The following is a 55,951-nucleotide window of genomic DNA, read 5'->3' on the forward strand; positions in this document are numbered from 1 at the left end:
GCATGCGGACCGGGTGGTGATCGACGTGCATCAGGTGATGTGAGGCGACGTAGGGTCCGAGCCCGCGCCCAGCGCTCAGCTGTCGTCCCTGCGAACGCAGGGACCCATACCGCTCGATTTATCGATTGCGACCGGCAGGAATACCGAACAACGGGTCTTCGCCAAACAATTTCCTGGGGTTATGGGTCCCTGCGTTCGCAGGGACGACACAGAGTTTGAGGCACGGTCTCGGCCATATGATTGGCTCCGGCATATTGACTCCCCCAGAATTCGTTATACAACATAACTATTCTGACAAGGACGCAAATGACACAGGGAAACGCCGAGACCGCTGCCGCGGGCGCCTCCGGGCTGCTGAAGATCGAGCGGGCCGACCGGGTTCTGACCGTGGGTCTGAACCGGCCGGCCAAGCGCAATGCGCTCAACGACGGCATCATCCTGGAAATCGGCGAGTGTTTCGCGTCGCTGCCCGAGGATATCGGCGCGGTCGTCATCCACGGCATCGGCGATCATTTCTCCAGTGGCCTGGATCTCTCCGAGCTGACCGAGCATGACGCGACCGGCGGACTGCTCCATTCCCAGATGTGGCACCGGGTGTTCGACCGCATCCAGTACAGCCGCGTGCCCGTGATCGCGGCCCTCAGGGGTGCGGTGATCGGCGGCGGGCTGGAGCTTGCCTGCTCGGCGCATATCCGCGTCGCCGAGCCCTCGACCTATTTCGCGCTGCCGGAGGGGCAACGCGGCATCTTCGTCGGCGGCGGCGGCTCGGTGCGGCTGCCCCGGCTGATCGGCGTCGCCAGGATGATGGACATGATGCTGACAGGGCGCGTCTATAGCGCCACCGAAGGCGCCTCCTACGGCTTCGCGCAATATGTGACGGAAGCCGGCAACGCCCTCGGCAAGGCGCTGGAGCTCGCGACCAAGGTCGCCTCCAACGCGCCGCTGACGAATTTCGCCGTGCTCCAGGCGCTGCCGATGATCGCGGAGGCCAATCCGCAGACCGGCCTCTTGATGGAATCGCTGATGGCGACCGTGGCGCAGAGCGACAAAGAGGCGAAACGCAGGATCCGCGAATTCCTCGAGCACAAGACCGCAAAGGTGAAGCCAAAATCATGAGCGCGCAGCCGTCCTCTTCCAGCACGGAGCGCGGCGCGAGCACTTTCCCGCTGCGGCCCATCTCGTTCGGCGATCCCGTCGTCAACATCGAGCGCCGCGACGACGGCACGATCTACCTGCGGCCCAAACAGCCGCTCGGCGACTATCCCGTCCGCATCACCGACCGCCTGCATCATTGGGCCAAGACCACGCCGGACCGCGTCTTCATGGCCGAGCGCGAGGGCGGCCGCGGCTGGCGCAAGATCACTTACGCCGAGCTGCTCACCGCGAGCCGGCACATCGCTTCGAGCCTGATTGCGCGCGGCCTGTCGGCGGAGCGGCCGGTGGTGATCCTCTCCGGCAACTCGATCGACCATGCGTTGCTTGCGTTCGGCGCGTTCTATGCCGGCATCCCGTTCTGCCCGGTGTCGCCGGCTTATTCGCTGGTGTCGAAGGATTACGGCAAGCTGTCTTACCTGATGAAGCTGCTGACGCCCGGCCTCGTTTTTGCCGAGGATGCCGACAGATTCGCCGATGCGCTCACCGCCAATGTCTCGCTCGGCACCGAGATCGCGGCGTCCTATGGCCACGTGCCGGGCCGCGACGTCACCCTGCTCGCCGACCTCATGGCGACGCCGATCCGCAGCGATCTCGACGACGTCCATGGCAGGATAGGCCCTGACACGATCGCGAAATTCCTGCTGACCTCGGGTTCGACCGGCAACCCCAAGGCCGTCATCAACACCCAGCGCATGATCTGCGCCAACCAGGTGATGCTGCGCGAGACGCTTGCCTTCCTGAAGGACGAGCCGCCCGTCATCATCGACTGGCTGCCCTGGAATCACACCTTCGGCGGCAACCACAATATCGGCCTAACGCTCTACAATGGCGGTTCGATGTATCTGGACGCCGGCAAGCCGATGCCCGGGGGCATCGAGGAGACCGTGCGCAATCTCCAGGAGATCTCGCCGACGGTCTATTTCAACGTGCCCAAGGGTTATGAATCGCTACTGCCCTATTTGCGCGACGACCAGGGCCTGCGGGCAAAGTTCTTCGACCGGCTGCATGCGATGTTCTTCTCGGGCGCCGCGCTGTCACCGTTCATCTGGGACAGCCTCGACGAGCTCGCTGTGAAGGAAAAGGGCTACCGCGTGCCGATGCTGACCGGCTTGGGGGCAACCGAAACTGCGCCGTTCTTCATGTCAGTCAATCCACGCACCAGCCGCTCCGGCCATGTCGGCCTGCCTGTTTCGGGCAACGACGCCAAGCTCGTGCCGAACAACGGCAAGCTGGAAGTGCGCGCCAAGGGGCCGAACGTCATGCCCGGTTACTGGCGCCAGCCCGACATCAGCGCGAAATCCTTCGACGAAGAAGGATTCTACAAGATGGGGGATGCGCTCAAGCCCGCCGATCCCGACGATCTCAACGCCGGGTTCGATTTCGACGGCCGTGTCGGTGAAGACTTCAAGCTCGCCAGCGGTACCTGGGTCAGCGTCGGCCCCTTACGCGCGCGCCTCACCGCGGCCTGTGCGCCGCTGGTGCGCGACGTCGTCATCGCCGGCATCAACCGCGACGAGGTCTCCGCGCTGGTCGTGCTCGACCTCGACGGTTGCCGGCTGATCAACCCGACGCTGCCGACCGACGACCTCGTCGTCGCGACGCGCGACCGGCTGGTGCGCGACGCCTTTCGCGAGCGCCTGACGCGCTTCCTCAGCCAGGCCACGGGATCCTCGACGCGGATCACGCGCGCGATCCTGATGGACGCGCCGCTCTCCATCGACAAGGGCGAGGTCACCGACAAGGGCTCGATCAACCAGCGCGCGGTGCTCGAGCATCGCGCCGCGCTGATCGAGGAGCTCTACGCTGCCAATCCGTCGGACCGTGTGATATCGGTCGGGTAAGAAACCAACGCCACAGGAGAACGCCATGTTGTTGAAGGATCAGGCAGCCATCGTCACCGGCGGTGCATCGGGGCTCGGCGCTGCCACTGCGCGAAAGCTGGCGGCGCAGGGCGCCAAGGTCGCGGTGTGCGATCTCAATGCCAAGCTTGCCGAGACGGTTGCCGCCGAGATCAAGGGCGTGGCCGTGACTTGCGATGTCTCCGATGCCGCCTCTGCCGAGGCCGCGGTCGCGCAGGCTGCGAAAGCCCATGGCCCGGCCCGTGTGCTGGTCAATTGCGCCGGCATCGGCGTCGCCAAGCGCGTGGTCGGCCGCGACGGCCCGATGGCGCTCGCGGATTTCGACAAGGTGATCAAGGTCAATCTGATCGGCACCTTCAACATGTTGCGCCTGGCCGCGACCGAGATGTCAAAGCTGGAGCCGCAGGCAACCGGCGAGCGCGGCGTCATCATCAACACCGCTTCCGTTGCCGCCTATGACGGCCAGATCGGCCAATCCGCCTATTCGGCTTCGAAGGGCGGCATCGTCGGCATGACGCTGCCGATCGCGCGCGAGCTCGCGCAGTTCGGCGTCCGCGTGCTGACCATCGCGCCCGGCCTATTCCTGACGCCGCTGCTCGCGAACCTGCCGCAGGAAGCCCAGGACTCGCTCGCCGCCGCGATCCCGTTCCCGCGCCGGCTCGGCCAGGCCGACGAGTTCGCCGCGCTTGCGCTGCACATGGTCGAGAATGCGTACCTGAACGGCGAAGTGGTGCGCCTCGACGGCTCGCTGCGCATGGCGCCGAAATAAGGCACCGCGCATGTTCGTGAACCGGCGCGACGTCCAGATCCAGTGGGGTGATTGCGACCCCGCCAACATCGTTTACTACCCGCGCTATTTCGCGATGTTCGACGATTCGACCTCGACCCTGTTCGAGGTCGCCGGCTTCTCCAAGCAGGACCTGGTCCGCAAATACGGCCTGGTGGGGATTCCCATGGTCGACACGCGGGCCAAGTTCTACATCCCGTCGACCTATGGCGACTGGATCACCATCGAAACCAAGATCGAGAGCATCAAGCGCTCGAGCTTCGAGGTGAAGCACAATGTCTACAAGGACGATGCGCTGGCGATCGAGGGTTTCGAAACCCGCGTTCTGGTCGGCCGCGATCCCGTTAACTCCGACAAGCTGAAATCGGCACCATTCCCGGCGGAAATGGTAGCCAAGTTCACGGGAAGCTAAATCGCCGCATCACCAAAAGAGGGGGCTGAATTACCCCCCGATTTCTGCTTTCAAGGAAACACGTAAAGGGAGGAATAGATGAAACGCTTTTACCTGACTGCCGCCATCACCGCGGCGACACTGGCCCTGCCGGCCCTGCCCGCGCTGGCTCAGACCAGCGAAGTCACCATCGGCATCACCACCACCACGACCGGCCCCGGCGCAGCGCTGGGCATTCCCGAGCGCAACGCGCTGGAGTTCGTGCCGAAAGAGATCGGCGGCGTACCGCTCAAGGTGATCGTGCTCGACGACGGCGGCGATCCCACCACCGCGACGACCAACGCCCGCCGCTTCGTGACCGAATCCAAAGCCGACATCATCATGGGCTCGGCGCTGACGCCGCCGACGATCGCGGTCTCCAACGTCGCCAACGAAGCCGGCATCCCGCATTTCGGCCTCGCGCCCTTCCCGATCACCCCCGAGCGCATGAAGTGGTCGGTGGCGATGCCGCAGCCGATCCCGATCGTGGGCAAGGTGCTGTACGAACACATGAAGTCCAAGGGCGTGAAGACGCTCGGCTATATCGGCTATTCCGACTCCTACGGCGACCTCTGGTTCAACGACCTCAAGGCCCAGGCCGTGCCGATGGGCATGACCATCGTCGACGAGGAGCGCTTCGCCCGTCCCGACACCTCGGTGACCGGACAGGTGCTCAAGCTCGTTGCCGCCAATCCCGACGCGATCCTGGTCGGCGCCTCCGGCACCGCGGCCGCCCTGCCGCAGACCGAGCTGCGTGAGCGTGGCTATCAGGGCCTGATCTACCAGACCCACGGCGCGGCCAGCATGGACTTCATCCGCATCGCCGGCAAAGCGGCCGAGGGCGTGCTGATGGCCTCCGGCCCCGTCATGGATCCCGAGGACCAGCCGGACACCGCGCTCACCAAGAAGCCGGGCCTCGCCCTCAACTCGGCCTATGAAGCCAAGTACGGTCCGAACAGCCGCAGCCAGTTCGCCGGCCATTCCTACGATGCGTTCGAGATCCTCAAGCGCATCATTCCGGCGGCATTGAAGACGGCCAAGCCGGGCACGCCGGAATTCCGCGAAGCGATCCGCCAGGCACTGCTGACGGAGAAGGAGCTGGCGGCGAGCCAGGGCGTCTACAATTTCACCGAAAAGGACCGCTATGGCCTCGACGAGCGTTCGCGCATCCTGCTGACGGTGAAGAACGGCAAGTACACGCTGGTGAAGTAACAGCAAGCGAGACTTCTGTGACGACGAGAGCCGGCCCGAGGGCCGGCTCTTTTGTTTTGTGCTTTACGCTGAGCTGCCGGCGTCGTTAACAGGCTTCCGTCCTACGAGCGTCAAGCCGCCTGCCGCAGCGGGGTCCAGGCGAACTCAGGATAGTAATCGTCCATCATGCGGTCGACGTAAGCCGTGAGGTTCGGAAAGCCTTCGGCGCGCTCGCGCAGAATCGATTCGAAGAAGGGCGAGAGGATACCGGCCAGCATGCCGAAGGCCGTGGCATCGACGCCGCAGGGCCTGTTGCCCATCAGGTACGCCTTGTCGCCGAGTTGCACCGACAATGCGAACAGCGAACGCACCGCGAGGTCGACGTCGTCATCGGGCGCGTGGCGGCCAAGGCCCGAGAGCAGATAGTTCTCGGCGACGCGGAATTGCGCATCCTCTCGCAGCTTCTCGCGGTTGTGCTCCGGTGCGCCGTCGAAGAAGTGGGCAGGCCCCTTGGCGAAATTGACCGGGTCGACCCAGCGCGCCCCGACCAATCCCCAATAGACGTGGTGCTCGATCATCCGTTCGAACGCCCAGGCCTGGGCGCGCTCGGCCAGCGACAGGCCGGCGTCGAAATCGAAGCCGTAGCGCCGCTCGATATGGGCGCGGATGAAGGTGGAATCGGCCACCGCCTCACCGCCGTCGTCGATGAACGGCAGTTGCCCCTTGGGCGAGGCCGGCGGCATCGCCCGCTCCTTCCGGTAGGGCAATCCCGCCATCTTGAGCTGCACCTCGGTCTTGGTGACGAAGGGGCTGATTTCCGGCAGGCCAAAGCCGGCGCCAAAGCCGTAAAGCGTGATCATGCGTGCTCTCCTGAACCTCTCGAAGACGGAACCTAGCGACCGGCTGCTGCCACCATGGTGGCAGCAGCCGTGATATCTTCTGCGAAGCGGGCGCCTCGCCAGGCGCGGCCCATCACATGCCGCACCAGCGCGTCGGCGGCCTGGACCAGCGAACGTGTCACCACGCTCGCGAGCGCCAATCGGAGGTCGACGGCCATGAGATCGAGCGAAGCGAGGCGGCTGAGCGCCAATGCTTGCCAATTCCGGGCCTGCCACATCTGGGCGCGCCACAACGGAACGGCCGGGCCGAAATGGGTTGGAATGATCATGGACAAATCCTCTTCAGTCGATGTGTTGTCCCGGTATAGAACCCCCCTGCTGCCAACATCCTGTCAGCAGCCGCGCGCCGCCTTCTGAAAAGATCACCGACAAGGGACCACTCATGAGACGCGCCGACCGGCTGTTTCAAATCATCCAGGTGCTGAGGCGCACGCGTAAGCCGCTGACGGCGGATGCCATCGCGGCCGAGCTCGAGACCTCGAAGCGCACGATCTATCGCGATATCGCCACGCTGATCGGTCAGCGCGTGCCGATCCGCGGCGAAGCCGGCATGGGCTACATCCTGGAAAAGGGTTTTGACCTGCCGCCCTTGATGCTGACACCCGACGAGATCGAGGCGGCTGTGCTGGGCGCGCAATGGGTGGCGGGCCACGCCGACTCCGCGCTGGCACGCGCCGCCGAAGACCTGATGGCCAAGATCGCCGATACCGTCCCCGAGCGCCTGCGGCCCTTCGTGCTGGAGCCGGCGAGCCGCGCGCGGCCAAGCTGGAACAGGGAGCCGGACCGGCTGGACATGGCGCGCACGCGCACTCAGATCCACGAAGGCAAGAAGATCATGCTTCGCTATCGCGACGAGCAGGGCCGCGCCAGCGAGCGCATGATCTGGCCGATCTCGGTCGGCTATCTCGAAGCCGTGAGGCTGCTCGCAGCCTGGTGCGAGCTGCGCGGCGACTTCCGCAGCTTCCGCACCGACCGCGTCGTGGAGGCGAACTATCTCGACGAGAAATATCCGGAACGACGCGACGTGCTGCGCGCAAGATGGCGGCAGAGCCTGGTCTGGGGCCCTCCCAAAGATACTTGAAGAATACGTGACGATGATGGAAGAGCACTCCCCCACCGATCCGTCGAGCTGTTGCCAGAATTGCGGCGCGTGCTGCGGCTATTCGGCCAACTGGCCGCGCTTCTCGATCGAGAGCGACGAGGAGCTTGCAGCGATTCCGGAGACGCTGGTCAACGAACGCCAATCCGGCATGCGTTGCGAGGGCGATCGCTGCTCGGCCCTGCAGGGGGAAATTGGGAAAGCGACCGCCTGCGGCATCTATGCGCTGCGGCCGGAGGTGTGCCGCACCTGCATGCCGGGCGACGCCGAATGCGCGATGGCGCGGCGGAAGTTCGGGTTGCCGGCGATAGAGGCCGCTTAGGCCGGAACGGCTTCGCTGATCTCGTCGTCGAATTCGTCCTCGAGCGGTGCGAGCACCGAGAGCGGCTTGGTCGACAGCGTGATCGGCTTGCGGCCGCCCGACAGCGACGGCGAGGATTTCGCCGTGCCTTCGCGCGCCAGCGCGTACAGCGTCGAGCCGACGCGGCCACCATTCTCGATCAGGTCGCGCTCGCTGCAGCTTCCGGCGATCGCGACCGCCAGCGAATGCAGATGGCTGCGGCGATAGCAGAACAGCGCCAGCCTGGCGCGCGCGTCAGGGGAAACACTCTCGACCAACCTCGGCAGGCCACTCTCGCTGGCGCGATACATCTCGCCAAGGAGCTCGTCGCGGACCGGGCAGAAATCGCTTTCAATGGAATCGCGGCTTGAAAACATTGCAGTTCTCCCTCGTACGGCGAAGATGCAGCGCAATTCTCTAATGAAAGGTTAACCACGCTGCCCGGTAGTCACCCGGGGTGGTTGCGCCCTGGCCGCGAATCAGGCGGCGGCTTTGCCGACTGCCATCATTCCGGGCTCGCGAAGCGAGAACACGGAAATGACGGGTGCGGGCCAGCCTCAGTTCGCCGCCATATAGATGGAGAGGCCGAAGCCGGAGAGGTGATGCAGGGCCTGGTCGACGCCGATCAAGGTCCAGAACCAGGGATGCGCAAGGTCGACCCCGAAATTGGCCGAGACGAACCCTTTGGCGCGGTCGATCGTGATGTGGATCACGAAATCGATCAGCGCCACAAACCAGAATTTCGGCGCCACGATCAGGATCAGCGGCAACGCAACCGCAAGATGAACGAGGCAGTGCACCAGAAGTGGCAGGGCCCAGCCATGCTTCTGGTCCTTGCCGTGCGCCATCCAGGCGGTCTGGAGGACGAAATCGGCGATGATGTGCTTGAAGGTGAGCAGCAACATCCAGCCAATGAGCGCTTCGACCGGAACCGCCGATGACATGGGTGGAAACGACAAGCTGACGCCCTCATTGACGTGACAAGAAAAATTGGAGCGTTCAGCGCAACTTCTTCTTGGACCGGTCAAATCGCCGGGACGCGCGATTTATGACATCTCCCGCGGCGGAATGCAGCCGGGGGGAACCGGAAAATCGCCAAGTGTGGCTAACTTGTGATAGGATGACTAATCGCCGCGGCGGCCTGGAGTAAGGTTACCTCCGGCTCGAAATTTGCTTTCCGCTGCCTTCGCGCTATCATTGACGGCAGCGAATATCGTTCTTTTTTCAGATGTTTATGAATTGCAGAGGCGCCCGCCGCGACCACGTCCGCGAGCCGCCGGCCACCTAAAGAATAAGGCCCGAGTGCTGCCATGAGTACTGAAGGCCCCATTTCATCACCGACCGAGCCGCCGCCCCGGCGTCCCAAGGTCATCAAGACCAATCAGCAGCAGGTCTTTCTCTACGTCGTGCTGACCCTGTTGTTGTCGCTCGCCACTGTCTGGGGCGGCCGCGCCATGCTGCACAATTCGGAAACGCTGACTTTTGCCGTCAGCGCTCCCAACAGCGACGAGGCGCTGTTCGCGGCCAAGTTCGCCACCGTGCTGAAGACCAACGCCTCGCGCTTCCGGATCAAGATCGTCAACAACGCGGACAATGCCAAGGCGCTCGCACAGTTCGACCGCAAGGAGGCCGACCTTGCCGTCCTGCGCACCGACGCCAAGGTGCCGCTGCGGGCGCGCACGCTCGCGATCCTCGAACACGATCTCGTGCTTCTGCTCGGTCCCGGCAGCAAGAAGATCAAGTCGATCGCCGAGTTGAGGAAGAAAAAGGTCGCGGTCGTCGCCGAGAACGAGTCGTCCCTCGCTTTCGTCCGCAGCATCCTCGACATCCCCGACGGTCCGGACGCCGCAAAAATCCAGATGGCGCCGCAGGGCTCGACGCTCGACAAGCTGTTTGCAGCGCCAAACGGCTTCGGCGCGGTGATCGCCATCGTCCATGCCTCCAGGGCAGTGCGGGACAAGACCTATGAGCTGGCCGCCAAGCGCGGCGGCTTCACGCTCAACGCGATCGACGAGGCCAAGGTGCTGGCGCGGAGATTGCCGGGCATTTCCAGCGAGACGCTGGCGGCGGGCACGCTGTCGGCCTCGCCGCAAATTCCCGAAGACGATCTCGACACGATCGGGCTCGAATGGCTGCTGGTCGCGCAATCCAGAATGTCGCCGAGCACGGCAGGCGAGCTCGCACGCATCATCTATGAAAACAAATCAGCGCTCGGGCTCGACAATGGCTTTGCCACCAGAATAGAGCCGGCTTCGGTCGAGAAGGACGCCTTCGTGATCGCGCATCAGGGCGCGGCCGACTACATCAACGACGACACCAAGTCGTTCATGGATAAGTACAGCGACCTGATGTATCTGGGCGCCGTCGCGCTCAGCGTCATCGGCTCGATCTTCGCCGCGATCTACGCCAAGATCACCCGCATCGCGCCCGAGAAGGCCAGCGAGCTCTCCACAGCCATCCTCGACATCGGCGAGCGGATCGAGCACGCCCACTCTCTGGATCAGCTCGAATGTCTCCAGGACGAATTGGAGGGGATCTTGCGCCGCGCCGTCATCGGCTTGCGCGACGGCACGATCAGTACTGACGGGCTCGACACCTTCAAGCTCGGCTACGAATTCGTCCGCGACGAAATCGGCATGCGTCGCGGCTATCTGAAACGTCATGCCGCCGAGGCCGAAAAGGCGCCCCGCGAGGCGGGTCCTGCCCAGCACGATGAGAGCAATGTCGTGGTGGTGAAGACCGCCCAGAGCGCCTGAAGGAGCCGATGCAGCTCGCCCGGAGCCCTGCCGGGTTCCCCGTCTAGCACGGGGCGAAATTCGGGAACCGCCGCGATCTGCAACCGTTGGTTTCCGGTTACAACCGGAGACCGCAGCATGCGTGCACTCCTCGTCGTCCTCCTCCTGGGAATGCTGGCGGCGGCCGGCTACTTCGCTTACTCCGCAATGGCGGTCGAAGGTGAGCCGATCCCGACGGAAGGCTATGTGGCGCTGGCACTGGGCGCGGGATTTTCCATCATTATCGGCATCGGACTGATGGTGCTGCTGTTTTTCAGCAGCCGCCGCGGTTACGACGAGCCGCCGCATTTCAGGTAGCGGCCCCAGCCGGCCTTTCTCATCGGCCCTCGGCCTGTTTTTCGACGACGCCTGGGCCCGGGCCCGTCGTTGACGGCCTCGACCCGGGCGGGCACTTTGGCGCCGACGTCCCAGCCGGGACCGTAAGAGCCGGAACCGAGCCGCCTTCCCGCATGTCCAAGCCGATGATCTCCGCTCTGGCCCAGTTCGCGGCCGCCACGGCCGGCCGCAACATGACCAAAGCGGCCCATGCGCGGCACGCGGATCTCGCGGAGACCATCGACGCCGAGGCGAAACGGCGCGCGCTCGAAAACAGCTAAATGGAGACAAGAATGTCGGACATCACCGACGCAGCCACCGGCCCCCTGCTCGAACGCCGCGGCGCACGCGCCACCATCCGCCTCAACCGGCCCAAGCATCTCAACCGGCTCCAGGCGGAGGACCTCGACGAGCTCGTCAGACTGTTCGACCAGATCGAGACAGATCCAGCCATCCGCGTGCTGGTGCTGACCGGCACCGGCCGCGTCTTCTCCGCCGGTTACGACCTCAATTCGGTCGCCGAGCGCGCCGTCAGCGCAAACGAGCAGCAGAGTGCGGGCTCCGCCTTCGAGGTGGTCGTCAACCGGCTGGAGGATTTGGGCATGCCGACGATCTGCCGGCTCAATGGCGGCGTCTACGGGGGCTCGACCGACCTCGCGCTCGCCTGCGATTTCCGCGTCGGGGTCGACACCGCCGAGATGTTCATGCCGGCGGCGCGGCTCGGGCTGCATTATTACCGGAGCGGCATCAAACGCTACGTCACGCGGCTCGGCGTCGACAATGCGAAAAAACTGTTCCTGACCGCGCAGAAGATCAGTGCACCGGAGATGCTGCGCATCGGCTATCTCACCGACATGGTGCCGGTGGAATTCCTGGACGAGGAGGTCGACAAGCTCGCTGGCGTCCTCGCCGGCAACGCGCCGCAGGCGATGCGTGGCATGAAGCGGGCGATCAACGAGTTCGCCCGCGGCGAGCTCGATGATCGCGCCGCCGACCAGCGCCACCGCGACAGCATGCGCGGTGACGAGATCAAGGAAGGTATCAAGGCGTTCGCGGAGAAGCGAGCGCCGAAGTTTTAGCTCCGAATCTTCGCAAGACACCACCCTGTGGTTATGGGTCCCGGGTCTGCGCCTACGCTTGCCCGGGAATGTGAGGCGCGCGCCCTCAGCCTCCGACCGCCTTGGCATGCTCCGCAGCCATCTCGTCGTCCGCCGCATTGATTCGCTGGAACGCCGGCCGTGCGGTCATACGTTCGGCATAGCGGACGAAGACGTCCTTCTTCGGCACGATGCCGAACATCATGGTCCAGCTGAACGCGACGCCCCACAGCACATCGGCAGCCGTCATACGCTCGCCGAGCAGATACGGCCCCTTCGACAGCTGCGCTTCGAGCGCGCCGAGCATGGTGTCGTAGTCGGCATAGGGCGACTGCGTGATGGGCGCCGGCTCGCGCTGCATGAACTTATCGATCAGCGCCGGCTCGAAGGATGAGCCGTAATAGGCGATCCAGCGCAGATAAGGACCGCGCAACGAATCGTTCAGCGCCGGGGTCAGCCCCGCCTGCGGAAACAGATCGGCGAGATGGATGGTGATCGCGACCTGCTCGGTTACCAGGGCGTCGCCGTGGCGAATCGCCGGCACCTTGCCGAGCGGATTGATGGCGAGATAGGCGGGTTGACGCTGCTCGCCGGCCTTCATGTTGAGGACATGGAGATCGTAGGGCGCCCCCAGCTCCTCCAGCAGCACCCGCGTGCCGGTGGCGCGGCTTTGCGGCGAGTAGTACAGCGTGATGCGGCTCGGATCGGTCATGGCAGGTCCGGTCATAACAGGTCTCCTGGGGTGTCGTCTGACGACGCGTCTTGTAGAGACCCATACCTGACATCCTGTGTCAGGTATGGTTAAAGCAATCATGCGCGCGAGCCGGATGCTGTCGATCCTCACCACCCTCCAGGCCAGGGGGCAGGTTACCGCGCCCGAGCTCGCGGAGGCCTGCGAGGTCTCCGTGCGCACGATCTATCGCGACATCGACGCGCTGGCGGCGTCCGGCGTTCCCGTTTACGCCGATCGCGGCGCGGAGGGCGGCTATCGCCTGCTCGACGGCTATCGCGTGCGGCTGAACGGCCTGTCGCAGAGCGAGGCGGGCGCACTGTTCCTGGCGGGATTGCCGGGGCCGGCCGCGGCGCTCGGGCTCGATGCTGCGATGATCGCCGCGCAGAACAAGCTGATGGCCGCGCTGCCGGCTAATCTGCGCGAGGACGCCGGACGGATGCAGGAGCGTTTTCACCTAGACGCGCCGGGCTGGTTTGGCGAGACCGAAGACCCAAAGCACCTGCGCACGATCGCCGGGGCGGCCTTGCGCGGGTCGCTAATCAAGATTCGCTACCAGAGCTGGCGCTCAGAGAAGCAGCGCCGCGTTGCGCCGCTCGGCCTCGTGCTGAAGGGCGGCAGCTGGTATCTCGCAGGGCAGGTCGACGGCAACGTCCGCACCTATCGCGTCGCGCGCGTGCTCGACTGCACGGCGCTCGACGATCGCTTCGAGCGCCCCGCCGATTTCGATCTCGCCGCATATTGGCAGGCTTCGACGCTTCGTCTCGAGGCCGAGATGCATCCCAATGTCGCTGTCGTGCGGCTGTCGCCGTTCGGCGTCAAGCTGCTCGATGCCTTGAGCCAGCCCTATGTCAAGGCGCGCACGCAGCTCGAAGAGAGCGCTGATGCCGACGGCTGGCGCATTGCGCGCGTGCCCGTCGGCAAGACATCCTGGCACGCCGCAGCCGAATTGTTGCGGCTGGGTCCCGAGGCGGAGGTGCTGGAGCCCGCCGATCTCCGCGACAAGATGACGGAGCTGACGCAGGCCATGGCCGCGCGCTACCGCGCGGCGCATAAAACCTGACCGCGGCGTGCATCGCCGCAGCCGACGAAACAATCCTGAAACACGATTCTCGGCCAACGGCGTGAACGCATTCGCGTCTCGGCCCGACCGAGATGCAGGGACACAGCAATGGCCCTAGCGCCAAATGGAGAATGAAGATGTTTCGTAAGCTTGCACTTGGTCTGATCGCCGCCGGCTCGCTCGCTGTCGCCGCTCTCGCCCCCACCGCCGCTTCGGCCGGCGGCTTCCATCATCACCACGGTCATCACCACTGGGGTCCCGGCTGGGGCTTTGGCGGTATCTACCTCAACACCGGCGTCAGCAACTGCTACCAGGAACGCCTCGTCCGCACCCGTCACGGCATGCGCGTCCGCGTCGTGAATGTCTGCGCCTACGGGATCTACTGATATCGCCTTCACGACAAAGCTCCGGTCGCACTGCGACCGGGGCTTTGCATTTGACTAGCCGCCCTGCCGCTGCCGGCGAAACCAGGCCCACGTCTCGCGCGTCGTTCTGATGTAGCCGCGGCCGCGATGCACGATCTCGCCGTCGACGATCTCGTTCAGCCTGGGCAGCGCATGGAAGGGGATCGAGGGATAAGCATGGTGCTCGACGTGGTAGGGCATGTTCCACGCGAACCATTTGACGACCGCGCCGGTGTAGGTGGTGCGGGTGTTCTGGAAGGCGCTGCGGGTGCGGTCGCAGCCAGTATGCTCGGCATAGAGATAGGGCCGCAGGAAGAACTGCCCGATGACGAGCGGCACGATCCAGACCCAAAGCAGCAACGCTGACGAGAACCACAGCGAGAGCGCGAGCATCAGGACATAGAGCGCGACATAGGCGCGCGCCTCGATGACGATGGTGGCGCGCTTGCCCTCGGGAATCCAGGGGACAGTGACCTTGCCCGTGACGGCATGGCCGAGCATCAGCCGCAGACGGCCGGCGACCTGGAGCAGGCCGCTATAGGCAATCGCGAGCTGCGTGTCGGATTTGGGCTTCACGCCGACGACCAACTCGGGGTCCTTGTCCGGATCCTGGGTGTAACGGTGATGATCCCAGTGGAACAGGCAGTAATATTCGTAGGGCAATCCGACGATGAAGCCTGAGAGATAGCCGACCGCGAGGTTGAGACCGCGGCTTTTGAACGCGGTCTTATGCGCCGTCTCGTGCACCGCCATGAACAGGAAGGCGACGAAATAGCCCTGCACCGCCATCAACGGCAGCGCCCAGAGGACGCCGTATGTCGCACTGACCTTCCATATCAGCGTGCCGACCAGCGCGATCACGCCATAATGGCAGAGGCTACGCGCCGCGCCCTGGACATTGGAGCGCATCGACAATTCGCGCAGCATCGCCGGCGTCAGCGGCTTCAGGCGGTGGCCGGACTCTGAAACGGTCGCGTCAGTCATGGTCGGATGCCTCTGTCACTTGCCGAGAAGGGCTGCGATCTCGGCCTTGATGAAGGCCTGGTCGCGCAGATTGCCAACGGGGTTGCCGGCGCGATGGCCGTGCAGGGACGGGATCGGATGCAGCACGGCCGATCTCGCGTTGGTCAGCCGGCCGAGTTCGTCCTCGTTGTCGCGGACGTCGAAATAACGATCGGTCGCGCCCGGCATCAGCAGCATGTGCGCCCTGATCGCCGCCAGCGCCCGATCGAGGTTGCCGCCGAATGCTCCACAGCGACTGATGTCGCCACGCTGCCAGATGCCGATCTGCGCCAGGAGATCATTGGCGTCGCGGCGGGCAAAGGCCGCATCCCAGGTGCGAACGAGGTAGTCCTCCAGCGAGGCGAAGCCGGCCTCGCGCCAGAGCTCGTCGCGATAGAACCCGTGTGACATCGCCCAGCCGGCATAGACGCGCCCCATGGCGCGATAGCCGGCGACGGGCTTCCCGGCGAAACGGCCGTCGCGGAAGGCGGGATCGGCGGTGAGCGCCGCCTTCACGCTTTCCAGGAAGACGTAATTATAGGGCGCACAACGCGCACTGCCGCAGACCACGGCCGCGCGCGCGACCATATCGGGATGCAGCGCCGCCCAGTGATAGGCCTGCATGCCGCCCATCGACCAGCCGTAGACGAGGGCGAGCCTTGCGATGCCGAAGCGCTCGGTGAGCAGCCGGTGCTGGACCGCGACCGCATCGTGATAAGTCACCTCGGGGAACGGCGCCGCGGTATTCGACGGCGAGGACGACAGGCCGTTGCCGAACAAGTTCGGGACAATGATGAAATAGCGCGTGGGATCGAGCACGCCGTCCGGGCCGATCAGCCACTCGGTGTCGAAATGCTGCGCGCTGAACGAGGTCGGATAGAGGATGACGTTGTCCTTTGCCGGGCTCAACGTGCCGTAGGTCTTGTAGGCGAGCTTCAGCGCGGAGAAGACGGCCCCGGACTGGAGGGTGACGTCGCCGGCTTCGAAGATGTCGTAATGTGCCGTCAAGAACCGAACTCCCGCTCGCCACCCGGAATGCGCCGCTTGAGGCGGGATGCATCGATCATGCCGAACCGGCAGACGCGCCGTTGCGTCACGCCACATAACTGTACTTATAGTACAGTTATTTTGGACGGGCAAGATACATCCAGCGAACCGACCGCTCAGGCGATGGCGGCGATATAGCGCTCGACCGATGCCGCGAAAGCCGCCTTGGCCCCAGTGGCAATATTGCGTCCCCACCAAGCGCCGTAGATCCGATCGAAGGCGAGCGGCTCGACGGCGGTCGCGATCCGCCGCACCGCGGCGGCATTGAGCGGCATGTAATTGGGGTAGGAATACATGAAGCTGACGAAGCGGCGGTCCATCGTCACCTGGGCGATATCGCCGGTGAGCAGCGCGCCCCTGCCGTCCGCGCAGCGCGCAGCGTGCAGCATGGTGGCGCCGGCAAAATGACCGCCGGTGCGCAGCAGCAGCACATCGTCGGAGATGCGGTGGCTTTCGCCGGTCCAGTGCACGATCGAGGGATGCGGCCGTGTGACGAAAGCGCGATCGTCGGCATGCAGGTAGACCGGCACCCCGCCAAATGTGTCGCTCCAGTCGGCGACCGCGCCGTAGTAGTGCGGATGCGAGATCGCGATGGCCTTCAGTCCGCCGAGTGCGGCAACGTATTGGATGGCTTCATCGGTTGCGAGCGGAATGCAATCCCACATCACGCAGCCGTCGCCTTGAGGCACCAGCAGCGCGCGCTGCCCGATGGCGAAGCTCGGCTCCAGGCCGATGCCGGTGAGGCCGAGATCGTCGCGTCCCACCAGTCGGTATCCCCGCATGAGCTCCTCGCGCGTGAGGAAGCTCTGCCCTTCCCAGTTCACGAACTGCCGCTCGTCCTCGCAAATCGGGCAGGAGACGGGCGGATTTCCACCGCTCGGGAATTGAGCGCCGCAGGTTTCGCAGGACCAGAGAGGCATGACGCGAGCTCCATGGGGAATGATCGCAGGATGACATTGCGAGCGAGCGTTCAGCAAGGTCGATGAGCAGCAAGGGAGTGACTGGAACCAACGCGGCCAGCGCCCGTTACGCTTCAGATCAACGCCAGAGCGATCGGCAAGAGGATCACGACACACGAAGAGCATGTTCGAGTTTCGATGACATCGAGATCCCCTTCTCCGTCCCGCCTCTGGCCCCTGTTCGCGCTCAATTTCTTCATGGCCGACATGCAGTCGGGCATCGGGCCGTTCGTCGGCGTATTCCTCCAGGAGCGCGGCTGGACGACCGGACTGATCGGCACTGCGCTGACGATCGGCAATGTCGCGGGCATGCTGATCACGACGCCGATCGGCGGCTTCATCGATGCCAGCCGCAACAAGCGGATGTGGGTCGTGATTCCCGGCATCTGCGTGGTCTCGGCATCCGCAATCATTCTGATCTCGCAAAACTTCTGGGCGGTGACGTTCTCGCAAGTCGCGCAATCGCTGGCGAGCGCCGCGATCGTACCGGCGGTGACAGGCATCACGCTGGGCATCGCCAAGCAGAAGGGCTTCAATGCGCTCAACGGCCGCAACCAGGCGTACAACCACGCGGGCAACATGGTCGGCGCCGCCCTGTCGGGCTATCTCGGCTACAAATACGGCTATGTCGCCGTGTTCATGCTGGCGGCCTTGTTCGGTGCCATCGCGATCGCCTGCGTGCTGATGATTCCGGCCAAGGCAATCGATGACCGGGCCGCGCGCGGCAGCAAGGAGGATGACTCCAAGGCTCCGCCGGATGCGATGGCGATGCTGCTCAAGCACAAGGCACTGCTCGTGCTGGCACTCGCGCTCGCACTATTCCACCTCGGCAATGCCGCGATCGTTCCACTCTACGGGCTCGCGGCGGTCGCCGAGGGACAGGCCAACGGCCCGAGCTTCGTCGCGACCACCGTCGTCATTGCACAAGGCGTGATGGTCGTGACGTCGCTGATCGCGATGAAGGCCGCGAGCAAGCGCAATTACTGGCCGGTGATCCTGGTGTCCTTCATGTTCCTGCCCATCCGCGGCGTGCTCGCCTTCTTCGTGACGGGATGGTGGGGCGTCGTGCCGATGCAGGTGCTCGACGGCATCGGCACGGGTCTGCAGACCGTTGCCGTCCCCGGCATGGTCGCGCGCGCGCTCAACGGCACCGGCCGTATCAATCTCGGCCAGGGCGCCGTGATCACGGTGCAGGGTGTCGGCGCCAGCCTCAGCCCCGCGCTCGGCGGCTGGATCGCGCAATGGACCGGCTACGGTCCGGCCTTCCTGCTGCTCGGCGCGTTCGGGCTCGCATCAATGGCGCTGTGGTTCGCGTTCGGAGCGGCGGTGAAGAAGTATTGAGCTTCGCCCCCGCGCGAACACCATAGCGGGAATTGCCTGTGTGATCCCGGCGTACCGAACTGCGGCACCTGGTCGCGGTCCCCGCACGTCATCGCGAGTGGCTTATCACGCAATCCCGCGCTTTTGCCGTTGCGGCGCATCAGCCTGACGGTACAACCTGCCGGCAGATCGCCGACAAACCTGCGCCTTCCGATCGATGACACAGCCACAACTCTCGTTCAACGGCGATCCGACGGGGCCGGCCTATGAGGGGTGGCGCGAGCAGTTCTGCCGGCGGGTGATGGGGACCGACTTCGTTCCGATCGGAGACGGCCCGGTGCACCGAATGATCACGCCGGCCATCCTTCCGCGCCTGCGGCTGTCCGCCTCCTACGGTACGCCGATGAGCTTCGTGTCCATGGGCACCAACGACGAATTGGTTGTCGCCATGTCACCAAATTCGGCTCTGAACGGAACCATGGGCAGGCGCGCACTGAACATTGCGGCCGGCGATCTCACGATCGGCGATCCCTCGATCAAGGGTGCCCAAATCACCCAGACAGGGTACGGCAACTTCCAGACCGCACTGTTGCCCCGCAAGGCGTTACTGCGGGCGTGCCCGAATGCCGAGGACCTGATTGCCCAGTCGATTCCCGGCGCCAATCCGATCACGTCGATGTTCCTGCGGTATTACGATCTCGCGCATGCTTATGCCGACAAGCTCGCGCCTGCGGAGCTCGATGCGGTCTCGCAGCACTTGTTCGACCTTTCGGTGCTGATGATCGGCGCCCGCGGCGATGTCGCCGAGGAAGCTCGGACGCGCGGCCTTGCCGCAGCACGTCTCGAGACTCTCAAATCCGACATCCTGGCACAGTTGGACAGCCCCGCGCTGTCACTCACCGTCCTGTCGGCCATGCACCGGGTCAGCCCACGCACGATCCAGCTTCTGTTCGAGCAGGCCGGCATCACTTATAGCGGGTTCGTGCTGGAGCAGCGCTTGCTGCGCGCCGAACGGCTGCTTCGAAACCCTGCCATGCGCACCCGCAAGATCATCGAGATCGCGCATCTCGCGGGTTTCCACGACGTATCCTACTTCCATCGCGCGTTTCGCCGCCGCTTCGGACAGACGCCCGACGACGTCAGGAAGCTGGCCGGCAACGTCGGCTAGCGAAGCTCGACCGCGACGCTGCCCAACGCCGCCCGGTTCTATGCCCCAAAATTCTTCTGGATCGCCTTGTTCAGCGTCTCGCCGCCGACGAAGCGCTGGCGCAGCTCGCGCTTGAGCAGCTTGCCGCTCGGATTCTTCGGCAAGGCATCGACGAAAATGACGCGCTTGGGCACCTTGAAATGCGCCATCTGGGCAGCGCAGTGCTTGATGACGGCGTCCTCGTCCAGCTTTTCACCGCTCTTGACCACGACGATGGCGGTGACCGCCTCGATCCACCGCGGATCAGGCAAGCCGACGACGGCGACCTCCGAGACCGCGGGGATGCGGTAGACCATCTCTTCGACCTCGCGGCTGGCGACGTTCTCGCCGCCGGTCTTGATCATGTCCTTAACCCGATCGACCACGGTGATGTGGCCTTCCTCGTCGACCGTGGCGAGGTCTCCCGAGTGAAACCAGCCGCCCGAAAATGCTGCCGCAGTCTTCACCGGATCGTTGTAATAGCCGGACAGCAAATGCGGCGAGCGGTGCACGATCTCGCCGACTTCACCGACCTTGACGTCCTCCATCGCGGTGTTGACCACCCGAGTCTCGACATTGAGCACAGGCTTGCCAGCCGAGCCGGCTTTGCGCAGTTGGTCCTCCGGCCGCAGCACGGTCGCGAGCGGCGCGATCTCGGTTTGGCCGTAGAAGTTCCAGAACTTGACGTTGGGCAGGCGGCGCTGAAGCTCGAGCAACACCTCCACAGGCATGATCGAGGCGCCGTAATAGCCCTTCTGCAGGGTCGACAGATCGGTCTTGTCGAAGTTCGGCGAGCGCAGCATCGAAATCCAGATCGTCGGCGGCGCGAAGAACGACGTGATCCTGTGCGCCTGGATCAGCGCCAGGATGTTGTCGGCGGTCGGCTTGCCGGTGATCACGCCGGAGGCGCCGAGATAGATCTGCGGTCCCAGGAACACGTCGAGCTGGGCGCAGTGATAGAGCGGCAGCGCGTGCAGGAACTTGTCCTCCACGCTCATGCCGCCATCGATGATGCAGCTGACATACTGCCACATCACGGCTTCATGGGTCAGCATCGCGCCCTTTGGCAGCGATTCCGTGCCGCTGGTATAGACGATCTGAGCCAGATCGCGGCTGTCGACCGACGCTTCCAGGAACGAGCGGTCGGCATGAAGCAGATCGTCGAAGGTGGTGAGGCCCGCAGGCGCGGACGCAGGGTCTTCACCCGGCAGCCAGATCATCTTCTCGACCGCACAATCCCTCGCGCTGGCTGCGCGCGCAGGCTCGACGAAATCCGGTCCGGTCGCGAGCAGCTTTGCGCCGGAGCTCTTGAGGATGAAATTGATCTCGTCCGGATTGAGCATGAAGTTGATCGGCACCAGCACCGCGCCGATCCGCGCCACTGCAAAACGCAGCGCGGCAAAGGCGTGCGAATTGCGCGAGAGCACCGCAATGCGATCACCCTTTCCGACGCCGAGGCCGAGCAGGCCGCGGCCGAGCCGGTTGCAGATCGCATCCATCTCGGCAAAGGTCCAGCTGACGTCGCCGCAGCTCACCGCAAGCTTGCTCGGCTCTCGGCCGGCGGAACGGCGCAAGAGATCACCGATTGAATGCTCGCGCGCTTTCGAGATGGTGGCTGCGGTGTCGCCGGTCATACGTTCCTCCACGTGATGTCTTTTTGCTGGATTTTATTACTTGAGATCTTGCGTCTTGTTTGTTTGCGCTACCTATGCCGGGCCGCCCGCGCGTGCTCCATGTACATGTGCTCGACCGAACGATCGAGCGAAGCAATCTTCTCGAATCCGCGGCGCCAGTCCTGAAGATGCCGGCGCGTCCACAGCACGCCGGCCTCGCGGTCGCGGTGACGGATCGCCTCGATGAGATGGCGGTGCGCCGCGACGAGACGCGGGCCGCCTTCGGCGACATTGGTCACGATCATCTCCGTGGTCGGATAGAACAATTGCGCTGCCGGCTCGCGCGCGAGCTGGAGCACGCGGTTCTGCGAGGCCTTGGCGACCAGAACGTGGAATTCGGCATCGCATTCGGCAAGCATCGCGGCATCGCCGACCACGGCCTCGCTGCGCGCGAGGTTGTCATCGAGCTCGGCGAGATTCTCCTCGTTCGCCCGCTCCACCGCGCCTTCGATGCTGGCGACCTCCAGTGTCATGGAGGCCTCGTAGAGCTCGCGGAAGGTGACCTCGTGCAGGACCAGCGCACGGCTGAGACGGCTTGCGAGCTTGCTGTAGCGCGGCAGACAAGCGTGCAGGCGGCGCGAGGAATCGCGCCGGATCAGCCCGCCCTCCTCCAGCACACGGATGCCCTCACGGATGGTCGAACGGTTGACGCCGAACTGACGGACCAGATCGTGTTCGGTGCCGATGGGATCGCCCGGCTTGAGGCGGCCATTGACGATCTCGCGTTCGATGGCGTCCGCGACCTTCTGATAGGCCGGGGCGACATCGATCGGTCGGAAGAGCGGCGCGACAGGCAAATCGACCTCCAATGGCGATTGTCGGACAAATCATACGCACGGGCGCCTTAAGCGTCAAACTCCGGCTATTCATGAGATCTTGGAGGAAATTGACTCTGTTGGGAGCCCGATCTAGCTTTGTCGGACAAAGGGACAGAATAGTCCCGTGTAAGAGGAAACGTATTCATGAGATTTATCGCAGCACTCGTGTCCGCGGCCGGCTTGCTGTCCGCTGCCCTCATCGCCCCCACCTCCGCCCAGCAGGCACCGCTCAAGATTGGCGTGCTCTCCGACTTCTCCTCTGTCTATTCCGACATCGGCGGCATGGGGAATGTCGAGGCGACCAAAATGGCGATCGAGGACTTCGGCGGCCAGATGTTCGGCAAGCCGATCGAGATGCTCAGTGCCGACGTGCTCAACAAGCCCGACGTCGCCTCCACCATCGCCCGCAAATGGTGGGAGACCGAAGGCGTCGACATGATCATCGACCTGCCGACCTCGGCGACCGCGCTTGCCGTGATGGAGCTGTCGAAGCAGTACGAGAAGATCATGATCGTGACTGACGCGGCGAGCTCCGACATCACCGGAAAGTCGTGCTCGCCCTACACCGCGCACTGGACCTACGACACCTACGCCAACGCCCACACCGTCGGCAGCGCCATCGTCAAGACCGGCGGCGACACCTGGTTCTTCCTCACCGCCGACTACGTGTTCGGTCATTCGGTCGAACGCGATACCGGCGACGTGGTGAAGGCGGCGGGCGGCAAGGTGCTCGGCAGCGTCAAGCATCCGCTCAACACGGCGGATTTCTCCTCGTTCCTGCTCCAGGCGCAGGCCTCAAAGGCCAAGATCATCGGGCTCGCCAACGGCGGCGGCGACACCATCAACGCGATCAAGCAGGCCGGCGAGTTCGGCATCGTCGCCGGCGGCCAGAACCTGGCTGCGATCGTGATGTTCATCTCCGACGTGCACAGCCTCGGCCTCAAGCTCGCGCAGGGGCTGATCGTCACCGAGGCGTATTACTGGGATCTCAACGACAAGACCCGCGCCTTCGGCAAGCGGTTCCTGGAGCGCGTCAAGCGCATGCCGACGATGAACCAGGCCGCGACCTACAGCGCCACGCTGCATTACCTCAAGGCCGTACAGGGTGCGGGCACCCGCGATACCAAGACGGTGATGGCGAAGATGCGCGAGCTGCCGGTACGCGACGCCTTCACCGACAACGGCGTGCTGCGCGAAGACGGCCGCATGGTGCACAGCATGTACCTGTTCCAGGTGAAGAAGCCGGAGGAGTCGAAAGGACCGTGGGATTACTACAAGCTGCTCGCCGAGGTGCCCGCCGACCAGGCGTTCCGGCCTCTGAAGGATGGCGGCTGCCCGCTGGTGAAGTGAGGCGGCCCGGATCGAGCCCCTAGTCATCCGTTCGACAAGCCTCGCTCGTCCGCCTGACAATCTGGGCGGACGAGCGGCTATGACGACGCACGGCCCAAAATAGAGGCAGGACGCTTCCTGCCGCGATCTGATCTGCATCAAGTTGCGGTGCAAAATACCCTGCAATGTTGAGTTGGCCCTTTCGCACGAGTGGCGGGCGGGTATCTCAATAGTGGGCGCCGCCGCACGGCGTTTTGAACAGATGAACTTCACGCCGGGTCGAGTCATCGCCGCGATCGCCGTGCTCGTTGCAGGTGGCGGCTACTATTATTGGCAGCACCGCGATGCCAACACGCTGCCGGCAGGCTTCGCCCGCGGCAACGGCCGCATCGAAGCGGTCGAGATCGACATCGCCACCAAGACGCCGGGGCGGATTCGCGAGATCCTGGTCGGCGAAGGCGACTTCGTCCGCGCGGGTCAGATTCTGGCACGCATGGACACCGAGCAGTTGCAGGCCCAGCGCCGCCAGGCCGATGCGCAGCTCCAGCGCGCGGCGATCAACGTCGAGACCGCGAAGAGCCTGGTGAACCAGCGCGAGGCCGAACGCAAAGCCGCCGAAGCCATGGTCGACCAGCGCATCGCTCAACTCGACAGCACGAGCCGCAAGCTCGATCGCTCCGAACAATTGATCAAGACGAGCGCGGTGTCGCAGCAGGTCCTGGACGACGACCGCTCCTCCAACGCCACCGCGAAGGCGGCGCTCGCCGCGTCCCACGCCCAGGTCGCAGCGTCCGAGGCCGCGATCAGCTCCGCTCGCGCGATGGTGATCGACGCCGGCGCCGCGGTCGACGCCGCCAGGGCCGCGATCGAGAGCATCAATGCCGACCTCAACGACAGCGTGCTGAAGGCGCCGCGCGACGGCCGCGTGCAGTATCGCGTGTCGCAGCCCGGCGAGGTGCTCGCCGCCGGCGGCCGCGTCCTCAACATGGTCGATCTCGGCGACGTCTACATGACGTTCTTCCTGCCGACGGCGGATGCGGGCCGCGTCGCGATCGGCGCCGAGGTTCGCCTCGTGCTCGACGCCATCCCGCAATATGTGATTCCCGCCAAAGCCACCTTCGTCGCCGACGTCGCACAATTCACGCCCAAGACCGTCGAGACCGAGGAGGAACGCCAGAAGCTGATGTTCCGCATCAAGGCGCATATCGCACCCGATCTGCTGCGCCAGCACATCGAGCACGTGAAGACCGGCCTGCCCGGCATGGCCTATGTGCAGCTCGATCCGGCCGCGCAATGGCCCGGCAATCTCAACATCAAGCTGACGAGATGAGCACGGCTGCCGCAGCCGAGCGACCTGCCGAGCGCGGCAGCGTGGCGCATCTCGACGACGTGGGCCTCAACTACGGCAAGACCCGCGCACTGGATGCCATCACGCTCGACCTCCCATCCGGCTGCATGGTCGGACTGATTGGCCCCGACGGCGTCGGCAAATCCAGCCTGCTCTCGCTGATCGCCGGGGCCCGCGCGATCCAGCAGGGACGTGTCCACGTGCTCGGCGGCGACATGGCGAGTTCGCGCCATCGCCGCAACGTGTGTCCCGACATCGCCTACATGCCGCAGGGGCTCGGCAAGAACCTATATCCGACACTGTCGGTGTTCGAGAATATCGACTTCTTCGGCCGCCTGTTCGGACACGACAAGGCCGAACGCAGCAGGCGGATCGCCGGCCTGCTGCGCGACACCGGGCTAACGCCGTTCGCCGACCGGCCGGCGGCAAAACTCTCCGGCGGCATGAAGCAAAAGGTCGGCCTGTGCTGCGCCCTGATCCACGATCCCGAGCTTCTGATCCTGGACGAGCCGACCACCGGCGTCGATCCGCTGTCGCGCCGCCAGTTCTGGGAACTGATCACCTCGATCCGCGCCAGCCGCCCCGGCATGAGCGTGATCGTCTCGACCGCCTACATGGAAGAGGCCGCGCAGTTCGACGTCCTGATCGCGATGAATGCCGGCCGCGTGCTGGCGACGGGAACGCCAGCCGAACTCAAGCGGCAGACCGGCGCCGATACGCTCGATGACGCCTTCATCCGCCTCCTGCCCGATGCGGATCGCAGTACCTACACCAATGTCGTCATCCCGCCGCGCGGCGAGGGGCATGACGAGATCGCGATCGAGGCCGATCATCTGACCCGACGGTTCAACGGCTTCGTGGCCGTCGACGATGTCAGCTTCCGCATCAGGAAGGGCGAGATCTTCGGCTTCCTCGGCTCGAACGGGTGCGGCAAGACCACGACCATGAAGATGCTCACCGGCCTCCTGCCGGTGAGCGAAGGCACCGCGCGATTGTTCGGCAAGACCATCGATGCCGGCGACATGTCGGTGCGGCGGCGCATTGGTTACATGTCGCAGGGGTTCTCGCTCTATTCGGAGCTCACGGTCGCGCAGAATCTCGATCTGCATGCGCGGCTGTTCAGGCTGCCGGCGGACACCATCGCCGCGCGCACCAAGGAGATGATCGCGCGGTTCGATCTTGCCGACGTCGCCGATTCTTTGCCCGACACGTTGCCGCTGGGTGTGCGGCAGCGTTTGTCGCTGGCAGTCGCCATGATCCATGCGCCCGACATTCTCATCCTCGACGAGCCGACGTCCGGCGTCGATCCAGTCGCCCGCGACCGCTTCTGGCAGATCCTCGCCGAGCTATCCCGCAAGGACAACGTCACGATTTTCGTCTCGACCCATTTCATGAACGAGGCCGAGCGCTGCGACCGGGTCTCGCTGATGCATGCGGGCAAGGTGCTGATATCGGACACGCCCGCGGCGATCGTGGCTGCACGCGGCACCGCCACGCTGGAGCAGGCCTTCATCGCCTGCCTGGAAGAGGCGATCGCGGACGGGGCGGAGCTGGCCGGCCGGCCGGCGGCCGTCTTGCCAACTCCCGCATCGGCAACCGCCGCCCCGCCCGCTCGGCGCAATGCTGCATTCAATCCGACGCGCATGCTCGCCTATTCCAGGCGGGAGACGCTCGAGCTGCGGCGCGATCCGATCCGCGCCACCCTCGCGATCCTCGGCAGCGTGCTGCTGCTGTTCGTGCTCGGATACGGCATCAGCATGGACGTCGCGAACCTGACCTTCGCCGTGCTCGACCGCGACGACAGCGCGATCAGCCGCGACTACAGTCTTCAAATCGCGGGCTCGCGCTACTTCACCCAGAAATCGCCGATCACGGATTATGCCGACCTCGACCGTCGTATGCGCGCCGGCGAGATCGGCCTTGCCATCGAGCTGCCGCCGGGCTTCGGCCGCGACGTCAGCCGCGGCCGCCGTGTCGAGATCGGCGCCTGGGTCGACGGCGCCAATCCGACGCGGGCCGAGACGCTGCGCTCCTATGTCCAGGCGATCCACGCCAACTGGCTCGCGCAAAAGGGCCGCGAGCTCTATGGCGAGGCGGCGATCGCCGGCGCCTACCAGCTCCAGCTGCGCTACCGCTACAACCCTGATGTCATCAGCGTCGTCGCCATGGCGCCGGGCATCATCCCGCTGCTGCTGGTCATGATTCCGGCGGTGCTCGCAGCGCTTGCGGTGGTGCGCGAGAAGGAACTCGGCTCGATCGTCAATTTCTACGTCACGCCGGTGACCCGGCTGGAATTCCTGCTCGGCACGCAGCTGCCTTACGTCGTGCTGGCGTTCGGAAACTTCCTGCTCCTGGTCGCCTTCGCGCTCACCGTCTTCGGCGTCCCCTTCACGGGGAGCTTTGCGACCTACGCACTGGCCGCGCTGCTCTACGTCACGGCCACGACCGGCCTGGGGCTGGTGATCTCGGCCTTCATGAACAGCCAGATCGCGGCCTTGTTCGGCACCGTCCTGATCACCCTGATACCCGCCATCCAGTATTCCGGCCTGATCGATCCGGTCTCATCGTTGCAGGGACTGGGCGCCGTGATCGGGCGACTCTATCCCACCACCTATTTCGTCACGATCTCGCGCGGCACCTTCTCCAAGGGCCTGGCGTTCGACACCCTCCACAACGATCTCCTGGTGCTCGCCATCATGGTCCCCGTCCTGATGATTGCCGGCACGATGCTGCTGAAGAAACAGGCTCGCTGACCATGCGCTTCGACAATTTATTCCAGCTCGGTGTCAAGGAATTGCGCGGCCTGGTGCGCGACCCGATGCTGCTCGTGCTGATCGTCTATTCCTTCACGCTCGCGATCTATGCCGGAGCCAAGGCACTGCCCGAAACCTTGAACCACGCCGCGATCGCCATCGTCGACGAGGACCGTTCGCCGGTTTCCAGCCGCATCGAACTGGCATTCACGCCGCCATACTTCTCCGAGCCGCGCCTGATCTCGCAATATGAAATGGACCGGCGGATGGACGCGGGGCTCGACACGTTTGCGCTGAACATTCCCCCGGAATTCCAGCGCGACTTGCTGGCAGGGAAGTCGCCGGCGATTCAGCTCAACATCGACGCGACGCGGATCTCGCAGGCGTTCAACGGCGGCGGCTATATCGAGCAGATCGTCAGCGCGGAAATCGCCGAGTTCCTGGCGCGGACGCGCAATGCGCAGACCGCGCCGATCGAGCTGACCCTGCGGGCACGCTTCAACCCGGAGCTGAAGAAATCCTGGTTCGGCGCCGTCGACGAGGTCATTAACTCGATCACCATGCTCTCGATCATCCTGACGGGCGCCGCGCTGATCCGCGAGCGCGAGCACGGCACGATCGAGCACCTGCTGGTGATGCCGGTCACGCCGCTCGAGATCATGGTCAGCAAGGTGTGGTCGATGGGGCTGGTGGTGCTGGCCGCTTCGGCGTTGTCGATCGTCTTCGTGGTCAAGGGATGGCTTGCGGTGACCATCGACGGCTCGATCGCACTGTTCCTGCTCGGCGCGGCGCTGCAGCTGTTTGCGACGACCAGCATGGGCATCTTCCTCGCCACCGTCGCCGGATCGATGCCGCAGTTCGGATTGCTCCTGATGATGACCCTGCTGCCGCTGCAGACGCTGTCCGGCAGCATGACGCCGCGGGAGAGCATGCCGCAATTCGTCCAGGACATCATGTTGGCGGCGCCCAATACGCATTTCGTGATGCTCGCGCAGGCGATCCTGTTCCGTGGGGCGGGACTGGAGTCCGTGTGGCCGCAGCTCGTCGCGCTCGCCGTGATCGGCTGCGTCTTCTTCGTGATCGCGCTGCGGCGATTTCGCGCGTTCCTGGCGTGAGCCGCGAAGGGCTTCGCCTCAAATCTGCGAAAACAACCCCATGCACAGTAGCTAAGCTATTGCCTTGCCTGCAGAATTTTTTTGACTTGTCGAGCAGATTTGGTGCATCGCGGCGCTGACCCCGGCAGGCGGGGTCAGGTCAGCTCATTTCCCCGGGCGAGCAGCCCGGCCAGCATCGCCTCGGCCTTGCTCTGGAGCGGCTGCGCGCCGCATTCGGAGGCGATCGCGATCGCCGCGCGCAGAGCGGCGAGGATCGCGGCCTTGTTCGCCTCGCTCGAAGGAGGCGTCACCACGGCTTCACCGAACAGGGCCTCGGCCTCGAGGCCTGAAAACCCCTGCTGGCGGGCGGTGTTGCGCGCCTCGCGCAGCATGTACTGCGCCGCCTGGACGTCGTCGAGGCGGGAGGTCGCGAGCGCAAGGTAGATCGAGCTGCGCAGCACCGCCGAGGTATAGCCGACCGCCTTCGCCTCCTCGCGCGCTTCGGTCAGCATGCCGCGCGCCCGCTCGAACAGACCCCGCTCGAGATAGGCCATGCCGAGATGGCAACCGAGCACCGGCACGAACAGCCGGATGCCGTGCTTCTGCGCAAGAACGAAGCCGTCCTCGAGGATGGCGGCGGCCGCAGCGGGATCGTTCTGAGCGAGCTTCAGCCAGCCGCCACTATAAGCGGCGGCGACGCGGTCGTAGGGACGGCCCGTCTCCTCGGCAATGGCGGAAGCCTCGCGCTGGAGCTGCTCGGCGGCATCGAGCTCGCCCATGACGGCGTGGGTGATGCTGTTCATCATGCAGCAAAGCAACAACGCAGATTTCGGCGTCGAGCCGAAAGGAGCACTGGCCTCCGGCCCCGTCAGCTGGGCGCAGGTCCGCGCGAAGAGCCCATCAGCTTCACGATAGCGCCCGGCAAGGAAATACACCTGGCCAAGACCGTATTGCGCAGCGTTGAGCCAACCCGGATTGCCCCACTCCCGTGCAAGGCGCACCACCTCCTCGCCGACGATGACCGCTTCGACTGGGGTCCCGTAGAAATTCTGTGCAGCCGCCATGACCGTCAAAGCAGCTACTTTCCGCCCGATGTCGTTGATTGCGTCGGCACGACGCTCGGCCTCCTTGCCGAGGTTCAGCCATTCGGCGATCTGGCCGGACGCAATGAACGCCGCACGCGCTTCGATGCGAACGTCCACGGCATTCGCTTCCCTTGCGGGATTGGCCGGCGTCATGTCCAGCGATCTCATCGCGGTCTCGAAATAATCTGCCGCATCGCTAAATGCCGACCGCGCCAGGCATCGTCTCGCCGAGGCCCTGCCGTAGACGAACGACTTGTCCCAATCCTTCGCTCGCGTGGCGTGATAGCAGAGCTTGTCGGGATCGTCGGCGCCACCTTCGCTGCCCTCCAGGGCTGAAAGAATGCGCGCGTGGATGTCTTCACGCACCTTTTCGACCATGGAATCATAGGTGACCTGCCGGACCATCTCGTGCCGGAACTCCAGCGAATTTTCCAGTTCGCTGTCGATCCTGACGAGCAACTCGGAGCGATCAAGCGCTGCGAGGCACCCCTGCAGGACATCCTCGGGCAGGGCTGCGATCTTGCCCAGCATGGCTTCGTTCGATCTCGGCCCCAAGGTGGCGGCGATCTGCAATATGGATCGCTCTTGCTTGGACATCCGATCGAGACGCGCTGCAATCACGCCCTGGATGCTGGTGGGAATACCGAGTTCGTCGATCGGACGCACGAGCGCGAGATCGCCCCATTGGCCGCGCAGCGTGCCGCTATCCTTCAATCCGCGGCAGACCTCCTCGATGAACAGGGGGACGTTGGCGGTATGAGATATGATCCGGCTCTTCAGATCGGCGTTCGTCTCGGAGGAGCCAAGCATGTCTGCCAGCATGGCCAGCCCTGAATCGTCGTCGAGCGGCCGCATCGCGACGATCTCCGCCTGACAACGCGCAATCCAGACCGGCATGCCATTCGGCCGCGAGGTGAGGAGCACGAGAAGGCCGGCCGTCTGTAGCGAGGCGATGGCGGCCACGACGACGTCGCTGGCCCGATCGATCCAGTGCAGGTCCTCGAGCAGAACCACCGTTCGCTGGCGGCTGGCGAGGCCTCCGATGATGGCACAGCTTGCATCGGAGAACGCTCGCCCCCGTGCATGAGGCTCCAGCTCATCCCAGTGCGGATTCGATACAGGCAGATCAAGCACCGCGTCGAGCGCAGTTTGCTGGATCGCCGGCAGGTCCTTGCGAGGATCCTCCGCGCCGTGGGCTTCCTTCGCCGCATCCATCGCCGCCAGCAAAATCCGCTTGAGCGTGCTGAACGGGGCCCCCTGCAGGTTCGGGCTGGACTCCGCGTCGATCAACCGCCAACCATCGGCTTTCAACTGCTGGGCAAACTCATGCGCAAGCCGCGATTTGCCGATACCCGCATCGCCCAGTAGCAGGATTGTCTGTCGGGCGGCCCTGGCGTTTCCGGCGGCGCGCTCCAGCAGAGCCCGCTCGGTCGTTCGATCGACGAAGCGGGAGACGCTGCGCGCCCGGCGCACCCGCCAGCTCGACAGGTCGCTCGCGCCTACGATCCGATAGACCGGCACGGGCTGGCTGAATCCGCGCAGGGACTTGCCGCCCAGCGCTTCGAACCGGACATGTCCCTCGGCGAGCTTTTGACAGGCTTCCGAGGCATAGATCTGGTTCGCCTCAGCCGCCGTCTCCAGCCGTGCGGCCAGATGCTGGGCCGCGCCACCGATCTCGTAGACTTTCGAGAACTCGCTGGCGACCATGTAGGCAACGACATGGCCGGAGTGGAGGCCGACCCGCACCTGAAGCCCGGGATCACCCAGGCTTGCGACGCGCCTGACCAGCTCGATCGCCGCGTGGCAGGCCATGGGCGCATGGTTGTCGTCGGCGATCGGGGCACCGAACACCGCGGCCAGCCCGTCGCCCAGCTCCTTGCTGACGATGCCGCCGAACTGCCGAACCGCCCCTCGCATAGCCGCCAAGGCTGGCTCCAGCCGCGAGACTGCCTCCTCCGGGTCCAGTTCGGCAACCAGACCGGTGGAATCGACCACATCGGCCCGGAGAATTGTGACAAACCGTCGTTCGCTGTCGGGATCGACGCGCTGGCGGACGGCCGCTCCGCATTTGGGGCATCGGCTATCGCCCTGGTCGATCGTCGACTGACACGCCGTGCAAAGCATTCCCGTGCTCTCAGGACATTGCGGCGGCATACTCTGTCGGCCTCCGCAATCGATGGCGATAAGATCGCTTAAGGAAACCTGCTTAGCAACGGCGCATGCAATTCATCTCGGGCATAGCGTCCTCCACCGGTTGGCGATCTGGACGATTCACAGTTCCAGGTGGTAGCTTGCAGGAGCTGCGCGAAAAAGAGGCTGCGAACAACGGACCGTCAGGCCCGTGTTCAAGCCGTCGACAAGCTGCATATTTCCCGAGGAAGCCAAGCACTTACTGAGAGGCAAGATACATGGGTATGTTAGTTTATACGGGTAAGCCATTTAAAGACCTGATGAACAGCAATTACTATCCCCTCGCGAACATGAAGAGGAGCGTCGCCAAGCTCAAGGCATCCGAAGACATCGATCTGCCCACCCTCGAATACGGCCAGTATCACCTGATCTTGAACCCGCCTTCGACGTGGCCGCAGGGAAGCGCCAAATACTGGCACAAGGAGAAGGGCCGGGCCCGCGTCGATCTCAGCACCCAGCCGAACACCGTTCCTCTGTCCAAGGACGAGCCCGGCGTCATCCCGCTGACGCGATGCGACCTGCTCGATGCCTGCGTCCGGAAGTGCTTCAATTCCGAACCGCCGATCCCGATGAAGACGAAGGTCATCACTCACGCTGCCAGCGACGCCTATGCGCACCGGCATGAGATCCGGCTGGAGTGGGAATACAAGAAGGGCTCGGACAAGCCGACGCTGCTCCATCTGACGATGGTGTGCCCGTTCAGATCGTGATTGGAAACGTTCTACGCCGTTGAAATGATCGTCGCCCGCGCCACAGGCGCGGGCCTTTTGTATGCTGCCTGACTGCGGAGAAGGCCCGGCGGACTCGCCGTGGTCCGGCATCTGCCCTATACGGCCTCACCCCAAGGCTTCAGGATGATCTTGCCCGCACTGGCTCGCTCGGCGAGGATACGATGCGCCTCTGCCGCCTTGCTCAGGGGGAGAATGTGGCCGATCTGAACGTCGATATCGCCGGACCTGATGAATCCGATCAGCTTCCGCAAGGCGGCGGCCGCTTCTTGCGGCCGTGACTGAAACCAGCCTCCGACATAATACGTGATCAGCGACTGATTCAGGCCAAGCATGGCGTAGGGATTGACCGGCTTACGTTCGCGGGACGCCGCGCCGTATACGACGATACGGCCGAATGGTCCCATGGTCTGAAGACTTTGGTTCAGAACATCGCCGCCGGTGGCCTCGAGCACCACGTCAATGCCCTTGCCAGCGGTGAGCTCGCGCGCCTCTTTGACCCAATCGGGCTTGGTGTAATCGATGGCGGCATCCGCACCGAGCTTCAAGGCGAGTTCGCGCTTGGCCGGGGTACTGGCGGCGGCGATGACCTTGCCGGCGCCCAGCAGCTTGGCGAGCTGCACCGCGTAGGTGCCGACACCGCCGCCGGCCGCCTGCACCAGGACGGTTTCGCCCGGCTGCAACCGGGCGCAATCGGCAAGCGTTTGAAATGCGGTCATGCCGGCCACCACCAGCGAACAGGCCTGGTCCGGGGTCAGGCCATCCGGGAGAGGAATGACCTTCCCGAGTTTGGCGACCGCATATTGCGCGTAGCCCCCGGCCCCACCGTTTTCGAGCGAGGCAAAGACCTTGGCTCCGACCGGAATGGTCGTCACGCCCTCGCCAGCAGCTTCGACCACACCCGCGACCTCGCTGCCGGGAATAAACGGAAGCGGCGAAGGAAACGGATAGGGATCGTTGTTGCGCCTGACGACGTCGGCAAAATTGACGCTCGCGGATTCAACCTTGATCAGGACCTCGCCGGCAGCAGGTGTCGGCTTTGGCGCGTCCTCGTAGACCAGAACGTCCGGTCCGCCATACTCGTGCAGTTGGGCAACTTTCATTGCACTCACTCCGCAGCTTCCGCCGATTCAAGCGCGGGGTAGTCGACGTAACCGGGCGCGCCGCCGCCATAGAAGGTCGCGCGATCGTAGGGATTGAGCGGCGCGCCGATCTGCAGGCGGCGCGGCAAATCCGGATTGGCGATGAAGTGCCGCCCGAAGGCAACGGCGTCGCCCTGCCCAGCGCGGATCGCCGCATCCGCCGACGGGCCGATGAAGCCGCCGGCGAGAATCAAGGTGCCGGGCCAGAACGGACGTAGATCGTTGATCGCGAGCGGCGCTCCGGCCTCCCCCGCATCGGTGTTACGGGATTCGATCAGGTGGACATAGGCGATATCGAGCGGAGCAAGCTGGGACAGGACGTGGCCGTAGAGTCCGATCGGGTCGGCCTCACCTGCATCATTGACCACGCCGAACGGAGAGAACCGGACGCCGACGCGATCTCCGCCCCAGATCTCGACCAGCGCTGTCATCACCTCGATCAGCAGGCGCGAGCGGTTTTCGACCGAGCCGCCATAAGCGTCCGTGCGGTGATTGGTCTTGCTGTGAAGGAATTGCTCGATCAGATAGCCGTTCGCCCCATGAAGCTCGACGCCGTCGAAGCCGGCAGCCAGCGCATTGCGGGCGCCTTCGCGATAGGCTTCGACGATCCCCGGAATTTCGGCGAGATCGAGCGCGCGCGGCGTCTCGAACGGCACCATCGCGAAAGAGGGCGTGAACGCCTTGCCCGCCGGGGTGATCGCCGAAGGCGCGACAGGCCGCACGCCGCCCGGCTGGAAGCTCGAATGAGAGATCCGACCGGTGTGCCAGAGCTGCAGAAAGATGATGCCGCCCTTGGCGTGAACGGCGTCGGTGATCTTCTTCCAGCCAGCAACCTGTTCGGCGGAATGAATGCCCGGCGTTGCCGGATAGCCCTGCCCATAAGGTGTGACCTGGGACGCCTCGGTGATGATCAAGCCGCCGGATGATGCGCGCTGCGAATAATAGGCGACGGCGAGGTCCGTCGGCACATTGCCGGTCGAGCGCATCCGCGTAAGCGGCGCCATCACGACGCGATGCGAGAGCGTGTAGCGGCCGAGCTTGAGCGGGGCGAACAAGTCCGTGGAAGTCATGGCGTCATCCTTCGTTTCGGAACGAGCTGGAAGCCCGGGAAATGGGGCCTCATTCTGGTTTAATCTTGAAACCATCGACAAGATGGCCGATATGGTTTAAATTTGCAACCAGTTAGTTCATCACATCGCCGTGGGCGGGTGGCAGACGAGGGACGGCATGAAAGGCAAGCGGACCAACCTCGACGATGCAGGCTGCGCCATTGCGCGCTCGCTCGGCGTGATCGGCGACTGGTGGTCGCTCCTGATCATCCGCGATGCGCTGGGTGGAAAGCGGCGGTTCGGCGAGCTTCAGAAAAGCCTTGGGATGGCCAAGAACATCTTGTCGGCGCGGCTGCAGAAGCTCGTCGAGCACGGCATTCTCGCCACCGCGCCAGCTTCGGATGGCACCGCCTACAAAGAGTATGTCCTCACCCCCAAGGGAAAGAAGCTCTATCTCGTCCTGGTTGCGCTCTGGCAGTGGGGCGAGGAATTCTGCTTCGCGCCCGGCGAGCTCACCTATGACATGGTCGACAGACGGACGCAGAAGCCATTCCAGCCGCTCGAACTCAAGGCGCGCGATGGAGGCCTGCGCGGACCGGACGATATGCGGGCATTGTCGCGTCCGGCGGCAAAGGCACCGCGCAGAGCTTCCGTGAGGCGCTAGAGGCAAAGTGCGCCCACGGAATGCTGCCGTCCACCGCCGCGCCGAATTTCTAAAAGCGGCGCCGCTCAATCATCCCCAAAAACAAAAATGGCCCGCTTTCAAGCGGGCCATTTTCATATCGGATCCGGTAAAAATCCGAATTTGGTTGCGGGGATAGGATTTGAACCTATGACCTTCAGGTTATGAGCCTGACGAGCTACCGGGCTGCTCCACCCCGCGTTAACACTTGCACGCCTTCAGCCAGATCCCGGGGACGGTCGTTGAGGCCGACGCTGTTCGCGTGGCTTTCCTCTTCCGTCCCAAAGGTTTCCTTGGAAGGCAACCCCGGGGCAGTGCCCATCGGGTGCGGGGCGTATGTATCAAGGCGTGCTGACTTTGGAAAGGGCTGCGGGAACGTTTTTTCGACTTTATGACAGGAGAAGCGACCGATTTTCACGGCGTTCCGCCTGCTCTTGCCAGAAGTTCCACTAAGGCCCAGCTTGCGGCAACAAGATTAAGGCCAAAGTGCCGGCTGAGGGAGGAACGCCCGTGGACAATGCCTGATCAGCGCCCCGCGGCGGGCGCCGGAGGAGGCCTTCCGCGCCATGGTTGCGCTCTCGCGGGACGAGCTCGGCCTGGATGGCGCCGCAGCGGATCGCGATTTCCGGGCTCGCGACTTCGTCGCGCCGGGGAATGACGACCAACAAGAAGACTCTCGGGGGGAACAAACATTGAGTGACACATTCGATTTCGTCGTCGTGGGCGCTGGCTCCGGCGGCTGCACCGTTGCGGGCCGCCTGTCGGAGGATGCGGCCACGTCGGTGGCGCTGCTCGATGCGGGCGGCCGGAACGACAATTGGCGGATCAGCACGCCGTTCGGGCTCGCTTTGCCGTACAGTCCGGCCAACTGGGCCTTCGATACGGTGCCGCAGAAGGGATTGAACGGCCGCATCGGCTATCAGCCGCGCGGCAAGGGTCTCGGCGGCTCCTCGGCGATCAACGCCATGGTCTACATCCGCGGCAACAAATGGGACTACGACCACTGGGCCGCGCTCGGCAACACCGGCTGGTCGTATGCGGACGTGCTGCCCTATTTCAAGGCTTCCGAGAACAACGCCGATTTTGACGGCGCGCATCATGGCAAGGGCGGCCCGCTGCACGTCAACAGGCTGCGCTCGGACAATCCGATCCATGACGTCTTCCATCAGGCCGCGCGCGAGGCGCAGTTCCGCATCCGCGAAGATTTCAATGCGGAGGACCAGGAAGGGCTCGGCAGCTACCAGGTGACGCAGCACAATGGCGAGCGCTGGAGCGCGGCGCGCGCCTATGTGCACCCCTACATGAACAAGCGCCCCAATCTGCGCGTCGAGATTGGAGCACAGGCCACGAAGATCCTGTTCGAAGCCGGCCGCGCGGTCGGCATCGAATATGTGCAGGGGAAGCAGACCAAGCGGCTGCTCGCCCGGCGCGAGGTGATCCTCGCCGCAGGAGCCTTCCAGTCACCGCAACTGCTGATGCTGTCGGGCATAGGTGAAGGCGATGCGCTGCGTTCGCATGGCATTGGCGTCATGCATCATTTGCCGGGCGTCGGGCGCAACCTGCAGGATCATCCGGATTTCGTTTTCGTCTACGCCTCCGACTATCCGCACTTCGTGCACTCGTCGATCGGTCGGCTGCCGTCCCTGCTCCGCGCCGTCCGGCGGTACCGCCGCGAGCGACGCGGCCTGATGACCACCAATTTCGCCGAATGCGGCGGCTTCCTGAAGACGCAGGCCCACCTCGACGTGCCTGACATCCAGCTGCACTTCGTCATCGCGATGCTCGACGACCATGGACGCAAGAAGCACAAGGAGGCAGGGTTCTCGTGCCATGTCTGCCTGCTCAGACCGAAGAGCCGTGGCAGCATCTGGCTGAAGAGCGCCGATCCGCTCGCAGCGCCGATGATCGATCCGAACTTTCTGGGCGAGGAGGAGGATCTCGAAACCCTGGTCGCGGGCTTCAAGACCACGCGGCGGCTGATGGAGACGCCTGCGCTACGCGCATTGCAGAAGAAGGACATGTTCACCGCGAACGTGAAAACGGACGACGACATCCGCGCCATCCTGCGCAACCGCGTCGACACCGTCTATCACCCGGTCGGCACCTGCAAGATGGGGACGGATGCGATGGCCGTGGTCGATCCCACATTGAAGGTGCACGGGGTCGAGGGCTTGCGCGTCGTCGATGCCTCCATCATGCCGACCTTGATCGGCGGCAACACCAATGCGCCGACTATCATGATCGGAGAGAAGGCTGCGGACATGATCAGGGCGGAGATGCGGGCGAGTTAGGCGATAACGTCGCGCCAAGCGACGTTATCGAAGCCAGCAGCAGCATCGCGCCAGTGATGGTTTCTTTACTGACGCCGAATAGGTCTGACATGACGATCACCCTGACGCACCCCTGAGCTTTCGGAGGCACCAATACAGACGATTTTATCGATCTGAAACCGGAATGACCGGTCCGGCGTTCATTCGTTCCATCGAGGCGGGGTTTTGCTCATGAACAGTTTCGATCTCGCCGTCTATGCCGCGCTCGCCATCGCGGTCGGATTCGGCTTCAGGACCGGCCTGCTGCGCAGCGCCATGACCATCCTCGCCTATCTTCTTGCCGCGCCGATCGCGGTTGCGCTGATGCCGCTGATTGCGCCGCAAATCGCAGGTAACCCGAATTCACCGCTGCTGCAGAACTGGATCTGGTTCTTCGCCATCTTCGTCGTGGTCGGCATGCTGTTCGGGCATATCGGCCGCATCGCGCTGAACGACACCATCGGAGAGGCCGGCATCGGCGACCGGCTCGGCGGCGCCGCGCTCGGCGCCATCAGGGTCGGTCTCGTCGCCACCACGCTGGTCCTGGTGTTCGACCAGATCGTGCCGGCCAATCGCCAGCCGCCCTTTCTCGCCGGCTCGTATTTGCGGCCGCTGTTCTCGACGGCGGGTCAGATGGGGTTCAAGTCACTGCCGCCGGAAGCAGCCTCCGCAATCGACCGCCTCAAGCAGGAGCAGCGCATCTAGAGCGCATTTGCATCGCCGCAGACCGCGCCATGCATTTTGACGTGGGCCCCTCCCTTATCAGCGGCGCCACGATTGGCTAGAGTGCCGCCATCCAAAACCTGCCTGACATTACGGGAGTGAAACAGTGGATCTTGGGATCAAAGGTCGCCGCGCCATCGTCTGCGCATCCAGCAAGGGCCTCGGCCGAGCCTGCGCCATCTCGCTTGCCGACGCCGGCGTTCACGTCACGCTGACCGCGCGCGGCGCCGAGGCTCTGAAGAAGACGGCCGACGACATCCGCAAGGCCTATCCCGACGTGGCGGTCACCGAGATCGTCGGCGACATCACGACGCCGGCGGGCCGCGAAGCCGTGCTGAAGGCGTGCCCCGAGCCCGACATCCTGATCAACAATGCCGGCGGCCCGCCGCCCGGCGACTTCCGCAACTGGACCCGGGACGACTGGATCAAGGCGATCGACGCCAACATGCTGACGCCGATCGAGCTGATCAAGGCGACCGTGGACGGCATGATGGCGCGCAAGTTCGGCCGCATCGTCAACATCACCTCGGCCGCGGTGAAGGCGCCGATCGACATTCTCGGCCTCTCCAACGGTGCGCGCGCCGGCCTTACCGGTTTCATCGCCGGCCTGTCGCGCAAGACCGTGATCAACAACGTCACCATCAACGGCCTGCTGCCGGGTCCGTTCGAGACCGATCGCCTGACCAGCACCGCGAAGGGCGAAGCCGACAAGCGTGGCGTGACGCCGCAACAAATCCTGGCCGAGCGCGCCAAGCTCAATCCCGCCGGCCGCTTCGGCCAGCCCGACGAGTTCGGCTACGCCTGCGCCTTCCTGTGCGGCGCCAAGGCCGGCTTCATCACCGGGCAGAACATTCTGCTCGATGGTGGTGCATTCCCGGGGACGTTGTAACGCCCCCTTCGCTCTCTCCCCTCGATGCGGGAGAGAGCACTTCGCAGATCACCGCTGCCTGGTCGGCTCGTCTTCGTCCTGCTGACTGGGACCGGAGGAATCGGCCGTCGTGCGCTCGTCGGTCCAGTCGACGCCGAATTCGTCGAGGCCGTCCGCGAGCAGGTCGCCCAGCATCGGCTCGCCGAGCAGGTAGTGCACCGTTTCGCGGCGCGGGCTGCGGTACTCGGTGCGCGCCTCGACCGCGCGGGCGCGCAAATCATCCCAATCATCGATCGTGCCGTCGCCGCGACCGAGCCAGGTCAGCGCGACGAGATCGACCTGCTCGTCCTCGTTCAGGGCGATCATGAAACTTCCGAGCTCGTTGACGACAGGATCGGAGCCGTCGTCCGCGAGCACATCGACCGCATCGTCATCGGCCGGGTTCGAGCCGGAATCCGGATCGGAATCACCCTCCTTGACGTCGAATTCGCGCGCCTTCTCGATGATGAAGGCAACCTTCTCCGCGGATATTGCAAGCTCTGGCATGGCTCTCTCCAGGGTTCCGGCGATAACGCCGCACCGCGTCAGATGATCCATTGCGCATCATGGCGGAACACCGCATGTTTCGGCGCTTTCTCCTCGTCATTCCGGGGCGCGGCGCAGTCACGAACCGGGAATCTCGTCATTCCGGATTCGATGCTGCGCATCGCCCCCGGAATGACGAGGATCGTGACACAAGAAAATGGGAAGGTGCGGGATGCAGTGGAAGGTCGGCCAGGTCAGAATCACCAAGGTTGTGGAATTGGAGACGGTCGGCTCGACCCGTTTCATCCTGCCGCTTGCGAACAATGATGAAATCCGCAGGCTGCCCTGGCTGATCCCGCATTTCGCCACCGAAGAGGGCCGCCTGAAAATGTCGATCCATTCGTTGGTGGTGGAGACGCCTTCGCAGCGCATCGTGGTCGACACCGGCCTTGGCAACGACAAGCAGGGCCGCAGCGTTCCGACCTGGAACAACCGCACCACGCCGTTCCTGGCGACGATGATGGCGGCAGGCTTTGCGCCCGACAGCATCGACACGGTGCTGTGCACGCATCTTCATGTCGATCATGTCGGCTGGAATACGAAGCTGGTCGAGGACCGATGGGTGCCGACATTTCCCAAGGCGCGCTACGTCTTCGGCAAGACCGAGTACGAACACTGGCTGGAGCATTCGACCGAGCCGGACAAGCGGGCCGTGTTTGACGATTCCGTCAAGCCGATCGTCGATGCCGGCAGGGCCGATCTGATCCCGAGCGACCACCGGCTCTGCGAGGAGATCAGCATGATCCCGACACCGGGCCACAGTCCCGGCCATATGAGCATTCTGATCCGATCGGACGGCGAACAGGCCCTGCTCACCGGAGACGTCGCCCATCATCCCTGCCAGATGACACATCTCGACTGGTCCTCGACCGCGGATTCCGACCAGACGCAGTCTGCCACGACGCGCCGTGAACTGTTCGGCCGATTTGCCGATACGCCGACGCTGGTGATCGGCGGCCATTTCTCGGCCGGGCATATCAAGCGGGATGGGGATGCGTTCAGGCTCGAGGCGCTGGGGTGATCTCCGTTTTTGGGCGGTTGAATTTCCGGCCGCCCTGTTCCATGAAGCTGTTAACCGATCGGTCCAATCCCAAGGGAGAAACGAAAATGAAGCTTGTTCGCTATGGCGAGAAGGGTGCGGAAAAGCCCGGCCTGATCGACAAATCCGGCCAGTTGCGCGACCTGTCGGCGCATCTGAAGGACCTCACCGGCGAGGCCTATTCGCCCGAGAGCCTGAAGAAGCTGGCAGGCCTCGATCCCGCCTCGCTGCCTGCCGTATCGGGCAAGCCGCGTTTCGGCGCGCCGGTCACCGGCATTTCGAAATTCGTCGCCATCGGCCTCAACTACTCCGACCATGCCAAGGAGACGGGCGCTGCGATCCCGACCGAGCCGATCATCTTCATGAAGGCGAACACGTCGCTATCAGGCCCGAACGACGCCGTCGAGAAGCCGCGCGGCTCGACCAAGCTCGATTGGGAGGTCGAGATCGCTGCCATCATCGGCACCCGTGCGAAATATGTCTCGGAAGCCGATGCGCTGGACCACGTCGCCGGCTACTGCGTCTGCAACGACGTCTCCGAGCGCGCCTTCCAGATCGAGCGCCTGGGACAGTGGACGAAGGGCAAGTCGCACGACACGTTCGGCCCGCTCGGACCGTGGCTTGCCACCAAGGACGAAATCAAGGACGTGCAGAACCTGTCGATGTGGCTGGATGTCAACGGCCAGCGTCGCCAGACCGGCTCGACCAAGACCATGATCTTCTCCATGGCCAAGTGCATTTCCTATGTCTCGCAGTTCATGACGCTGCTGCCCGGCGACGTCATCACGACAGGCACCCCGCCCGGCGTCGGCCTCGGCATGAAGCCGCCGACCTTCCTCAATGTCGGCGACGTCGTGACGCTTGGCATCGAGGGTCTCGGCGAGCAGCGCCAGGAGATCATCGCGGCGTAAGGGCCTCCGGCCCTCTCCACGTCATTGCGAGCGAAGCGAAGCAATCCAGAATCCCTCCGCGGCGACACTCTGGATTGCTTCGTCGCTTCGCTCCTCGCAATGACGAAGCAAAACGTTCATTTGTGGGATACTCTGGATGAAACTCACCTTCTCCCCCGCCTCGCCCTTCGCCCGCAAGGTGCGCATCGCCGCGATCGAGCTCGGACTGATCGACAAGATCGAGCTGACGCCGGCGACCGTTGCGCCCGGCACGGCCAATGAGGACTATTCGAAGATCACGCCGCTGAAGAAGCTGCCGGTGCTAATCACCAATGACGGCGACGTCATCTTGGATTCCTACGTCATCGTCGAATATCTCAACGAGATGGCCGGCGGCAGCCTGATCCCGGATTACGGCCCGCGGCGCTGGAAGGCCAAGACCAATCACTCCCTGATCAACGGCATGCTCGATTCCATGCTGCTGTGCCGCTACGAGAAGATGGTGCGGCCGCAGGGCCTGCAATGGCAGGCGTGGTCGGACGACCACTGGAACCGGGCCTGGATCGGCATGGCGCGCTTCGAAAACATGCCCGACGTCCTGGATGGCCCGTTCGACATCTCGCAGATCGGCCTCGTTTGCGTGCTCGGCTATGCCGACTTCCGCTTCGCCGATTGCAACTGGCGCAAGGCCTATCCGAAGCTCGATGCCTTCCACCAGAAGATGCTGGAGCGGCCCTCGGTCAAGATCTCGGTGCCGCCGGCGGCGTAACAGGAACATGCCGGGAGAATGATGATGCGCGATCGCTTCTCCCGTCTCACACGTCTCGGCGCGAGCGTCGTGCTCGCGCTCTCCGTCTCAGCCACTCCTCCGCGGGCCGAGAGCATGTCGCCTGGACCAGCCGATCAGGCCTGCGGATCGCCGTCATCGATCGACGATGGCTGGGAGATCGCCTCGCCCGCCAGCGTCGGCATGGACGGTGCGCGGCTGTGCACAGTCGCCGTGCGACTCACGCAGCGGTCAACCGCGGTCCATTCGGTCGTCGTCGCCAGGCATGGCAAGCTCGTCTTCGAGCAATATTTTCCCGGCTACGACCAGCCTTGGGGACAGCCCGACGGCCAATACGAATTCACCGCAGTGACCAAGCACGACATGCGCTCGGCGTCCAAGAGCGTGACCTCGCTGCTGATTGGAATCGCGATCGACCGCAAGCTCATCGCGGGCGTCGACGAGCCCGTCCTGAAATTCTTCCCCGACACCGCAGCGGCGAAGCAGCCGGGATGGGACGCTATCACGCTGCGCCATCTGCTGACGATGTCATCGGGCTTCGCATGGGATGAGGCACGCGCCTGGACTGATCCGAAGAACGACGAGCCGCATCTTGTCTTCGAGCCGGACCCGCTTGGCTATGTGTTGTCGCGACCGATCGCAGCACCACCCGATATGCTATGGACCTATAATGGCGGCGGCACGAAGCTGCTCGGCAACATCATCGAGCGCGTCTCGAACAAATCGCTGGAGGCGTTCGCGCGCGAGACACTGTTTCAGCCGCTCGGCATCACTGATGTCGAATGGAAGTCATACAAGAACGGCAAGCTCGCAGCGGCCTCGGGCCTGCGCCTGCGGCCGCGCGATGCGGCGAAGATCGGCCAGATCGTGCTCAGTCGCGGCCAGTGGAACGGCCGACAGATCATCCCGGCCGACTGGATCGCACAATCGATCACGCCGCGCTTCCAGGCGGTCGGCTTTTTCGGCGGCACGCTGTTCTACGGCTATCAATGGTGGATGGGCCGCTCGTTCGCCGGCGGCAAGGAGATCAAATGGGTTGCCGCATTCGGCTGGGGCGGGCAACGCATCTTCATCGTACCGGAGCTTGATCTCGTCATGATGACGACTGCCGCGCAATACGGCCAACCCAAAGAAGGCCTGGCTGCGATCGACATCCTCTCCAATATCGTCATTCCGTCCGTGCGCGACGCGCACTGATCACGAGGGAAGCGAACATGAGTCTGAAATTCTCGGTCGGCGATCTCACCATCCATCGCGTCATCGAGCAGGAAACCTCGTTCGTCCCGGCGCTGGACATGCTGCCGGACCTGACGAGCGACGTGCTGGCCGAGAACCGCGCATGGATGCGCGAAGCGAAGGCGCTGGACGAGCAGGATGTGCTGCTGCTGTGCTTCCAGTCCTATGTGGTGAAGACGCCGCACCACACCATCCTGATCGACAGCTGCATCGGCAACGACAAGCCGCGGCCGCAGCGGCCGAAATGGAACATGAAGACCGACGATACTTATCTGCGCGGCCTCGACGCCGCCGGGTTCTCGGTCGACGACATCGACTTCGTGATGTGCACGCATCTGCATGTCGACCACGTCGGCTGGAACACGCGGCTCGAGAACGGCCGCTGGGTGCCGACCTTCCCCAAGGCACGCTACGTCTTCGCCAGGCAGGAATTCGACCACTGGTCCGCGCAGAACGCGAAGGCGGCGATCCCGCCCTTCGCCGACAGCGTGCTGCCGGTGGTCGAGGCCAAGCGCCACGAGCTCGTCGGCAATGATCATCAGATCGGCGACCACGTCCGCATCCTGCCGACGCCCGGCCACACGCCGGGCCATATCGCCATCACGATGGGCCGCAGCAAGGACGATGCCGTGTTCTCGGGCGACCTGATGCACTCGCCGTTGCAGACGCTCTATCCGGAACTGTCGATCAAGTTCGACGTCGATCCGGCCAAGGCGGCGACGACGCGCCGCAGCTTCCTGGAACGTTATTGCGACACCGACACGCTGTGCTGCACCGCGCATTTCCCCTCGCCGTCGGTCGGGAAGATCAGGCGCAAGGGCAGCGGCTTCGTTTGTGCTGCGGTTTGATGTAAGGCGGTTGCACAGCGAACTCCCATCCTCCCCTGGAGGGGGAGGATCGGTTCGCATGCAGCGCTGCGGAATGCGAACCGAGGTGGGGTGACGGTCTCTCCACAACGGACGCTGCCCGTGTTGAGAGATCACCCCACCCCGCTCGCGCTTCGCGCGATCGACCCTCCCCCTCCAGGGGAGGGTAAGGAGGAAGCACCGATGGCCGATCTTCCCGACGTTCCTCTCCCCGCCGGCATCCGCTCGCGCTATGTCGACGGCATCAACGGCTTGCGCATGCATGTGCTGGAGGCCGGCTTCGAGACCAAGGGCCGTCCCTGCATCCTGCTGCTGCACGGCTTTCCCGAGCTGGCCTTCTCCTGGCGCAAGGTGATGCCTACGCTCGCTGCAGCCGGTTACCACGTGATCGCACCGGATCAGCGCGGCTATGGCCGCACCACGGGATGGAGCGCGGACTATGACGGCGATCTGGTCCCGTTCTCGCTGCTCAACCTGGTGCGGGATGCGCTGGCCCTCGTGTCTGCGTTCGGTTACAGGCAGGTCGACGTCGTCGGGCACGATTTCGGCAGTCCGGTCGCGGCCTGGTGTTCGCTGATCCGGCCCGACGTGTTTCGGTCGGTGACGATGATGAGCGCGCCGTTCGGCGGACCGCCATCGCTGCCCTTCAACACCGCGGGCGAGCCCGCCAAGCCCGCGGTGGAAGACCCCGTCCATCGCGAGCTCGCCGCGCTGCCGCGTCCACGCAAGCATTATCAATGGTATTATTCGACACGGCAGGCCAATGGCGACATGCAGCACGCGCCGCAGGGCGTGCATGATTTCCTGCGCGCCTATTATCATCACAAGAGCGCGGACTGGACCGGCAACAGGCCCTATCCGCTAAGATCGTGGTCGGCGAGCGAGCTGGCAAAGCTGCCGACCTATTATGTGATGGATGCCGGCGAGACCATGGCCGAGACGGTGGCGAAGGAGATGCCCTCACCGGCCACGATTGCCGCCAACCAATGGCTGCCGGATAGTGACCTCGCCTATTACAGCGCCGAATATGGCCGCACCGGCTTCCAGGGCGGCCTGCAATGGTATCGCTGCGGCACGTCAGGCGCTTTCAACTCCGAACTGCAATTGTTCGCCGGCCGCAGCATCGACGTTCCCTCATGCTTCATCTCGGGCATGCAGGATTGGGGCACATATCAGCGCCCGGGCGTGTTCGAGACGATGCAGGCGCGCGCGTGTACGCAGATGCTCGGCTGCCATCTCATCGACGGCGCCGGCCATTGGGTCCAGCAGGAGCAGCCTGGGGAGGTGAGCCGGCGGCTGCTGGACTTCCTCGCCCGAGCCCGCAAGGCCTGATTTGACCCGGGAACCTCGGCTCCCTATATAGTTTAGAACAATTCTAAACTATGGGACATTGGGTTACCGTGAAGAATTTTGCCGATCTCACTGAGCGTGAGGTGCTTGCGGTCGCGATCTCCTCCGAAGAGGAGGACAGTCGTATCTATATGACCTTCGCGGAGGATCTCCGCGAGCGTTACCCGGACACGGCGAAGATTTTTGAAGAGATGGCCGAGGAGGAACGCGGCCACCGCCACATGTTGCTGGAATTGTACGAGCAGCGCTTCGGCCCGCATCTGCCGCCGATCCGCCGCGAGGACGTCAAGGGATTCCTGCGCCGCCGCCCGGTCTGGCTCACCAAGAACCTGTCGCTCGATGCCATCCGCAGGGAAGTCGAAACCATGGAGATGCAGGCGGAGCGCTTCTACGTGAAGGCCGCCGAAAAGGCTCAGGACGTCGGCGTGCGCCGCCTGCTCGGCGATCTCGCCGAAGCCGAGAAAGGTCACGAGGAGACCGCCGCAAAGCTCACGGGCGAGATCCTGAGTTCCGACGTCCGCGCCGAGGAGGACCGCACCAATCGCCGCATGTTCGTGCTGCAATATGTGCAGCCGGGCCTCGCAGGCCTGATGGATGGTTCGGTCTCGACGCTGGCGCCGCTGTTTGCGGCGGCGTTCGCCACTCACCAGAACTGGCAGACGTTCCTCGTCGGCCTTGCCGCCTCGATCGGCGCCGGCATCAGCATGGGCTTCGCCGAAGCACTGTCCGACGACGGCTCGCTGACGGGACGCGGATCGCCTTGGCTGCGCGGGGTCACCTGCGGCGCGATGACGACGCTCGGCGGGCTCGGCCACACCGCGCCCTATCTCGTGCCGGATAGCTGGGCCAATGCGTTCTGGATCGCAACGGCCATCGCCTGCGTCGTGGTGTTCTTCGAATTGTGGGCGATCGCATTCATCCGCTCGCGCTACATGGACACGCCATTTCTCCAGGCGGTGTTCCAGATCGTGCTCGGCGGCGCGATCGTGCTCGCGGTGGGGATATTGATCGGGGCGGCGTAGTCGTGGTCTCCGCTGTCGTCCCGGACAAGCGGGATATGGGTCCCGGCCTTCGCCGGGACGACAGCGGAATGCGTGGCGGAGCTTTCGCGTCTCGCTCGACGTCTCCGGCATAGCAATCGCCATCAAACGCCGGTTGCGGCATTCGGCCAAACTGCGCATCATCCTTCGACAAGAACAGGAGAAACGCCGTGGCCAAATCGCAGTGGAGTTTCAGGAGCGCCGTCGAGCTATCGGCCGCGCTGGCGGCGAAGAAGGTCTCGTCAGTCGAGCTCACGAGGGACGCGATCGACCGCATCGAGCGGCACGACGGCAAGGTCAACGCCATCTGCGTGCGGGATTTCGACCGCGCGCTCAGTGCCGCGCGAGACGCGGACGCTGCTTTGGCACGCGGCGAGCGCAAGCCTTTGCTCGGCCTGCCCGTGACCGTGAAGGAATCCTTCAACATCGCGGGCCTGCCGACGACTTGGGGCTGGACGCCGCAGAAGGATTTCAGGCCGCCGGAGGACGCGCTCTCGATCAGCCGGGTGAAGACCGCCGGCGGCGTCATTGTCGGCAAGACCAACGTTCCCGTCGGCTTGGGAGACTGGCAGAGCTACAACGACATCTATGGCACGACGAACAATCCGTACGATCTCGGCCGCACGCCCGGCGGCTCGTCTGGCGGCTCGTCGGCAGCGCTTGCCGCCGGCTACGGGCCGCTGTCGCTCGGTTCCGACATTGGCGGCTCGCTGCGCGTGCCGGCCTTCCATTGCGGGGTCTATGCGCACAAGCCGACCTACAATCTCTGTCCGACGCGCGGCCACACGCCGCCGCCATTTCCCGCGATCCCGATGGAGCGCGATATGGCGGTGATCGGTCCGATGGCGCGGAGTGCCGTCGATCTGACGCTGCTGCTGGACGTGATGGCCGGCCCCGATCCGCTCGACCTCGGCGTCGGATACAGGCTTGCGCTGCCGGAGGCGCGCCACGCCGGGCTGAAGGATTTCCGCCTCCTGATGATCGACGGCCATCCGCTGCTGCCCGCGAATGCCGAAATTCGCGGCGCGATCGAAAAGCTGGCCGGGCAGCTGACGAACGCCGGCGCGAAAGTCGCGCGCGAGAGCCCGCTGTTTCCGGACTTCCGGGAGGCCTCGCGGCTCTACATGCGCATGCTCATGGGCTTTCTCGGCGCGTTCTTTCCGCCTGATATTCTCGCCGGCGCACGTGCCGGCGCGGCGCAGCTCTCACCCGACGACAAGAGCCTTGCGGCCGAGCGGCTGCGCGGCATGACCTCCAGCCATCAGGCCTGGGTGTTCGACGAGGGCGCGCGCGCCGGCCTGCGCGCGCAATGGCGGCAATTGTTCAGGACGTTCGATGCCGTGATCTGCCCGATCATGCCGACCCCAGCCTATCCGCATGATCATTCGCCGGAGCAGGAGAAGCGGCGGATCAATATCGACGGCAAGGACCATTCCTATCCGGACCAGCTCGCCTGGCCCGGAATCGCCACGCTGACGGGCCTGCCGGCCACGGCCGTCCCGCTCGGCCTGTCGAAGGACGGCCTGCCGGTCGGCGTCCAGATCATCGGGCCTTTCCTCGAAGACCGCACGCCGCTCAAACTCGCTGAGCTGATCGAGCGCGAGTTCGGCGGGTTCGTGCCGCCGAAGATGTTCGACGACTAATGCCGGAGCAAGACAACGTCGGGATTTCCGGGTTCGCGCTTCGCGCGCCCCGGAATGACAGGGAGGCAGGAGCACCATGAGCAAAGACCTCGATGAACTCACCGCGCTCAACCGCGACTACGTTGCCTCCGTGCAGAACTGCGACGTCAGGCGTTTCGACGAGATCCTGGCGCCGGAGTTCTATTGCTCCAATCCCGACAAGACGCTGGTCGACCGCGCGGCCTTCCTGGAGCAAACGGCACGGCCGATCGCGATCCGCAATCTGCATGCACATGATGTCATCATCCGCATCATGGGCGACTTCGCGATCATTCATGCCGCGACGAGCTACACCACCGCGGACGGACAGCGAGCGACCGGGCGATATACCGATTGCTGGGCGAAGCAGAACGGCAGATGGCTGGCGGTGTCCGCGCACGTGTCGCGGTGAGATGGCAAGCCATTCTCATACCCACCGTCATGCCCCGGCTTGCCGCCTTCGCTGAAGCTTCGGCGAGCTTTGGCGGAGCCGGGACCGGGGCATCCAGGACGCGGCGGCCGTCATTGGCCCGCACAATCTCCGCCACGGCGTACTGGATCGCCCGGTCGAGCCGGGCGATGACACCGATTTTGGAGCGACTCTGGCGAGCGCCAGCGCTCAACTGTCAAACATGATCACGCTGCGCAGCGTCTTGCCGGCTTTCATGTTGGCAAAGCCGTCGTTGATCTCGCTCAGCTTCAGCTTGGCCGAGATCCAGTCCTCCAGGTGCAGCCGTCCTCGCAGGTAGAAATCGACCAGGCGCGGCATGTCGACGCGAAAATGGTTCGAGCCCATCGAGGAGCCTTGGATCTTGCGCTCGCGCAGGAAGTCGAAGCCGTGCAGCTCGATCTTCTGGCCGAACGGAATCATGCCGACGATGGTGGCGGTGCCGCCGGAGGCGAGCATGCCGAACGCCTGCTCCGCCGTTTCCTTGCGGCCGAGCACCTCGAAGGAATGATGCACGCCGCCATTGGTGAGATCGCGCACCTGTTTCACGACGTCGCCATCGGCGGGATTGATGATGTCGGTCGCACCCAGCTTGGTCGCGAGCTGGAGCTTCGCCGGATTGGTGTCGATGGCGATGATGCGGCCGGCGCCCGCGATCTGCGCGCCGTTGATCGCGGCCATGCCGACGCCGCCGCAGCCGATCACGGCAACGGTCTCGCCCGCCGTCACTTTGGCCGTGTTCACGACCGCGCCGTAGCCCGTGATGACCCCGCAGCCGATCAACGCGGCGAGATCGAGCGGCATTTCCTTGCGGATTTTGACGATCGCGTTCTCGTGTACCAGCATCTGCTCGGCAAAGGACGAGAGATTGAGGAACTGGTGCAGCTTTTCCGGCTTCGACCATTGCATCCGGTTGGAGACACCCGGCAGCAGCTTAACCGTGGTGTCGGTGCAGAGCACGGTGCGGCCGGTGGTGCAGTTGTCGCAGGTGCCGCAGAACACCGACAGGCACGTGACGACGTGATCGCCCGGCTTGACGTAAGTGACGTCGGACCCGACCTGTTCGACGATGCCTGCGGATTCGTGGCCGAGGACCGCTGGCAGCGGATGCGGATAGAGCCCTTCCATGAAGTGCAAATCGGAATGGCAGAGCCCGGCGACCGCCGTGCGGATCAGCACTTCGCGCGGGCCCGGTTTCGGCAGGCTGACATCCTCGATGACCAGCGGCTGGTTGACTTCATAGAGGACGGCGGCCTTCATCGAGCACTCCCTGTCGCTTCTTTTGGTTGAGCGTGGCGCGCAGCCTACGCCGCCAGAACGAGTTCGCCAACCTCGCTCATGCCGGCTGAGCTGTCGCCGAGCAGCAGCGCGGCGATCTTCGCCTGCACGGCATTTTCCGTGAGCCGGAACGGATCGTTCGGTGATACCCGGTGATCGATCACGAGCCGCGACAACACCAGCCGGCGCGCATCGCCGCGCATCTCGTGGATGCGGTGGGCCTCCCAGGCGAGCGCGACCGCACTTGCGACATGATAAAGCAGGCTGGTGGCACGCCGCGCATCGGATTCGTTGTCGGCCTTGCCCGCCACTTCGCGCGCGAAGCCGACGGCGCGATCGACGAGGCCGCGCAACCGGTCGCGCCAGGCCTGCGGCACCGAGGCGCTGTCGTCGAGCCGGGCATGCAGATCGGCGGCGAGCGCGGACTCGGCACCGTGACGTCCGACCGCGCGCCTGAGCGCATCGATGGCGACGATGTTGCCGGTGCCCTCCCAGACCGAGCCGAGATGTGCATCGCGAAGCAAGCGGGCCGTGGCGAACTCCTCGATATAGCCGATGCCGCCGCGCATCTCGAGCGCATCGCCGCAAACCTTTCGCGCATCGCGCGTGGCGCGGAATTTCAGCGTCGGGGTGAGGATACGCAGCAGCGCTGCCGCATCCTGGCTGCCGGCTTCGGCGCGGTCGAGAGCGTCCGCGGTGAGAAAACTCATCGAGAGGGCCTGCTCGACCGGCAGCATGATTTTCAGCATCTGCCGCCGTCCGAGCGGCAGATCGATGATGCGCTGACCGAACACGACACGGTTGGTCGCCACGGTCATCGCATCATGATAGGCGCGGCGCATCAGCGCGGTGGACTTGACGCCGTTGGACAGCCGCGAGGAGTTCACCATCTCGGCCATCTGCACGAAGCCGCGGTCGAGCTTGCCAACCGCGTACGCAATTGCGCCTTCGAGCTTGATCTCACCCGAGGCCATCGAGCGGGTGCCGAGCTTGTCCTTGAGGCGGACGATCCGGTAGTGGTTCTGCGAGCCGTCGTCGAGGAAGCGCGGCATCAGGAACAGGCCGACGCCGCGCGTGCCGGGACCGGCGCCTTCGGGACGCGCCAGCAGCATCACGACCTTGGCATCGGCATTCGAGCAGAACCATTTCTCGCCGGTGAGGCGCCAATGGTCGCCTTCCTGCACTGCCCGCGTCGTCAGCGTGCCGACATCGGAGCCGCCCTCCTTCTCGGTCATGAACTGGCCGCCTTGCGTCAGCTTGCTCATGTCGGTCGATGTCAGGCCGTCCAGATATTTCGCCTTCAGTGCCTCGCTGCCGAAATTCGCCAGCAGCTTGGCGCAGCCGTCGGTGACGTTGATCGGGCAGCCCATGCCGAATTCGGTCTGGTTGAACAGGAAGGTGAAGGCGTGTTTGGCCACGACAGGATATTTGTCCGGCCAGCCCATGATGCCCTTGCGGATCGAGAGCGCGTGGATGCCGAATTCGCCGAACGCTGCATTCTCCAGCTCGCGATAGGCCGGGTGATATTCGATCCACTGCACGTCGCGGCCGAACTTGTCGCGCTGGTGCAGCACCGGCGTGTGCCGGTCGGCGAGCCGCGCACACTCGTCGAGACGGCCGCCGGCGAGTTCGCCGAGACGGTCGAGATGCGGCTCGGTGTGACGGAACAGCGTGTCCGGCAGATGGATGCGCAAGAGATCGGTGAGCGCGGGATCGGCGCGATAGAAGTTCATGCCTGACGTATCGGGTGCCAGCAGACCGGGTTGCTCGGCCGCGACGTGTTTCGGCTGCGCCGTGACCGGCTTGTGCATGATGGTTCTCTCGTTTCCGCTGGCCCGGACGTTCAACGCCACTTTAGCGCTTGCCGCTCGGGATGATGTCGATCATGCTCCAGCCGCAGACACGTATAAAGCCGCAAATTGTCAGGGCGGCATGATCGCCGTGAGGGAGCAATTCGCCGCCCTGCGGAATTGTGACCGCGCCGGCTGGTTGTTCGCGCGGCCCATGCATAGATCAGCGTCGCCCTGTCCCAAGAGATCACGCCCATGGAACATCCGAAATACAAGATCGCCCTCATCGTCGGCGCCGGCGAAGGCCTGAGCGCCTCGCTGGCGCGCTTGCTCGCCGCGCAAGGCATTCGCGTTGCGCTGGCCGCCCGAAAGATCGAGAAGCTTGGCGCGCTCTGCACTGAGACCGGCGCGAAGGCCTATTCCTGCAATGCCACCGAGCCTGACGAGGTCGAGCGCCTGTTCGGCCTCGTCGAGCGCGAGATCGGCACCCCCGATCTCGTCATCTACAACGCCAGCGGCCGCGCCCGCGGGCCCATCGTGGATCTCGTCCCGGCCGATGTCGCGCAGGCGATCGCGGTCAGTGCCTATGGCGGCTTTCTGGTGGCGCAGCAGGCGGCCAAGCGCATGCTGCCGAACAAGCACGGCGCGATCCTGTTCACCGGCGCCTCTGCCAGCGTCAAGGGCTACGCGCAGTCCGCCTCCTTCGCGATGGGCAAGTTCGCGTTGCGTGGACTCGCACAGAGCCTGGCGCGCGAATTGTCGCCGCAAGGCATCCATGTCGCGCATTTCGTGATCGACGGCGGCATCAAGAGCGCAGCGCGGAGCGAGCCGGATGACAAGCCGGATTCGATGCTCGATCCCGACGCGATCGCGGAGAGCTACTGGAACGTGTTGCAGCAGCCGCGTAGCGCCTGGAGCTGGGAGATCGAGCTGCGGCCCTGGGTGGAGACGTTTTGAGCACCAACGTCGCCACAATCCTCATTGCGAGGAGCCCTGGCGACGAAGCAATCCAGGGCTGTCACCGCGGAAACATCTCTGGATTGCTTCGCTTCGCTCGCAATGACGGCAAGGAGGAACGATGAGCACGGAAACCACCATCGATACCGGCACCAATGAACTCCTCTGCAGCATCCGCGACCGGGTCGCAATCATCACGCTGAACCGACCGGAGGCGCGCAATTCGTTGTCGGACACGCTGACGCCGGCGCTGCGCACGATGATCCGGAGCTGCGGCGAGAATCCCGATGTCGGCGCGCTGCTGCTGACGGGTGCGGATGAAGCCTTCTGCGCCGGCGGCAACGTCAAGGGCATGGGCGCGCATCGCGATCCGAAGAAGCTGGAGATGTCGCTCGACGAGCGCATTGCCGACCTCCAGGAGCGGCAGCGGCTGCTCACGGGCGCGCTGGTGTCGGTGCGCAAGCCGACCATCGCCGCGCTGCCCGGCCCCGCAGTCGGCGCCGGGCTCGCAATCGCCATGGCCTGCGACATCCGCCTTGCCGCGCAATCGGCTTTCGTCGCCACCGGCTATGCGCGCATCGCGCTGTCGGGCGATTACGGCATCGCCTGGCTGCTGACGCGGCTGGTCGGCACCGCGCGGGCGCGCGAATTGATGTTCACCGGCGATCGGATTGATGCCGTCAGGTGCGAGACGATCGGCCTCGTCAATCGCGTCGTGCCCGACGACAAGCTGCAGACCGAGGCCTTTGCTCTGGCCAAATCGCTCGCCGAAGGTCCGCGCCTGGCGCTGCGCTACATGAAGGACAATCTCGACGAGGCACTGCTGTTCGACTTCGAGACGGCGCGCGACCACGAGGCCGAACGTCTGACCCGCCTGACCACGACCGCCGACCACAAGGAGGCGGTGCAGGCCTTCATCGAGAAGCGCAAGGCGATGTTCACGGGGAAGTAGGTGCTCGCTTTGCAACAGGCCGTCGAGACGGGTAACCGGCTGTCATTCCGGGGCGATGCGAAGCATCGAGCCCGGAATCCATCTGGCCGCAAGACACGTCGTGAAATAGATTCCGGGTTCGCGCTACGCGCGCCCCGGAATGACGATGTGGGGAGGGTCTTCGCACGAACCGCAACCGGGCAAAAAAAGACCCGGCACTGGGGTCGCCAGGCCGGGCTGCAGTGGTGTCAGACCGAGGCTGAGGGGCTATCGGCCTGACGGGAAAGCGCGGCGAGGCGCCAGCTCGCGCAGGGAATGTCTTTCGGGGCGACCGAGATTTCCTTGTCGAAGCGCACCAGCTTCCAATCATCAGGATGATTGACGAAGGCGAACCCGGATTTGCGGGCGAGCGAGAGCATGGTTTCGTTGGAGCGCAGCGTCTCGCCGAAGATGCGCTCGGCGCCGAGCGCCGCGGCGCGGCATTCGAGGTTCTTCAACAGCGCGGTGGCGATGCCGTGGCCCTGCCAGCGATCATCGACCGACAGGCCGAATTCGAACATTGCGGTTTCGGCATTCAGCGCGTATCGCGCCTCGGCCACGATGGTCTCGAAGCCGTCGATGGTCATGGTCGCGACCACGCTAAAACGTTCGCGCTCGCCGACCTGAAGGAAGTCGTGCAGCAGTCCGTACGGCAGCTCGCTGATCGCGCCGAAAAAACGGTTGTAGCGCGAGCGGGTCGAGAGCGAGCGGAAATAGTGCTGGAGCTCGTCCGCGTCACGCGGCTCGACAAAGCGGACGTCGAGCGCCTCGCCATGACGGGTGCGCAGCGTGTCCGAATATTGCCGGAGGTCTTCGAGGCGAAGGGTGCTCATCACACAAGCCCTGCGGAAAAGGGACCGCCGGCGCCCCTGTCTTCAGGCGGCGCCGGCCTGGCGGCCAATCAGGCCCGCCAGAAGGGTTTGTCGGCCTCGTAGGCGATGTCGCTCCAGGACAGTCCGACGTCCTGGAGATCACGCGCGGTCCAATGGGTGAGCTCGCGCCTGTTGCGGTAGCGCTCGTACCACACGTGAAGCGTCTCAAGGACCTGCTGAATCAGGCCGGGCGCATGATGATTTGTCATCGAGGTGTGGGTCAAAGTAGACATTTTGAGCTCCTGGAGCTAACTTGGATGCTAATATCTGCTTCTTGGTGCACTGCGACAAACGACAATTTGTACCTTTCCGCATGAAATAACGTCATGTATCCTGCTGCCAAATGACTGCCAGATTGCCGTCCCTGAACGGATTGCGGGCGTTCGAGGCCGCCGCGCGCCATCTCAGCTTCACGCTGGCAGCCAGCGAGCTGAACGTGACGCAGACCGCGATCAGCCATCAGATCCGAAGGCTGGAGGAGGAGCTCGGCATCCGCCTGTTCATCCGGCAGAACCGCGCGCTGGCGCTGACGCCGGAAGCGCGCGACTACCTCCCGGGCGTCCGTGCCGCCTTCAACGACCTCCGGCTTGCAACCGACCGGTTGCTGCGCAAGGACGATGACAAGGTGCTGACGGTCTCGACGTTGGCCTCGCTCGCCGCAAAATGGCTGCTGCCGCGGCTGACGGATTTCCAGGAGCAGCATCCCGGCATCG

Annotated in this window: 55 protein-coding genes and 1 tRNA gene (2 of these 56 only partly in view); 37 read left to right on the forward strand and 19 right to left on the reverse strand. The window is 64.3% G+C overall.

Going from position 1 to position 55,951, the window contains the following annotated elements:
* The 6 genes from RX330_RS32625 to RX330_RS32650 form a co-directional block, all read left to right on the forward strand.
* Positions 1–43: the 3' end of a DUF3237 domain-containing protein gene (locus RX330_RS32625; RefSeq protein WP_212087753.1), read on the forward strand. Its footprint begins 419 nt before the window's first position; only the last 43 of its 462 coding nucleotides appear in the window; its start codon lies off the left edge, out of view; its stop codon occupies positions 41–43.
* 263 nt (positions 44–306) lie between these two features.
* A complete protein-coding gene (locus RX330_RS32630; RefSeq protein ID WP_317241214.1) occupies positions 307–1,116 on the forward strand; it encodes a crotonase/enoyl-CoA hydratase family protein in 810 nt (269 codons plus the stop codon).
* Complete coding sequence (locus RX330_RS32635; RefSeq protein WP_212087749.1) at positions 1,113–2,996, forward strand: feruloyl-CoA synthase; 1,884 nt, start codon at positions 1,113–1,115, stop codon at positions 2,994–2,996. Before RX330_RS32630 ends, RX330_RS32635 begins: the two co-directional genes overlap by 4 nt.
* A gap of 25 nt (positions 2,997–3,021) precedes the next feature.
* Complete coding sequence (locus RX330_RS32640) at positions 3,022–3,783, forward strand: SDR family NAD(P)-dependent oxidoreductase (RefSeq protein WP_317241215.1); 762 nt, start codon at positions 3,022–3,024, stop codon at positions 3,781–3,783.
* Between the two features lie 10 nt (positions 3,784–3,793).
* Positions 3,794–4,213: an acyl-CoA thioesterase gene (locus RX330_RS32645; protein WP_212087745.1), complete on the forward strand. Its 420-nt coding sequence runs from the start codon at positions 3,794–3,796 to the stop codon at positions 4,211–4,213.
* Positions 4,214–4,291: 78 nt separating this feature from the next.
* Entirely contained in the window at positions 4,292–5,443 is a 1,152-nt protein-coding gene (locus tag RX330_RS32650) for an ABC transporter substrate-binding protein (RefSeq protein ID WP_212087743.1), read from the forward strand.
* Between the two features lie 110 nt (positions 5,444–5,553).
* Here RX330_RS32650 and RX330_RS32655 read toward each other — a convergent pair whose 3' ends face one another.
* Both RX330_RS32655 and RX330_RS32660 read right to left on the reverse strand, forming a co-directional pair.
* Positions 5,554–6,282 (reverse strand): glutathione S-transferase family protein, encoded by a 729-nt coding sequence (locus RX330_RS32655; RefSeq protein ID WP_212087741.1) that lies wholly within the window; start codon positions 6,280–6,282, stop codon positions 5,554–5,556.
* 32 nt (positions 6,283–6,314) lie between these two features.
* Positions 6,315–6,590 carry a hypothetical protein gene (locus tag RX330_RS32660; RefSeq protein ID WP_212087739.1) on the reverse strand — a complete coding sequence of 92 codons (276 nt, stop codon included), beginning with the start codon at positions 6,588–6,590 and terminating at the stop codon, positions 6,315–6,317.
* Between the two features lie 113 nt (positions 6,591–6,703).
* Here RX330_RS32660 and RX330_RS32665 point away from each other — a divergent pair, with 113 nt between their 5' ends.
* Both RX330_RS32665 and RX330_RS32670 read left to right on the forward strand, forming a co-directional pair.
* Complete coding sequence (locus RX330_RS32665) at positions 6,704–7,402, forward strand: helix-turn-helix transcriptional regulator (protein ID WP_212087737.1); 699 nt, start codon at positions 6,704–6,706, stop codon at positions 7,400–7,402.
* A 16-nt stretch (positions 7,403–7,418) separates the two neighbouring features.
* Positions 7,419–7,742 carry a YkgJ family cysteine cluster protein gene (locus tag RX330_RS32670; protein ID WP_317244014.1) on the forward strand — a complete coding sequence of 108 codons (324 nt, stop codon included), beginning with the start codon at positions 7,419–7,421 and terminating at the stop codon, positions 7,740–7,742.
* Here the strand turns inward: RX330_RS32670 and RX330_RS32675 are convergent.
* The gene (locus RX330_RS32675; RefSeq protein WP_212087735.1) at positions 7,739–8,137 is read right to left on the reverse strand and encodes a hypothetical protein; all 399 of its coding nucleotides are present in this window, start codon (positions 8,135–8,137) and stop codon (positions 7,739–7,741) included. The two genes, RX330_RS32670 and RX330_RS32675, sit on opposite strands and share 4 nt — an antisense overlap.
* Positions 8,138–8,317: 180 nt before the next feature.
* Positions 8,318–8,665 carry a DUF3307 domain-containing protein gene (locus RX330_RS32680; RefSeq protein ID WP_317244015.1) on the reverse strand — a complete coding sequence of 116 codons (348 nt, stop codon included), beginning with the start codon at positions 8,663–8,665 and terminating at the stop codon, positions 8,318–8,320.
* 405 nt (positions 8,666–9,070) lie between these two features.
* Between RX330_RS32680 and RX330_RS32685 the strand changes: the two genes are divergently transcribed.
* From RX330_RS32685 to RX330_RS32700, 4 genes are all read left to right on the forward strand, one after another.
* Positions 9,071–10,516: a TAXI family TRAP transporter solute-binding subunit gene (locus RX330_RS32685; protein ID WP_212087733.1), complete on the forward strand. Its 1,446-nt coding sequence runs from the start codon at positions 9,071–9,073 to the stop codon at positions 10,514–10,516.
* Between the two features lie 117 nt (positions 10,517–10,633).
* Positions 10,634–10,852, forward strand: a complete 219-nt coding sequence (locus RX330_RS32690) for a hypothetical protein (RefSeq protein WP_212087731.1) — start codon at positions 10,634–10,636, stop codon at positions 10,850–10,852.
* A 152-nt stretch (positions 10,853–11,004) separates the two neighbouring features.
* Positions 11,005–11,151 carry a hypothetical protein gene (locus RX330_RS32695; RefSeq protein WP_317241216.1) on the forward strand — a complete coding sequence of 49 codons (147 nt, stop codon included), beginning with the start codon at positions 11,005–11,007 and terminating at the stop codon, positions 11,149–11,151.
* 12 nt (positions 11,152–11,163) lie between these two features.
* A complete protein-coding gene (locus RX330_RS32700) occupies positions 11,164–11,949 on the forward strand; it encodes an enoyl-CoA hydratase/isomerase family protein (protein ID WP_317241217.1) in 786 nt (261 codons plus the stop codon).
* 85 nt (positions 11,950–12,034) lie between these two features.
* Here RX330_RS32700 and RX330_RS32705 read toward each other — a convergent pair whose 3' ends face one another.
* Positions 12,035–12,679, reverse strand: coding sequence for a glutathione S-transferase family protein (locus RX330_RS32705; RefSeq protein ID WP_317244016.1), 645 nt, complete (start codon positions 12,677–12,679; stop codon positions 12,035–12,037).
* A 100-nt stretch (positions 12,680–12,779) separates the two neighbouring features.
* Between RX330_RS32705 and RX330_RS32710 the strand changes: the two genes are divergently transcribed.
* Both RX330_RS32710 and RX330_RS32715 read left to right on the forward strand, forming a co-directional pair.
* The gene (locus tag RX330_RS32710) at positions 12,780–13,760 is read left to right on the forward strand and encodes a helix-turn-helix transcriptional regulator (protein WP_317244017.1); all 981 of its coding nucleotides are present in this window, start codon (positions 12,780–12,782) and stop codon (positions 13,758–13,760) included.
* A gap of 137 nt (positions 13,761–13,897) precedes the next feature.
* Entirely contained in the window at positions 13,898–14,146 is a 249-nt protein-coding gene (locus RX330_RS32715; RefSeq protein ID WP_212087727.1) for a hypothetical protein, read from the forward strand.
* Positions 14,147–14,200: 54 nt separating this feature from the next.
* Here the strand turns inward: RX330_RS32715 and RX330_RS32720 are convergent, their stop codons facing one another.
* From RX330_RS32720 to RX330_RS32730, 3 genes are all read right to left on the reverse strand, one after another.
* The gene (locus RX330_RS32720; RefSeq protein ID WP_317241218.1) at positions 14,201–15,148 is read right to left on the reverse strand and encodes a fatty acid desaturase; all 948 of its coding nucleotides are present in this window, start codon (positions 15,146–15,148) and stop codon (positions 14,201–14,203) included.
* Positions 15,149–15,163: 15 nt separating this feature from the next.
* Positions 15,164–16,174, reverse strand: a complete 1,011-nt coding sequence (locus tag RX330_RS32725; protein ID WP_317241219.1) for an alpha/beta fold hydrolase — start codon at positions 16,172–16,174, stop codon at positions 15,164–15,166.
* A 155-nt stretch (positions 16,175–16,329) separates the two neighbouring features.
* Complete coding sequence (locus RX330_RS32730) at positions 16,330–17,133, reverse strand: MBL fold metallo-hydrolase (protein WP_317241221.1); 804 nt, start codon at positions 17,131–17,133, stop codon at positions 16,330–16,332.
* A gap of 177 nt (positions 17,134–17,310) precedes the next feature.
* Between RX330_RS32730 and RX330_RS32735 the strand changes: the two genes are divergently transcribed.
* Positions 17,311–18,513, forward strand: coding sequence for an MFS transporter (locus RX330_RS32735; protein ID WP_212087713.1), 1,203 nt, complete (start codon positions 17,311–17,313; stop codon positions 18,511–18,513).
* 196 nt (positions 18,514–18,709) lie between these two features.
* Positions 18,710–19,660: a helix-turn-helix transcriptional regulator gene (locus RX330_RS32740; protein WP_317241223.1), complete on the forward strand. Its 951-nt coding sequence runs from the start codon at positions 18,710–18,712 to the stop codon at positions 19,658–19,660.
* Positions 19,661–19,698: 38 nt separating this feature from the next.
* On the opposite strand, the gene RX330_RS32745 is transcribed toward RX330_RS32740, so the two are convergent.
* Together RX330_RS32745 and RX330_RS32750 are read right to left on the reverse strand one after the other, a co-directional pair.
* Complete coding sequence (locus RX330_RS32745) at positions 19,699–21,312, reverse strand: acyl-CoA synthetase (RefSeq protein ID WP_317241224.1); 1,614 nt, start codon at positions 21,310–21,312, stop codon at positions 19,699–19,701.
* A 68-nt stretch (positions 21,313–21,380) separates the two neighbouring features.
* A complete protein-coding gene (locus tag RX330_RS32750) occupies positions 21,381–22,148 on the reverse strand; it encodes a FadR/GntR family transcriptional regulator (protein WP_317241225.1) in 768 nt (255 codons plus the stop codon).
* A gap of 165 nt (positions 22,149–22,313) precedes the next feature.
* Between RX330_RS32750 and RX330_RS32755 the strand changes: the two genes are divergently transcribed.
* From RX330_RS32755 to RX330_RS32770, 4 genes are all read left to right on the forward strand, one after another.
* Complete coding sequence (locus RX330_RS32755) at positions 22,314–23,519, forward strand: ABC transporter substrate-binding protein (protein WP_317241226.1); 1,206 nt, start codon at positions 22,314–22,316, stop codon at positions 23,517–23,519.
* Between the two features lie 241 nt (positions 23,520–23,760).
* Positions 23,761–24,828 carry an HlyD family secretion protein gene (locus RX330_RS32760; RefSeq protein WP_317241227.1) on the forward strand — a complete coding sequence of 356 codons (1,068 nt, stop codon included), beginning with the start codon at positions 23,761–23,763 and terminating at the stop codon, positions 24,826–24,828.
* The gene (rbbA, locus tag RX330_RS32765; RefSeq protein WP_317241228.1) at positions 24,825–27,599 is read left to right on the forward strand and encodes a ribosome-associated ATPase/putative transporter RbbA; all 2,775 of its coding nucleotides are present in this window, start codon (positions 24,825–24,827) and stop codon (positions 27,597–27,599) included. The genes RX330_RS32760 and rbbA overlap by 4 nt, the downstream gene beginning before the upstream one ends.
* Before the next feature lie 2 nt (positions 27,600–27,601).
* Complete coding sequence (locus RX330_RS32770; protein WP_212087701.1) at positions 27,602–28,714, forward strand: ABC transporter permease; 1,113 nt, start codon at positions 27,602–27,604, stop codon at positions 28,712–28,714.
* A gap of 134 nt (positions 28,715–28,848) precedes the next feature.
* Here RX330_RS32770 and RX330_RS32775 read toward each other — a convergent pair whose 3' ends face one another.
* On the reverse strand, positions 28,849–31,902 hold the full coding sequence (locus tag RX330_RS32775; protein WP_317241229.1) for an ATP-binding protein: 3,054 nt from the start codon (positions 31,900–31,902) through the stop codon (positions 28,849–28,851).
* A 284-nt stretch (positions 31,903–32,186) separates the two neighbouring features.
* On the opposite strand from RX330_RS32775, the gene RX330_RS32780 reads away from it, so the two are divergent.
* A complete protein-coding gene (locus tag RX330_RS32780) occupies positions 32,187–32,678 on the forward strand; it encodes a hypothetical protein (protein WP_212087697.1) in 492 nt (163 codons plus the stop codon).
* A gap of 116 nt (positions 32,679–32,794) precedes the next feature.
* Here the strand turns inward: RX330_RS32780 and RX330_RS32785 are convergent, their stop codons facing one another.
* Positions 32,795–33,799: a zinc-binding alcohol dehydrogenase family protein gene (locus RX330_RS32785; protein WP_212087690.1), complete on the reverse strand. Its 1,005-nt coding sequence runs from the start codon at positions 33,797–33,799 to the stop codon at positions 32,795–32,797.
* Between the two features lie 5 nt (positions 33,800–33,804).
* A complete protein-coding gene (locus RX330_RS32790; RefSeq protein ID WP_212087689.1) occupies positions 33,805–34,908 on the reverse strand; it encodes an alkene reductase in 1,104 nt (367 codons plus the stop codon).
* Positions 34,909–35,065: 157 nt separating this feature from the next.
* On the opposite strand from RX330_RS32790, the gene RX330_RS32795 reads away from it, so the two are divergent.
* On the forward strand, positions 35,066–35,551 hold the full coding sequence (locus RX330_RS32795) for a winged helix-turn-helix transcriptional regulator (RefSeq protein WP_317241231.1): 486 nt from the start codon (positions 35,066–35,068) through the stop codon (positions 35,549–35,551).
* 142 nt (positions 35,552–35,693) lie between these two features.
* Here the strand turns inward: RX330_RS32795 and RX330_RS32800 are convergent.
* A tRNA-Met gene (locus RX330_RS32800) sits at positions 35,694–35,770 on the reverse strand.
* A gap of 491 nt (positions 35,771–36,261) precedes the next feature.
* On the opposite strand from RX330_RS32800, the gene RX330_RS32805 reads away from it, so the two are divergent.
* From RX330_RS32805 to RX330_RS32815, 3 genes are all read left to right on the forward strand, one after another.
* A complete protein-coding gene (locus tag RX330_RS32805) occupies positions 36,262–37,860 on the forward strand; it encodes a GMC family oxidoreductase (protein WP_317241232.1) in 1,599 nt (532 codons plus the stop codon).
* A gap of 210 nt (positions 37,861–38,070) precedes the next feature.
* Positions 38,071–38,583 carry a CvpA family protein gene (locus tag RX330_RS32810; RefSeq protein ID WP_317241233.1) on the forward strand — a complete coding sequence of 171 codons (513 nt, stop codon included), beginning with the start codon at positions 38,071–38,073 and terminating at the stop codon, positions 38,581–38,583.
* Positions 38,584–38,707: 124 nt separating this feature from the next.
* The gene (locus RX330_RS32815) at positions 38,708–39,490 is read left to right on the forward strand and encodes an SDR family oxidoreductase (RefSeq protein ID WP_317241234.1); all 783 of its coding nucleotides are present in this window, start codon (positions 38,708–38,710) and stop codon (positions 39,488–39,490) included.
* A gap of 48 nt (positions 39,491–39,538) precedes the next feature.
* Here RX330_RS32815 and RX330_RS32820 read toward each other — a convergent pair whose 3' ends face one another.
* A complete protein-coding gene (locus tag RX330_RS32820) occupies positions 39,539–40,015 on the reverse strand; it encodes a DUF3775 domain-containing protein (protein WP_212087684.1) in 477 nt (158 codons plus the stop codon).
* A 211-nt stretch (positions 40,016–40,226) separates the two neighbouring features.
* On the opposite strand from RX330_RS32820, the gene RX330_RS32825 reads away from it, so the two are divergent.
* The 9 genes from RX330_RS32825 to RX330_RS32865 all read left to right on the forward strand — a co-directional run bounded on the left by RX330_RS32825 (position 40,227) and on the right by RX330_RS32865 (position 49,335).
* Positions 40,227–41,075 (forward strand): MBL fold metallo-hydrolase, encoded by an 849-nt coding sequence (locus RX330_RS32825; protein ID WP_317241235.1) that lies wholly within the window; start codon positions 40,227–40,229, stop codon positions 41,073–41,075.
* Between the two features lie 86 nt (positions 41,076–41,161).
* Complete coding sequence (locus tag RX330_RS32830) at positions 41,162–42,004, forward strand: fumarylacetoacetate hydrolase family protein (protein WP_212087680.1); 843 nt, start codon at positions 41,162–41,164, stop codon at positions 42,002–42,004.
* Between the two features lie 136 nt (positions 42,005–42,140).
* Entirely contained in the window at positions 42,141–42,752 is a 612-nt protein-coding gene (locus tag RX330_RS32835; protein ID WP_317241236.1) for a glutathione S-transferase family protein, read from the forward strand.
* A gap of 24 nt (positions 42,753–42,776) precedes the next feature.
* On the forward strand, positions 42,777–43,967 hold the full coding sequence (locus RX330_RS32840) for a serine hydrolase domain-containing protein (protein WP_317241237.1): 1,191 nt from the start codon (positions 42,777–42,779) through the stop codon (positions 43,965–43,967).
* A 17-nt stretch (positions 43,968–43,984) separates the two neighbouring features.
* Positions 43,985–44,854, forward strand: coding sequence for an MBL fold metallo-hydrolase (locus RX330_RS32845; RefSeq protein WP_317241238.1), 870 nt, complete (start codon positions 43,985–43,987; stop codon positions 44,852–44,854).
* A gap of 201 nt (positions 44,855–45,055) precedes the next feature.
* Positions 45,056–46,204 carry an alpha/beta hydrolase gene (locus RX330_RS32850; RefSeq protein ID WP_317241239.1) on the forward strand — a complete coding sequence of 383 codons (1,149 nt, stop codon included), beginning with the start codon at positions 45,056–45,058 and terminating at the stop codon, positions 46,202–46,204.
* 68 nt (positions 46,205–46,272) lie between these two features.
* Positions 46,273–47,244 (forward strand): iron exporter MbfA, encoded by a 972-nt coding sequence (gene mbfA, locus RX330_RS32855; protein WP_212087676.1) that lies wholly within the window; start codon positions 46,273–46,275, stop codon positions 47,242–47,244.
* Positions 47,245–47,432: 188 nt separating this feature from the next.
* Complete coding sequence (locus RX330_RS32860; RefSeq protein ID WP_317241240.1) at positions 47,433–48,905, forward strand: amidase; 1,473 nt, start codon at positions 47,433–47,435, stop codon at positions 48,903–48,905.
* Positions 48,906–48,981: 76 nt separating this feature from the next.
* Positions 48,982–49,335, forward strand: a complete 354-nt coding sequence (locus tag RX330_RS32865; protein ID WP_317241241.1) for a nuclear transport factor 2 family protein — start codon at positions 48,982–48,984, stop codon at positions 49,333–49,335.
* 207 nt (positions 49,336–49,542) lie between these two features.
* On the opposite strand, the gene RX330_RS32870 is transcribed toward RX330_RS32865, so the two are convergent.
* Positions 49,543–50,631 (reverse strand): Zn-dependent alcohol dehydrogenase, encoded by a 1,089-nt coding sequence (locus RX330_RS32870; RefSeq protein WP_212087672.1) that lies wholly within the window; start codon positions 50,629–50,631, stop codon positions 49,543–49,545.
* Between the two features lie 44 nt (positions 50,632–50,675).
* On the reverse strand, positions 50,676–52,460 hold the full coding sequence (locus tag RX330_RS32875; protein WP_317241242.1) for an acyl-CoA dehydrogenase family protein: 1,785 nt from the start codon (positions 52,458–52,460) through the stop codon (positions 50,676–50,678).
* Positions 52,461–52,694: 234 nt separating this feature from the next.
* Here RX330_RS32875 and RX330_RS32880 point away from each other — a divergent pair, with 234 nt between their 5' ends.
* Both RX330_RS32880 and RX330_RS32885 read left to right on the forward strand, forming a co-directional pair.
* Positions 52,695–53,396: an SDR family oxidoreductase gene (locus RX330_RS32880; protein ID WP_212087663.1), complete on the forward strand. Its 702-nt coding sequence runs from the start codon at positions 52,695–52,697 to the stop codon at positions 53,394–53,396.
* A gap of 121 nt (positions 53,397–53,517) precedes the next feature.
* Positions 53,518–54,348, forward strand: a complete 831-nt coding sequence (locus tag RX330_RS32885) for an enoyl-CoA hydratase (RefSeq protein ID WP_317241243.1) — start codon at positions 53,518–53,520, stop codon at positions 54,346–54,348.
* Positions 54,349–54,575: 227 nt separating this feature from the next.
* Here RX330_RS32885 and RX330_RS32890 read toward each other — a convergent pair whose 3' ends face one another.
* Both RX330_RS32890 and RX330_RS32895 read right to left on the reverse strand, forming a co-directional pair.
* The gene (locus RX330_RS32890) at positions 54,576–55,199 is read right to left on the reverse strand and encodes a GNAT family N-acetyltransferase (protein WP_317241244.1); all 624 of its coding nucleotides are present in this window, start codon (positions 55,197–55,199) and stop codon (positions 54,576–54,578) included.
* A 68-nt stretch (positions 55,200–55,267) separates the two neighbouring features.
* On the reverse strand, positions 55,268–55,471 hold the full coding sequence (locus tag RX330_RS32895; RefSeq protein WP_212087657.1) for a DUF1127 domain-containing protein: 204 nt from the start codon (positions 55,469–55,471) through the stop codon (positions 55,268–55,270).
* Between the two features lie 110 nt (positions 55,472–55,581).
* Between RX330_RS32895 and RX330_RS32900 the strand changes: the two genes are divergently transcribed.
* A protein-coding gene (locus RX330_RS32900) for a transcriptional regulator GcvA (protein WP_212087655.1) crosses the window boundary here: on the forward strand, positions 55,582–55,951 show its start. It continues 530 nt past the right edge of the window; the window shows 370 of its 900 coding nt (coding positions 1–370); it begins with the start codon at positions 55,582–55,584; its stop codon lies beyond the right edge, outside the window.

It is taken from the genome of Bradyrhizobium sp. NDS-1 (assembly GCF_032918005.1).
Classification (GTDB): Bacteria; Pseudomonadota; Alphaproteobacteria; order Rhizobiales; family Xanthobacteraceae; genus Bradyrhizobium; species Bradyrhizobium tunisiense.

What these genes read in the sequence shown, in the direction of transcription:
- RX330_RS32630 (WP_317241214.1), top strand. Translation starts at nt 307, where the DNA reads ATGACACAGGGAAACGCCGAGACCGCTGCCGCGGGCGCCTCCGGGCTG.
- RX330_RS32635 (WP_212087749.1), top strand. Translation starts at nt 1,113, where the DNA reads ATGAGCGCGCAGCCGTCCTCTTCCAGCACGGAGCGCGGCGCGAGCACT.
- RX330_RS32640 (WP_317241215.1), top strand. Translation starts at nt 3,022, where the DNA reads ATGTTGTTGAAGGATCAGGCAGCCATCGTCACCGGCGGTGCATCGGGG.
- RX330_RS32645 (WP_212087745.1), top strand. Translation starts at nt 3,794, where the DNA reads ATGTTCGTGAACCGGCGCGACGTCCAGATCCAGTGGGGTGATTGCGAC.
- RX330_RS32650 (WP_212087743.1), top strand. Translation starts at nt 4,292, where the DNA reads ATGAAACGCTTTTACCTGACTGCCGCCATCACCGCGGCGACACTGGCC.
- RX330_RS32655 (WP_212087741.1), bottom strand. Translation starts at nt 6,282, where the DNA reads ATGATCACGCTTTACGGCTTTGGCGCCGGCTTTGGCCTGCCGGAAATC.
- RX330_RS32660 (WP_212087739.1), bottom strand. Translation starts at nt 6,590, where the DNA reads ATGATCATTCCAACCCATTTCGGCCCGGCCGTTCCGTTGTGGCGCGCC.
- RX330_RS32665 (WP_212087737.1), top strand. Translation starts at nt 6,704, where the DNA reads ATGAGACGCGCCGACCGGCTGTTTCAAATCATCCAGGTGCTGAGGCGC.
- RX330_RS32670 (WP_317244014.1), top strand. Translation starts at nt 7,419, where the DNA reads ATGGAAGAGCACTCCCCCACCGATCCGTCGAGCTGTTGCCAGAATTGC.
- RX330_RS32675 (WP_212087735.1), bottom strand. Translation starts at nt 8,137, where the DNA reads ATGTTTTCAAGCCGCGATTCCATTGAAAGCGATTTCTGCCCGGTCCGC.
- RX330_RS32680 (WP_317244015.1), bottom strand. Translation starts at nt 8,665, where the DNA reads ATGTTGCTGCTCACCTTCAAGCACATCATCGCCGATTTCGTCCTCCAG.
- RX330_RS32685 (WP_212087733.1), top strand. Translation starts at nt 9,071, where the DNA reads ATGAGTACTGAAGGCCCCATTTCATCACCGACCGAGCCGCCGCCCCGG.
- RX330_RS32690 (WP_212087731.1), top strand. Translation starts at nt 10,634, where the DNA reads ATGCGTGCACTCCTCGTCGTCCTCCTCCTGGGAATGCTGGCGGCGGCC.
- RX330_RS32695 (WP_317241216.1), top strand. Translation starts at nt 11,005, where the DNA reads ATGTCCAAGCCGATGATCTCCGCTCTGGCCCAGTTCGCGGCCGCCACG.
- RX330_RS32700 (WP_317241217.1), top strand. Translation starts at nt 11,164, where the DNA reads ATGTCGGACATCACCGACGCAGCCACCGGCCCCCTGCTCGAACGCCGC.
- RX330_RS32705 (WP_317244016.1), bottom strand. Translation starts at nt 12,679, where the DNA reads ATGACCGATCCGAGCCGCATCACGCTGTACTACTCGCCGCAAAGCCGC.
- RX330_RS32710 (WP_317244017.1), top strand. Translation starts at nt 12,780, where the DNA reads ATGCGCGCGAGCCGGATGCTGTCGATCCTCACCACCCTCCAGGCCAGG.
- RX330_RS32715 (WP_212087727.1), top strand. Translation starts at nt 13,898, where the DNA reads ATGTTTCGTAAGCTTGCACTTGGTCTGATCGCCGCCGGCTCGCTCGCT.
- RX330_RS32720 (WP_317241218.1), bottom strand. Translation starts at nt 15,148, where the DNA reads ATGACTGACGCGACCGTTTCAGAGTCCGGCCACCGCCTGAAGCCGCTG.
- RX330_RS32730 (WP_317241221.1), bottom strand. Translation starts at nt 17,133, where the DNA reads ATGCCTCTCTGGTCCTGCGAAACCTGCGGCGCTCAATTCCCGAGCGGT.
- RX330_RS32735 (WP_212087713.1), top strand. Translation starts at nt 17,311, where the DNA reads ATGACATCGAGATCCCCTTCTCCGTCCCGCCTCTGGCCCCTGTTCGCG.
- RX330_RS32740 (WP_317241223.1), top strand. Translation starts at nt 18,710, where the DNA reads ATGACACAGCCACAACTCTCGTTCAACGGCGATCCGACGGGGCCGGCC.
- RX330_RS32745 (WP_317241224.1), bottom strand. Translation starts at nt 21,312, where the DNA reads ATGACCGGCGACACCGCAGCCACCATCTCGAAAGCGCGCGAGCATTCA.
- RX330_RS32755 (WP_317241226.1), top strand. Translation starts at nt 22,314, where the DNA reads ATGAGATTTATCGCAGCACTCGTGTCCGCGGCCGGCTTGCTGTCCGCT.
- RX330_RS32760 (WP_317241227.1), top strand. Translation starts at nt 23,761, where the DNA reads ATGAACTTCACGCCGGGTCGAGTCATCGCCGCGATCGCCGTGCTCGTT.
- rbbA (WP_317241228.1), top strand. Translation starts at nt 24,825, where the DNA reads ATGAGCACGGCTGCCGCAGCCGAGCGACCTGCCGAGCGCGGCAGCGTG.
- RX330_RS32770 (WP_212087701.1), top strand. Translation starts at nt 27,602, where the DNA reads ATGCGCTTCGACAATTTATTCCAGCTCGGTGTCAAGGAATTGCGCGGC.
- RX330_RS32775 (WP_317241229.1), bottom strand. Translation starts at nt 31,902, where the DNA reads ATGCTTTGCACGGCGTGTCAGTCGACGATCGACCAGGGCGATAGCCGA.
- RX330_RS32780 (WP_212087697.1), top strand. Translation starts at nt 32,187, where the DNA reads ATGGGTATGTTAGTTTATACGGGTAAGCCATTTAAAGACCTGATGAAC.
- RX330_RS32785 (WP_212087690.1), bottom strand. Translation starts at nt 33,799, where the DNA reads ATGAAAGTTGCCCAACTGCACGAGTATGGCGGACCGGACGTTCTGGTC.
- RX330_RS32790 (WP_212087689.1), bottom strand. Translation starts at nt 34,908, where the DNA reads ATGACTTCCACGGACTTGTTCGCCCCGCTCAAGCTCGGCCGCTACACG.
- RX330_RS32795 (WP_317241231.1), top strand. Translation starts at nt 35,066, where the DNA reads ATGAAAGGCAAGCGGACCAACCTCGACGATGCAGGCTGCGCCATTGCG.
- RX330_RS32810 (WP_317241233.1), top strand. Translation starts at nt 38,071, where the DNA reads ATGAACAGTTTCGATCTCGCCGTCTATGCCGCGCTCGCCATCGCGGTC.
- RX330_RS32820 (WP_212087684.1), bottom strand. Translation starts at nt 40,015, where the DNA reads ATGCCAGAGCTTGCAATATCCGCGGAGAAGGTTGCCTTCATCATCGAG.
- RX330_RS32825 (WP_317241235.1), top strand. Translation starts at nt 40,227, where the DNA reads ATGCAGTGGAAGGTCGGCCAGGTCAGAATCACCAAGGTTGTGGAATTG.
- RX330_RS32830 (WP_212087680.1), top strand. Translation starts at nt 41,162, where the DNA reads ATGAAGCTTGTTCGCTATGGCGAGAAGGGTGCGGAAAAGCCCGGCCTG.
- RX330_RS32835 (WP_317241236.1), top strand. Translation starts at nt 42,141, where the DNA reads ATGAAACTCACCTTCTCCCCCGCCTCGCCCTTCGCCCGCAAGGTGCGC.
- RX330_RS32840 (WP_317241237.1), top strand. Translation starts at nt 42,777, where the DNA reads ATGCGCGATCGCTTCTCCCGTCTCACACGTCTCGGCGCGAGCGTCGTG.
- RX330_RS32845 (WP_317241238.1), top strand. Translation starts at nt 43,985, where the DNA reads ATGAGTCTGAAATTCTCGGTCGGCGATCTCACCATCCATCGCGTCATC.
- RX330_RS32850 (WP_317241239.1), top strand. Translation starts at nt 45,056, where the DNA reads ATGGCCGATCTTCCCGACGTTCCTCTCCCCGCCGGCATCCGCTCGCGC.
- RX330_RS32865 (WP_317241241.1), top strand. Translation starts at nt 48,982, where the DNA reads ATGAGCAAAGACCTCGATGAACTCACCGCGCTCAACCGCGACTACGTT.
- RX330_RS32870 (WP_212087672.1), bottom strand. Translation starts at nt 50,631, where the DNA reads ATGAAGGCCGCCGTCCTCTATGAAGTCAACCAGCCGCTGGTCATCGAG.
- RX330_RS32875 (WP_317241242.1), bottom strand. Translation starts at nt 52,460, where the DNA reads ATGCACAAGCCGGTCACGGCGCAGCCGAAACACGTCGCGGCCGAGCAA.
- RX330_RS32880 (WP_212087663.1), top strand. Translation starts at nt 52,695, where the DNA reads ATGGAACATCCGAAATACAAGATCGCCCTCATCGTCGGCGCCGGCGAA.
- RX330_RS32885 (WP_317241243.1), top strand. Translation starts at nt 53,518, where the DNA reads ATGAGCACGGAAACCACCATCGATACCGGCACCAATGAACTCCTCTGC.
- RX330_RS32890 (WP_317241244.1), bottom strand. Translation starts at nt 55,199, where the DNA reads ATGAGCACCCTTCGCCTCGAAGACCTCCGGCAATATTCGGACACGCTG.
- RX330_RS32895 (WP_212087657.1), bottom strand. Translation starts at nt 55,471, where the DNA reads ATGTCTACTTTGACCCACACCTCGATGACAAATCATCATGCGCCCGGC.